Raw genomic sequence first — 57,671 nt, forward strand, 5'->3', positions numbered from 1 at the left:
CTTCATGACTTGTACGGTCAGAATTTGCCCCGGCTGCAGTAACTCAAATACATTTGGAATTGGCTGGTTTCGTGGCCAGACCATATCATTGATATGTAAAAAAGCAGTACGCGACAAGCCAATATCGACAAAAGCCGCCTGCATCCCCGGCAAAACACGAACCACCTTGCCTTTATAAATATTGCCTACCAAACCCCGTTTTACAGTGCGTTCAACATAAAGTTCGTTGACCGTACCATTTTGGATTAACGCCACACGACACTCCATAGGTGTGACATTAATCAGTAACTCGTCAGACATAATAAGACTCAAAACATTATAAAAATTTTTGTTTCGCCATTAATTTAGGACCTTAATGGCTTTGAATAATTCGACTGTCTCATGTAACGGCAAACCAACCACGTTGGTATAACTGCCTTCAATACGGGGGATATAACGCGAAGCAAGCCCTTGAATGGCATAGGCTCCCGCTTTCCCTTCGGGTTCCCCAGTTGCCCAATAGTCTTCCATATCTTTCAGGCTTAATACTTGAAATTCGACTTGGGTACGAACCACTATACTTGAAATTTGCGCAGATGTGCGCACACAAACACCAGAAAATACATCATGTTTTCTGCCTGATATTTTTTGCCACATTTCAAAGGCATGCGCTTTAGATTCTGGCTTGCCTAAAATCTCGCCATCGACACTTAAACTGGTGTCTGCGGCAATAATTACGGCATCGGGGAAATGTTGTTGCACGGCTGCAGCTTTTTCACAAGCCAAGCGCTGCACATATTCGGATGCAGTTTCATCCTGCAGCACACATTCATCAATATCAGGGCTATAAATTGAGAAGTCTAGACCGAGCTGCTGTAGCAGCTCACGTCGACGGGGTGAACTAGAAGCGAGAACTAAACGCGCCATCTTTTCAGCACAAAATAAACCAGTGGCCACACCAAAATACTGGTGAGTAGTGGCTGCCAATGTCGAGCAAAGGAGAACTGGATGCCGCCCAAAATCTGCGCCACCCACATCATGAACAGGTAAGCCAAAATGGCCAATGCGGCAATGACCCACAGATTGGCAAAGGTCAGTACACGACGTTCACGAATCAGAAAGCGCGCCACGAAGCTAATCACTACAAAACACAAGGCATTTAAACCTAGGGGGGCATCCATCAGCATATCGACAAAAATACCCGTGCCGAAGGCAAACCAAACGCCACACCATGTCGGCTGACACAGCACCCAGAACAGCATCACCATCATCATAAACAATGGACGCCAGCCTGAAGCCGTATAAGCCAGTGGATAAACCATGAGCACCGATGCCGCAATCACCGAAAAGATGATTGGAAATAGCGGATCTTTGCGCTTTTCTTGACGTAACTTAGCGATTGGCATGTGGTTGCTCCATCGCCAATGAATCGGAGAACAGCACCACCACATGATGTCCGCTGGCTAACTGCGCAGCAGGCACCACATCAATCTGTGCAAATTCACCTGTCGTATGTCGGCTGACTTTAGACACAGTGCCGACCAAATATCCTGCTGGGAAATGCGCCCCTAAACCTGAGCTATACACTTTTTCACCCACCTTAATATTGGCACTGGTTGGCACGTATTCCATCTTCAGATGCCCTAAATCACCTGTCCCCGAAACAATGGCACGCATACCTGTATATTCGAGGCGTACCGATAAAGAATGGTCTTTATCGGAAAGCAACATGACACGGCTACTGTGCGGATAGACATTGATGATTTGCCCCATGATGCCTTTATCATCCAGAACTGTTTGTCCAACCTTTAAATTGTTGGTCGAACCGCGGTTAATGACAATAATATGGCGCAGTGGGTCCGCATCAGTGCCAATCACTTCCGCAATTTCCATACGACCATCAATGATTAACGGCGTATCCAGCAAACCACGTAAACGGGTATTTTCCGCAGAAAGCTCCGACAGCTTTTGCAAACGCACTTGCGCTTGCAACAGTTCTGCCTGCATAGCCGTGTTTTCACGACGCAATTGTGCTTCGGACTTGGTTTGCTGACTTAGCCATTCGCTGGACAAGACAGGATAGCTCGCCAATGCATAAATCGGGTTATATGCCGCGTACAGGACATCTCTTGCAGGCTGTATCACATGAGGTAAGCGCCAGTTAAAAAACAGCACCACCAAACATGTTACAACCGCAATGATAAATGAGCGAAATGATGGGGGCTGCCTAGAAAACAAATTTGTTTGCACAGCCAAATCCTTAATTAACCAACAAACAACATGTCGTGATTTGGATTATCAAAGAATTCTAAAACTTTACCGCCACCACGTGTAACGCAAGTTAAAGGATCTTCCGCAACAACTACTGGCAATCCAGTTTCCTGAGCCAATAATTTGTCTAAGTTACGTAGCAATGCACCACCACCCGTCAACACAATACCGCGCTCTGCAATATCTGAAGATAATTCTGGTGGAGTTTGTTCTAATGCAGATTTCACTGCAGACACAATGCTTTGTAATGGATCAGAAATTGCTTGAGTAATTTCGTCCGAAGTCACAGTAATCGCGCGAGGAACACCTTCCGCCAAGTTACGACCACGAACTTCAATCTCTAAAGTTTTACCATTTTCGTCTGGTAATGCCATACCGACTTCTTTTTTGATATTTTCAGCAGTAGTTTCACCAATCACGCAGCCATGTGCTTTACGAACGTAATTAATGATTTGTTCATCAAATACATCGCCACCCACGCGTAAAGAGTCTGCATAAACACAACCTTGCAATGAAATAATTGCAATTTCAGTTGTACCACCACCCACATCGACCACCATCGAACCGCATGCTTGCTCTACAGGTAAACCTGCACCAATTGCAGCAGCCATTGGCTCTTCAATTAAACGTACATCACGCGCGCCTGCATTGAATACAGCCTCACGAATAGCACGACGCTCAACTAAAGTCGATTTGCAAGGCACACACACCACAACACGTGGTGCAGGTGGGAATAAGCGCTTTTCATGCACTTTACCAATAAATTGGTTGAGCATGGTTTCAGTCACTTCAAAATCAGCAATGACACCGTCTTTCATTGGGCGAATTGCAGAGATGTTCGCCGGAGTACGACCAAGCATTTGCTTCGCATCAAGACCAACAGCGGCAACAATTTTTTGTGAACCACTGTGACGAATCGCCACAACTGTTGGTTCATTTAATATAATGCCTCGTCCTGGTGCATAGATAAGTGTATTTGCTGTACCTAAATCAATGGCGAGATCTGGCGAAAACAAGCCAATTAGTCGTTTTAGAATCACGGGGTCGTTCTCAGTTTTACTATATGTGGACGCAAGGTGGCAACTTTAACTAAATGTGATGCTTTGAACAAGTCAATCGCTTATTATAACGCACGATATTTTGAAATTTTTTGATACTGAATTAGGTGATGTTATGTCTACATCGGATGCACAGCATTCAGCAGATTTAAATGCACAAACAGTTTCAGCAATCGCCAATCTTGCTCGATTGTCGCTAGATGATACGCAATCTGCTGAATATGCTCAAAGTTTAAATAAAATTTTAGGCATGATGGAAACCCTAAAAGGCATCGACACCGAGGGTGTTGAGCCATTGAAGAGCCCTTTTGACAATCCACAGCCGTTACGTGAAGACGTGGTAACTGAGCAGAATCATCGTGAAGAATATCAAGCTGTTGCACCTGCTGTTGAAGCAGGCTTGTACCTTGTACCTCGCGTAATTGAATAATTTCCGCTCAGTTAAGCATTTTTTTTAAATTAAACGTAAAGAATTATTTCTCATGACCGATTTACATCGCTTATCGATTCGTGAACTTGCTGAGGGTTTGGCACAAGCTCAATTCTCTTCTCGCGAACTGACTGCACATTATTTAAAACGTATCGAAAAAATTGATACGCGCGTGAATTCCTATATCAGCGTGACAGCTGAGCAAGCCTTGGCACAAGCAGATGCGGCTGACGCACTGCGTCAAGCGGGTCAAGCCTCTGTATTGACGGGTGTGCCGATTGCACATAAAGACATTTTTTGTACCCAAGGTATTAAAACCTCTGCGGGTTCTAAAATGTTGGACAACTTTATCTCTCCTTATGACGCAACTGTGGTTGCCAAAGGTAAAGCTGCGGGTCTGGTGACTTTAGGTAAAGTCAACATGGACGAGTTTGCCATGGGTTCAACTTCTGAGAACCCTTTTTATGGCGCAACGAAAAACCCGTGGAATTTAGAACATGTTCCGGGCGGTTCGTCTGGCGGTTCGGCAGCAGTAGTGGCTGCTGACCTCGCACCGTTTTCTACAGGTACGGATACGGGTGGTTCAATCCGTCAACCAGCATCTTTCTGTGGTTTAACCGGTTTAAAACCGACTTATGGCCGTGTGTCACGTTTCGGCATGATTGCCTATGCATCATCAATGGATCAAGGCGGTCCAATGGCACGTTCGGCAGAAGACTGTGCTTACCTGATGAATGTGATGGCAGGTCACGATGCCAAAGATTCAACCTCTATAGTGAAAGAAGTTGATGACTACGTTGCGAACCTGAATGCAACGCCTGTAAAAGGCTTACGCATTGGTATTCCAAAGCAATACTTTAATGTAGCGGGTTTAGACGCTGATGTGAAAGCGCGCGTTGAAGAATCGTTGAAAAAGCTGGAAGAAATGGGCGCGACCTTGGTTGAGATTGATCTCAACATGACCGAAGCCTATGTTCCAACCTATTACCTGATTGCCCCTGCGGAAGCATCTTCTAACTTATCTCGTTTTGATGGCGTGCGTTATGGCTACCGCTGTGAAAACCCAACCGACATTTTAGACCTATATAAACGTTCACGTTCTGAAGGTTTTGGTGCCGAAGTGCAACGTCGTATCCTGATTGGTACATATGCATTGTCTGCGGGTTATTATGATGCGTACTATGTCAAAGCACAGAAAGTTCGTCGTTTAATCCAACAAGACTTCTTAAAAGCCTTTGAATCGGTTGATGTGATTGCTGCACCTTCTGCGCCAACCACAGCGTATAAAATTGGTGCGAACCTTAGCCCTACAGAAATGTATTTAGGCGACATTTACACCCTTGCGGTGAACTTGGCAGGTCTGCCTGCGATTAACGCGCCTGTTGGCTTTGACCAAGCACAATTGCCTGTTGGCTTACAGTTAATCGGTAACTACTGGTCTGAATCACAATTATTGTCTGTGGTACATCAGTACCAACAAGTGACAGACTTCCACACCCAACGTGCGGCAATTGCTGAGGAGAATGCATAATGGCTGAAGCTCAAAAGTTGAAATTGATTGACGGTTGGGAAGTCGTTATCGGGATTGAGATTCATACTCAGCTTGCAACCAAATCTAAAATTTTCTCCGGTTCTTCGACTGAATTTGGTCAAGATCCAAATACCCAAGCGAGTTTGGTTGACTTGGCGATGCCGGGTGTACTGCCTGTTTTAAACAAGCAAGTGGTGGATTTGGCAATTCGTTTTGGTTTGGGTATTGATGCCTACATCGACCAAGCCTCTGTGTTTGCGCGTAAAAACTACTTCTACCCTGACTCACCGAAAGGCTACCAAATTAGCCAGATGGACAACCCGATTGTGGGCTTGGGTCATATTGACATTCAACTTGAAGATGGCTCGACCAAACGTATTGGCGTGACCCGTGCCCATCTTGAAGAAGATGCAGGTAAATCGATTCACGACCAGTTTGAAGGCATGTCGGGCATCGACTTGAACCGTGCAGGTACACCTTTACTTGAAATCGTGTCTGAACCAGACATGCGTTCGGTGGAAGAAGCGGTTGCCTACATTAAAGCGATTCACACACTGGTACGTTGGTTAGGTATTTCTGACGGTAACATGGCAGAAGGTTCTTTCCGTGCTGACTGTAACGTGTCTTTACGTCGTCCGGGTCAGCCTTTTGGTACGCGTTGTGAATTGAAAAACCTCAACTCATTCCGTTTCATTGAACAAGCGATCAATGTTGAAATTGAACGCCAAATGGAAATTTTGGAATGGGATGGCACGGTAGATCAAGAAACGCGTCTGTTCGACCCTGTGAAGATGGAAACGCGTTCAATGCGTTCTAAAGAAGAAGCGAACGATTACCGCTACTTCCCAGACCCAGACTTGTTGCCTGTGATTATTCCAGATGCGCAAATTGAAGCAGCGCGTGCGGCATTGCCTGAGTTACCTGCGGCACGTCGTGAGCGCTTTGTAGCTGACTTTGGTGTGACTGAGTACGATGCGCACGTGTTAACGCTAACACGTGAAATGTCTGAGTTTTATGAAGCTGTGGTTCAAGCTGCTGGCGGTGCTGCTCAAGGTAAAGTGTCTGCAAACTGGGTGATGGGCGAATTCTCGGGTGCTTTAAACAAAGCAGGCTTAGAGTTGGCGGATTCCCCTGTTTCGGCTGAACAGTTGGGCGGTATGATTGCACGTATTGTTGACAATACCATTAACGGTAAGATTGCGAAGCAAGTATTTGGCTTTATGTGGGAAGAAGGCAAAACTGCCGATGCCATTATTGCTGAAAAAGGCTTGAAGCAAGAAACCGATACTGGCGCGATTGAAGCGATTATTAAAGACGTGCTTGCAGCCAACGAGAAGATGGTTGAGGAATACAAGTCTGGTAAAGAGAAAGCCTTTAACGGTCTTGTGGGTCAAGTGATGAAAGCTGCAAAAGGCAAAGCTAACCCTGCGCAAGTGAATGAATTGATGAAGAAATTGATTGGTTGATTTGATCTATTTTGAAAAAGAAAACCCGCTTTAGAGCGGGTTTTCTAATATTAGCAATACTCTTTTTGAAAAAAATTACAGATTGAATTATATATAAACACAGAATACTCTAAGGAATCCTCAAACAGTTTATAAATAGACTGGATTTCTCTTTGTAAGCTGTAATTATGAATACCTTCATGAACAATTAAATTTCTCAATTGGCCTAACTCTAAAAAAGCATCCTGCTTCAATTTCAGATTGCTATCATTCTTTATTTGATCTGCTATATATTTCTTGAAACTTTCTCCAAATGCACCATAAAAAGGACCAGCACTTTTGTTTTTCCAATCAAACATAGTATGAAATTTCCTATCAACAGCTTGAGTCTTAATAAAACTCTTAGTTAAAGGATTATTTCCAGACAAAAAATTAGGTAAAAAATCAAGCCATTTTTTTTCAAACGAATTCGAACATGCTATTACAAAACTTTTAGTATATAAATTATTATATCCAGAATAAAAAGATGCCAAATCAACATTTTCAGACAACAAAATATTTAACGCTTTATTGTCTTCAATATAATCATTATACATTAAATGTATAGTTCGAAATTCTGCTGATTTTAGATAACTTTCACTATCAAAATTCACATCAAATTCCTTTTTCCATAAAAAACTTATGTGATATATTCAAGCGATTATTAACATTACTTTTTGACGTTGTTTTATCATTACAAGCGTCTAAAAATCCTGGTTCAAGCTTTAGTTCTTTAATTAAATCTTCTGTAATACTTAATTTTCCAATTGTTTTTTCTCTAACTTTATCTCTATAAAGGCCATAAAATATTGCTTCAAATACAGGAATACTAATTTTCTTAATTTTAGTAGCTTCTTCATTACTATTTGAAAATGCAGAAATATCTATTCCATCAATAGAATCCATAAAACTTTTCCAGATTACTGAAAAACTCTCTAACTGAGCATCATCAAATTCTTTTGAAAAGTTTGCAAAATTATTTAAAAAACTAAGGATTGAGTTCTGATATAAAATTTTGGATGTCTCTGGATAGCTATCATGTACCTCTTTGCCTCCAACAATTAGCATCGCAAAAAAACGTAAAATTAGTTCAATATCTTTTAATCTATTATCTGGATTTTGTTTACCGAAAAATTTACGCCATACAATATTTTTATTTAAATCAGTTAATAAATTCAAAAACTTACAAGAATACAAAGACATTCTAATTTCTTGACCATTAAGATTTATACCACCACTATTCAGTCGATTAAAAATTTCATACCTAGCCAAATGCTCTTCATCACTAGTTTCCGCAGATTTAATTACCATATTTCTAATCGTTGCCAGATCTAATCCAACACGATTTTGTATATCTAAAGTCTGATAATTTTTTCCATCTAATGGACTTACTAAGCTTTCAGGAGTTGCCTTAGTTTTTAATTTAAGATTAAACTTCGTAAAATAATCATCATTATTTAAGAAATCTTCTTTGAATAAGAGATGGTCGGTAGAATTTTCAGAATTCCTTAATTGATACTTTGCTTCATTCTTAGGAAATCTGCCTTTTACAAAAAAATAAAGACTTAAAAGTCGTTGTTGGCCATCGATTACCTCAAAATTATTTCTTGATTTTTCATATAGAAAAATTTGTGGTATTGGTAGACCAATTATTAATGACTCTATTAATTTAGAAGCTTTTTGAATATCCCAAACAAAATTCCTTTGAAAACTTGGAATCTTAAATACACCTTTATCCATAAATGCAACTATCGTAGCTACATTGAAATCATTTGGAGTAGTAACCAAATTAAAATTAGATAAGGAATAGCTCACCTCATCATTTTCATTTTCATTTTCATTTTCATTTTCATTTTCATCATTTAGATCATATTTTTCATCTATAAATGAGTTTTCATACGCTTCCATAATTTCCCCTTAATAAATTTAATCTTATAAGTCTTAAGTCGAACCAAACTACCATAAATTTTAATATTATCAACTAGGTAACACTTTCTTCTAGGGGGGGGTTATTTAAATCACTAAATCACAAACAAATAAGACACTGATTATTAATAAAAAAATATCTCACAGATCCTCTTATCAATCAGTCTTATATAAAAAAGGGGAAGTAAAACTACCTCACCACACCCAACTTATTCCAAATCTCAGGCGTCAAAAAGGTCGTCACCATCTTGTTTAAGTCCACATAACGCAACAAACCATTCAACTGCTGCTTCACTTCAGTGTTCTTTACAATTTCCTCGCCCGTAATGCGCCCCAACTGCTGAAAACTTTCCCCAACCGCTTGAATGCCATCTGCCTGAATCACGGCTTTGGTCTGTGCAGAACATTGCTCGACTAAAATTCGCTGTAACACCTGCGCCACGTTTTTATCCAGTGCAGTTTTCTGATCTTCCGTAACCTGACTAAACTGCTTTAACTCAGGATGTGTCGATAACGCCACAAAAGTCCACTGCAACACGGCAGTTTTATCGGTCGCTGTGGTCGATTTCACCAAACAGTCACTTAACTGATCCACTGTAGTACTTGCTATGCTCATCTGCGTTGCACCCAAAACCGTGGCTGCCAACAACACCGCACGCCCAAGACCCGACCATTTCCCCTGAGTTTTCACAAGCTGAACCGACATATGCTGAATTCCTTTAAATCATTGGATTCTTTGTAGCATAGGACTTTCGCGTTGGTTGTTATGACTCTGTATCTCGTAAGGCTATTTGCCTAATAATTGCAACACATGCTGCAAACGGACATTTTCAGGATTGTGCTTATACACCGCATAAATTGGGGCGATACACGGCAAATCTGACTTTAAAGGCTTATACACAATCTGTTTATTCCAGAAATCTCGAATCGCTTCAGGCACAATGGATAAGCCAATCCCTGCTGCAATCAGGTTTAAACTGGAGGTTAAACGCGGGGCTTCTTGCACAATTTTCGGACTAAAGCCTGCCTGATAACAACTTGCCATAATATTGTCGAATAAGTCCTGCCCCGCTAAACGGCGATACAGCACAAAATCATAAGGCTCTAATGCCAGCAATTGAATCGCATCAGGCTGTTCTGCCAATGGATGATTATTCGGCATCGCCACAATCAAGGGTTCATCCAGTACATGCAAACTATTTAGCCCTGCACCAAGCGGTGCAGGTTTGCGTAAAAATACGATGTCGTTTTTATCATTACTGATGGAATCAATCAGTGAATTACTGCCATCTTCTTCTAAATGAATCGACACCGCAGGAAAGGCTTCACGGAAATTACGCAGCAAGGCGGGTAAGAAAGGATGCAAGCCGACTGAATTGGTAAAGCCAATATTCAACTGCCCTTCCAAACCTTGGGTAATGTTCTTGACCCGCTGCGGAATGGCCTGTGCATGTGCCAGTATGGTTAAGGCTTCCTGATACAGCACTTTGCCCGCTTCAGTTGCCTCGACACCACGCGGCAAGCGCTTAAGTAACTGTGCATTTAGTTCATCTTCCAGCCCTTTAATAATACGAGTCAACGGCGGTTGTTGCATATTCAAACGCACCGCAGCACGTGAGATATTGCTCTCTTCCACCACGGCTATAAAGGCTTTCAGCTTGTGAATATCCATCCAATTCCCCGTTATAAAGCATACTTTTTAAGTATAGATTAGATCATAAATAGCATTTTTCATTATATCGCAACAAGCGCATACTTTTGCTATTCCAGATAGTGAGGTGGGCAATGAAAACTGAAGTCATGACATTGGAGCAAGAGATTCATCCCAATTCTCAGGAATTATTTATGGGATTTATGAAGCTCGGTCTGATGGGGTTTGGCGGAGTGCTACCACTGGCGCATCGCATGATTGTGGATGATCGTAAATGGCTCAACATTGAAGAATTCACCCATTTACTTGGGGTGTGTCAACTGCTCCCTGGTGGCAATATCATCAATATGGCAGTGGCAATTGGCTACCAATTTCAAGGGGTTAAAGGAGCCATCAGTGCTGTGGTGGGTTTAATCTCCGCCCCGACTTTTATTGTGATTCTGCTGTATGAACTGTATGCGCAATTTCAGTCGATTCCGATGGTCAAACATATGCTTGAAGGTTTGGCAGCGGCAGCTGCGGGCCTGTTGTTTGCCATGGGTCTGAAAATGCTTCGCCCGATTATGAAACACTATATGACATGGTTCACCATCGCCCTAACCTTTGTGTTTATGCTGGTGATCAAAATCCCGTTACTGCTGACTCTATTCATATTATTTGCCATCAACATTGGTGTACTCAGTCTAAATAAAGGAGTAAACAACAGATGATTCTGATTGCTCTCGCTATCGTTTTTACTCAACTGTCTTTGCTGGCTTTTGGGGGTGGCAATGCTATTTTGCCTGAGATGCAGCATCAGGTGGTTGAAGTCCATCACTGGTTGACTGCCACTGAATTTAGCACCATGTTTGCCATGGCTCAGGCCGCACCCGGTCCAAACATGATGATCGTACCCTTGGTCGGTTGGCATGTAGCAGGTCCCGCAGGACTCTTGGTGACATCGCTGGCAAAATTTGGACCATCCTCAGTAATTACGGTATTTGCGCTGAAATTCTGGAATCAGTTTAAAGACCATCCTTTACGCGAACGTTTTGAAAAAGCCTTAAAACCCATTACGGTGGGTTTGGTGCTGGTCAGTGCGTGGATTATTGCCGATGCTTCGGCTCAAAATGTTTTACTGATCGCTATCGTTGTTATATCAACCATACTCAGTATGTTTAAAAAAGTGCATCCGCTATGGGTGATGTTATTTGGTGCAACCGCAGGGGTATGTTTTCTATAAACATAGCGTAATGAAAGAAACCCGCATTGTGCGGGTTTCTTCATTTTAAGTACTAGACACTATGTTAATTCAACTCACAGAGGACATCTACTTCCTTACAGATACGATTTAATCTTGTGCTAAATCTCGTTCCCGACAAGAGAGTTCATAATATTCCGCTTGCGGGCGACTTTTTAAGCTGTAGTCATAATAGTCAGTGGTTTCTTTATCTCTGGCTTGTAAAGAACACTGATGCTTTTTAGCAAATTGTTGTAATGCAGCCAAATCTGCAGTTTTGCTCAATACAGCACCCCAACCTTCACTGACACAACAACCCACATATTCAGACATATATTCATCTGACACAGCGACCACACTTTGCCCCATAAATTTGAGTGGCTTTTTGATACTAAATACATCGTTGTAGTCATAACGGGAAATTTCAGGCTTTTTGGCAATAAAACCGCCTGCCTTTAACGCTTTAAAAGTCGGAAAATCTTGTTTAGCCGTACCCATACCGCGATACGTGCTCATTTCCTCAGCCATAGCCATTGAAGAAAAGCCGATTGCGACCCACAACAAACTTTTTGAAACCCAATGCTTCACAGTCATCATTATTCTCTTTTGTTCTTGCTATACGGTAGCCCCGCATTTTAATACAGATTATTCTCAAAACAATTAACAACACCTATAACATTGAATATATTTAATTTTTATACATTTCAGACTTGTAATTAACTAAGACTAAAGACAACAAAGCACCGCTTAAATCAGTCATCTGGCTATGCTATGGTGAAGCTGAATGATTCCACACATAACAACACAGAGAGAAAAATCATGTCTAAACAAATTCTCATGCTGGTCGGTGACTATGCCGAAGATTACGAAACTATGGTGCCGTTTCAGTTTCTGACGGGACTGGGCTATAGCGTGCACGCGGTTTGTCCTGATAAAAAATCGGGGGACAGCATTGCCACAGCCATTCACGATTTTGAAGGCGAACAAACCTATAGCGAAAAGCGCGGGCATAACTTTGCCATTAACTATGATTTTAATGCCGTGAACACCGCAGACTATATCGGTCTGGTCATTCCAGGGGGACGTGCACCAGAATATTTACGTATGAATGCGCGCGTGATTGAAATTGTGCAAGAGTTTGATGCTGCGAAAAAACCAATTGCCGCTGTATGTCACGGTGCACAAATTCTGGCTGCAGCGAATGTACTGAATGGTCGCACCTGTTCTGCCTACCCTGCTTGTGCAGCCGAAGTAAAACTGGCGGGAGGTCACTATGCCGAAATTGCTGTGACTGAAGCGGTTACCGATGGTCATTTGGTGACTGCTCCTGCTTGGCCTGCGCATCCTGCTTGGATGGCACAGTATGTTAAAGCACTCGGAGCTAGCATTCAGATTTAAAAATTTGTGTTGAAGCCTTCCTGCTTGCGTTCCAGACAAAGCATTTGGAACGCAAGCCAGTCTTGATTTATTTCATCAAAGGCAATTGATGGTGGATAGTCGGAGATTTGTTCCAGTACCAATAAAAATAGCCACCCTGATTGAGCAATAAAGTATGTGTCTTTAAGACGGTTTGTTGTGCCTGTCCCCAGCACGCATGTGCTGAATTGCGATTATTGTGCAAATTAATATATTCCCGCTCTGAATGCGCAGGTTGAGGCGGTAAATACAGGGCTGAACCCACAGGAATCCACAAATCCGCCAAATAGATTTTCTTACGCTTCGGCCAATAACGCGCCACGCTAATCACCAAAGGCAAGCTTTCATCCGTTGAAGCAAAGATATGGGGAAAATCATGATGTTCCAGATCGGTGCAGATAGAAGGAAATAAAGTTTTGCCACTGCCCGCAGCTTTGCCTGCATCCAGATAAGGACACCAGTAACTTGCCCACATGCCGTAGTCATATTCAATCTGCGACAGTGTGGTGACTGGACTTTGAATTTGAATGGCTTGACCCGCTTCGACCAAAGTAAAGCCAAAAGCGGCCGCATTTTCTCGGGTTGCCCATAAAGCCTCAAACTCAAACTGGGTACCTTCAAATTCCAGTTGTGTTTCTAGACCATAAGGTGCTGTGTCTTTGCTGCCTAAAGAGCGTGGAACGCGGTACTCTTTGCCTTTATTTTTCTGACTTTCAGGTGCCAAGCTTAAGGGTTTGACCTTATCTGGCAAAGTGGTGAGATAGCTTGGTCGACCTGCATCATTATAAAAATAAGGAGTGAGCTGAATATCAACCTCATATTCTCTCACCTCCCGATCCAATAAAGGGGCTTCAAAGTAAACACCATTATCCGAACTGTTACACATCCCATGTTCCTATTGATTGGTTCTCATACCGTGACCACACCAGTTGCATCCTCTCTCCCATCAAGCCATTGTTTATTGCCCCTGTTTTAACATGCGTTTTGCTCCCGCATGGTTATAGTTGCTGGCAAGGTTCTGCAAAATTTTATTGGCTTGACCCTTAGGATTGGAAAAACGGCTACTGTAAGCAGGCACACTGGTCAAACAGCGTGCAACGAGCATGCCTGAATCTGTATAGACATTGGCATTGGTGCCTGCCAATTTGCCGAAGTTATAGGCACGTTGGGCATTGTTACAAGCGTTTAATTTGTTGGTGCCTTTATTCAGATCACGGCGAGCTGCCACATAGGCTTTTAATTGCTGCTGCTGAGGTGTTTCAACCACAGGGGCCGAAGCAGTTTGTGCTACTTCTGCTGCGGGCTTATTGTCTTTCTTCTTCTCGGCTTCTTTTTTATCTGTGTCTTTACTGCTTTCTGCTTTGTTCGACTTGGTTGAAGTTGCAGTCTTTGTCGACTTTTTCTCCGAAGCTGCAAATCCACCATTTTTATAGAATTGCTTGGCTTCATCTGCACTTAAAACACGGGTCTGTAAACTCACCGTACGTGCCTTTGCATTTGAATCCAATTTACCTTCTGCTGTCGGCTCAATCGAAACAATCCAGCGTTCATCCGCCATTACACACTGATATGCTCCGACCCCTTGCTTGACTTGGCTGTTGGCATTCAGGCGCTTTTTCTGCACCTGATCTTTCACCAGTTGCAGATTACTTTTGTACAGCAAGGCAAATTTTCCGCCTTTGGCGTGACAATAGTTGCCTAAATACTTGCGTGGATATAAGGCTTGGGTTTCGCTTGAGTTTTGTTGTTGCCCCCAATCATAGACATATTCTTTCGCACCGCCATTCGCAGCGTTCAAGTTTTTTTGGTCAATTAACGCTTGTGCAGAGGCATAATTATTATTGGAATCTGAACTAAAACCACCCAAATGATTACAGCCTTGCAAAGCAAATCCCAGCGCCCCGATAAAAATGAATTTTTTTAAATTCACGTCGTCGTTCTCAATAATTATTTTATTGTTTAAAAATATCGCATATTACATAAAATAACAAACCATAGCTTATTGATTTTATTATTCATTTTTATATTTTTATTGAAAGCTTGATCAAACTTACCCAATTAAATGCCAAACATTTTTTCTTTTTAGAGTTTTGCTTGTTTCAATTAACACAAATAAAGAATGAGGAACAACGCCCCATTCTTAACGCTCAAGCATGAATAGTCGTAACATTACTTCACGTCAGCCTCAATTTTGTCTAAATTCCAAACTCCACCTGCGGCCAAGCCTCGACACATGCCTGTCCAACGATCCATGGTTTGCACAAATTGCTGACCATTCCACACCCATTCGGCAATAGCCCAGCAATCTCCAATACCACGTCCTTTTTGTCCACTCACAATCCGCCCTTCGGAAAAGTCAGAAGCCGTTTCCGTGACAAAAGTTGCAGGACCTTTCAGTGAAGCATCTAGTACCCACATGCCATAACCTTCATTATAGGCAGCGCGCCAGCACAGCGTTGAGGCTAAAACTTTTTGTCCACTTAATTTATACAGTTGAATCGGTTGTGGCTCTGCCCCGTCTCCCGAATAAACGCCCTCGCAAAATCCTTCTGGAACTTCTTCTCCTTTGGGTTGTGCCGAAATCAGGGTCTTATACAATGCTTGATATTGGCGATGCTGAGGTTCTAATGTGAGATAAGGTAAATTGGCTGTTTTCACCTGTTTGACTTGTAACTTCGGCGTCGCTGCATGGACTTGGGCTTCACTGTTCTGCCCTTTTTGAATTAAAGCGCCAACGGTATTGACCCGCTTCTGAACATCATCCATTTTGAGCAAAACTGCAGTCATTCCTACATCAGAAATTTGCCAAGACAAGTTCTGAGTCTTAAATTCTATTTTGGCACTATGCACTGCCAGTTGAAGCAAGGCATTCACTTGTGAAGCGGATAACTTCCCCGTCACAGGGAATTCATGACTGTCGACCTTGACCAGTCCTAAATCACGACCATTCAGATAAAAATGAATATTTTTAGCGGCTTGTTGCGCTAAGCTGTCCTGCTCAAAACTAGCGAGAGCAAATTCTGCCCGAACAGGTTGTTTCGCTCCGGCCTGACGCGTCAAAAGAAGAGATGCGGGTTCTAACTCACCATCTTCATCATTTTGATAACCTGCTGCACGGCAAGTCCCCGTATTACTACAGTAAAGTTCCCAGTCTTCATGCGCAAAGGACATGCCTTTCATTTCCTGTGCCCATAGCGTTGTACTGATTGCAGAGATACAGCCTATTGAAAGTAAAGCAAAAATAGATTTCATAAGGAATACGCTGTTATTTATTGTCATCGTGATGCTTCAGTTTAATGCTATTCCCTATTTTTGCCAGTTCAGCGCTCTAGCTTACATAAAAAAAACCTGCATGTCGCAGGTTTTAAATTTAGAAGAATCCGTCCTTTATTCATCCAGAATAGATTCAAAGGCTTTTAAACGCTTGTAAATCGACAACAGTTCAATAATGGTTTTCCACGACATGATCAAATATTGAAATGATTCACGGACTTTATCAAACACGTTCCCAATCTGGTTGACCAGACCTAAGGTCATTTTTCCCGCGGCAATCGATGGGAACAGCACCACCAAGCTATACAGGATATCCAGTTGGCGGTACCACGTAGCAACCAAGTTAAAATAGGCATAATGAAAATAAAGACGGAAATAGTTTTTGCGTACTCGGCTAAACAATTCGGTAAGGGTCGCAGGTTGTGCTCGATCTGCATGATCTTCCCCATAGACCAGCTCTTTACGGTATGCAGCTTCGACTTTTTGATTGTTAAATTCCAAACCTGGCAATTTACTGCCGACCACCATCAACAACACGGTTCCAAAAATTGCCCAAATAATCGAAGCCCAAACCAGTGAATGTTGGATTTCACCGACAATAGGTAACACAGGCACATGTTTAGACAGATCAAATAGAATGGGCAAGAACGCCACTAACACCATAATGGCTTTAATCAGTTCGACACCCAAATCTTCCATAATGGTTGCGAAGCGCATGGTATCTTCCTGCACACGCTGTGATGCACCTTCAATACGACGTAACTGTTCCCAACGCTCGGTGTAGTATTCATTCATGGCCGTGCGCCAGCGGAATACATAATGGCTGGTAAAAAAGGCATTTACCACCGCAAAAGTCACAGCAACCATGGCGATATAAAGGAAGGTTAAAGTTCCCGTATACAGATCTTTAATATCCCCGCCTTTACCCAACATATTCTGGATTAAATCCCAGAAGGGTCCATACCACGCATTAATCGCTACGCTGACCTGTACGCCAAACCAGATGTTAAATAAAATGAATGCGGAACCCCAAATTGACCAACGCTGCCACTTGTTATCTGAAAAAAATCTCCAAAATGCAGCAAACAAGGCCGTTGAAATAAAGAACCAAAGGTAGAACCATAAGAAGGATGCTGACCAGAAACGGCTCACTCCAATTGGCAGTTCAGCACTTGCATATCCCTGTGGCCATCCAATGGCACTTCCCCATGTATTTCCACCTGTATACCACAGGGCTACATTGATCACCGACCAGATCAGTACGGAAATAAAAAACCATTTGGGATTTGGAAAAAATGATTTAAACATCGAACCCGAAAATCCTTGAGTTATTGGAATGAATATCCTTGGAATACTAATCCTAATTCTGTAATTTCTGGTACGAAGTTTTGCATAAATTTGTACTTTTTTCTTTTTGAATCACTCACTTATGTAAATAATTCTCATTTATATATTATTTTAGTTGATCTATCTCGTAATTTTTCCAAACCTAGTCAGTTTTCCACTTGCGGTTCGGTTTTCTTCTCACACTTCAGCTTACTTTACATAATTGTTCTATTCCTTTTCATCATCCAACCTTATATTTCTGGTTTATTGCACTTTTTTTGAAAAATTAAGCTTTACTGAGACCCAATTTAAGTCATTTAGAAAATCGCTTTTACTCTCCCCTGTGATCAGCGATTACTTGACTTATTTCACACTTCAGATGAAGAGCGATAAATATTTCAAATCAACAATGCTACACTGTTGCCATAAATTTAACCCCATGCATAAGGAGAATAATATGGAATCTTTTGTCATCGAACTGATCAAACCGATTACCCTCGAGAAAGAAAATTTTGCACCAAAAGTCTTTGAAGAAGGGACTGTACTCAAAGTTTTACTTAAAACACCCAATTCACTCTTGGTAAGTGATGATGCCAAATTTAGTTTTACTGTCGATCTCAGTGCTGAAGATGTGACTTGGCGTAAGCTCTAAGGTTCCAAATTCTCTATTCTCAGTTTTACAAATCCCACGAATACACACTCCATATCTTCTATATGGAGTTCTACTTCAAGTCCGCAGTGACGTGGTAAACCATCAAACCGCTGTTTCATCCGAATACACAAATACAAAGAATTATTTCTGGCAAAACCACTTTGTGATATTTACATTCAAACAATTCAACTTATGATGTAAATGTTTCTCTACCCTACGCACAGACGGAATTGTGTGGACACCCCATAAGGTTTTTAACGATGAAAAAAATAATTCTTGCCAGCCTGATTGCCATTTCGACACAGTTTGCTTTTGCAGAAAATAAAGCGCCAACCGCTGATCCTGCCTTTGCCGAAGTCGAAGCCATGGTGAAAGCCAATAACATGACAGGTGCCTATCAAGCACTGGAAAAACTGGGTAAGGCGGGCAATGCTCAAGCCTTGTATAATTTGGGTTATTTAACCCAGACAGGACAAGGGGCACCCAAAGATGAAAAGAAAGCCATTCAACTGTATGAACAATCTGCCAGCAAAGGCTATCCAGTCGCAGACTATGTCTTGGGTAAAAACTATCTTGCAGGTTCACTGGGTGTAAAACAGGACACTGCCAAAGCGAAACAATATTTTGAGAAAGCCTCTGCCAAAGGCTTCAGTGATGCGACGGTCGATCTTGCCGTGTTACTGTTTTCAGAAAACAATCCCGCATCGGATAAATTGGCACTACAAAAACTGGATCCTTTAATCAAAAAAGGGAATTTCCAAGCCATTCATGCCAAAGCCTTATATGACATCAGTACGGGTTTCAAAAATAAAGATGAAGCGCCCATCAAGCAAGGTTTAGCCAGCATTCAAAGCTTGGCACAAAAAGGCTATATCCCTGCCTTAATGGCGGTGGGCAACATGTTTACCAATGGCAATATCGTGCCGCAGAACCTGCCTGAAGCGAAAAAAATCTTCTCTGCACTCGCGAAAGAAAATGTACCACAAGCGCAAGAATCATTAGCCGTGGTTGAAAAAATGATGGCTGAACAAGCCAAAGCTCCTGCAACTACAGCAACCAAAGCTGCGAAAAAGAGCTAATTGATTTAAATAGCTGATCAACAGCAAAAGAATGCCCATCTAAAATGATGGGCATTCTTTTTATCTAAATATCAATGAACCTATCCCCACCATAAAGCAATCAGCCCACTAATAACCCCAAAACCCAAAACAGTACTCAGCATGAGTGGCGTCAAAGCTTTTTCATTCAGTCCATAAGTTTGACCAAAAATTCCAAAGGCAATCGGCATCGGTAAAGCTGCCAGTAAAGTGCCTGCATACAACATTTCTTGACTGACATTCGGCAACACTGAAAACAGCCCAAAGATGATTAACGGCATCAACACAATTTTAAACGACACCAAAATCAGACTTTGAATATCAACCGCTTTAAGACCGATGCCGACCAAACTGCCACCAATTACAAATAAAGCCAGTGGCGATGCGGTTTTCCCCAGCATTGCTAAAATCTGATCCATTACATTTGGTAGTTTCAACCCCAGTAGCACACAACCCATCCCCAGAATAATCGCCAGAATCACTGGGTTTTTCAGCAGATTCTTTAGGGTAGAAACAACCACCTGTTTCAAACTGCCCTGTTGCAAGCCTGCCTCGGCTATCATCAACACCAATGCCACAATCAACAAATTTTCAATAATTAAGGTCAGTGAAATATAGATAGCCGCATGTTGACCAATCAACATGGTCAAAATTGCGGTGCCAATGAAGCCCGTATTCGACATCGATGCCCCCATCGCCATGACCGCCGAAGCAGTTAAGCGATGTTGAAAATATTGCCGATACAAAACAAAGGCCGCTACGAACAGCAGCAAGGAACCACCACCATAGGCAATGAAATAACTCGGATGCCAAATTTCATGCAGGTTACGGCTTGCCAAGGCATGTAATAAAAAGGCAGGTAATGCAATTTTAATCACGAAGGCACTTAGGGCTTTAATCTGCTCAGCTAAAATTAATCCGCCTTTGACACAAGCAAAACCCAACATCACCAATAAGATGATGGGCAAAATTGTACTTAAGACCATGCTGGTGCTCCATGCCGCTGACGTTTCAAAATCGCTCCCTAGGTTGTCTTGCAAATGTAGCCATTACTGCACGTTTCCCAACTTAATTTTTAAGTCCAATTGAGGTGTTCTTCTGGTTTAAGCCGAAAAAGGCTGAAACAGTTGCTTTACCCCATGCGGTTGGCAGCGTAAATATTGAGGAGCAATTTCCATGATTTCACCCAATTCGGCTGCTGCATGCCAAGGCCAGCGTGGGTCATACAGCATTGCACGTGCCAGACCAATCGCATCGGCTTGTTGTTGTTGCAACACTTGCTCTGCCTGTTGTGCTTCGGTAATCAATCCCACAGCAATCACTGGAATATCAAGCGCCTGCTTCACCGCTTGTGCAAAAGGCACCTGGTAATTAGCACCAATCTGGATTGCTTGTTCAACATGTAAGCCACCACTCGACACATGAATATAAGCAGCGCCCAGTTGTTGCAGACGTTTAGACAATTCCACTGATTCCTCAACTGTCCAACCACCATCAAACCAGTCTTGCGCCGAAAGACGTACACCAATTGGATAACCCTCTGGAACTGCGGCTTGCATGGCCTGAAAGGTTTCCAAAGTCATACGAATTCGGTTTTCAAAGTCACCGCCATATTCATCCTGACGCTGATTCGCGAGTGGGGACATAAACTGATGCAGTAAATAACCATGTGCTGCATGTAGCTCAATCAAGGCAAAGCCTGCATCGGCTGCACGAACAGCGGCCTGAGCAAAGTCCTGCTGCACCTGTTTCAGTTCCGCAATGGTCAGTGCATGCGGAGGCAAATCCTTGGGATTAAAGGCAATATCACTGGCAGAAACCGTTTGCCAGCCATGCTGATCTTCAGGTGGAATTTGACCTCTGCCTAACCAAGGTTTATCGGTTGAAGCTTTACGACCTGCGTGCGCCAATTGAATCGCAAAAGGCATGGGCGAAATGGAGCGGACTTTTTCTAATAACGCACGCATCTGATCACGTTGCTGATCATTCCAAAGCCCTAAATCTGCAAAGCTAATTCGCCCTTCTGGCTGCACAGCCGTGGCTTCAACAATGCACAAACCTGCCCCCGAGAGCGCATAGTTAGCCCATTGTTGTTCATGCCAATAGCTTAATTCACCCTGATCATTGGCTGAATATTGACACATCGGCGCAATAACGATGCGATTTTGCACTTGAAGTGATCCATACTGAATGGGCTGAAATAAGCGTGACATGCAAGGCCTCTTCATTCTAATTTTCGTGACTTATCACGTTATACAGATTCTTCCGAGGCTGCAAATACTCTTTTCATCTATTGTTTGAGTTTCATGCTCAAAAGAAATTGAGCGAATTTGGAAAAAACTTGCATTCCCGCGCATTCAGCCCGATATTAGCCATGTTGTTTCCGAGCTGTCATTAAAAACCTATGCCTGAATTACCCGAAGTTGAAACCACCAAAACCAGTTTACTGCCTTTGATTGGGCAACAGGTAAAATCCGTAACGGTGCATGAATCACGCTTACGCTGGCCCATTCCAGAAGATCTGCAACGCCTTCAGGGACAAAAACTGCTAAAACTCACCCGTCGCTCCAAGTATATTTTGGCGGAGTTTGAACGTGATCGCATGCTTTGGCATTTAGGTATGTCAGGCAGTTTTCGCCTATGTGAAGCCCATGAGGACAAACGCAAACATGATCATTTGATCATTCAGTTTGATGACATGCAATTACGTTACCACGACCCGCGCCGCTTCGGCTGTATTCTGTGGTGGGATGCGGAGACTGAATCCAAACTTCTAGCTCCTCTAGGACCCGAACCTTTAAGCGATGCTTTTAATGCTGAATATTTAATGCAAAAACTGAAAAATAAGCAGTTCGGCATAAAAGTTGCAGTAATGGATAATCATGTTGTGGTTGGTGTGGGGAATATCTACGCAACAGAAAGTTTGTTTAATCTAGGCATACATCCAGCGCAACCAGCATCCAGTTTAACGCCCCATCAGGTTGAGAAACTGGTGTTGGAAATCAAACGCATTTTAAAACAAGCGATTGATCTTGGTGGTTCAACCTTACGTGACTACACGAATGCCATGGGAGAAAACGGTTATTTCCAGCAAACCTTACTTGCCTATGGACGTGCTGGTGAAATGTGTGTGAACTGTGAAACAACACTGGAAAATTTGAAACTGGGACAACGTGCCAGTGTCTTTTGTCCCCAATGCCAACCCTTGAAAAAAGTCTCTACAACTGCATCGATCAAGCGAGGTAAGATCAAATGAAAACAGCCATTGTTCGACATATTCTGGTCAAAGATAAAGATTTAGCCGACCAATTAAAAAAGAAGATACTTGATGGTGCCGATTTTGCCAAAATTGCCAAGCAATATTCAACCTGTAACTCAGGCAAACGTGGCGGTGAACTGGGTGAGGTCAAAAAAGGACAATTGGTGCCTGTGATTGATAAGCTGGTCTTTACTGGCGCAGAAAATGTGCTGCATGGCCCGATCAAAAGCCAATTTGGCTTTCATCTGGTTGAAATAAAATTCCGCATGGCTTTCTAAAAAACGTTATGGAATGAGAAGTACCTACTCCACATTTTAGGTACTTCCCTGCGTGATTCGGGTTCAATCGACCTTCATCTGATAAACCCAAGCTGTGCTTGGTTCACCTGATTCCAACTCTACTGGTACGCAGACGCGCTCATATTGCATACCTTCAAACTCATCCAAAGCATCCCAATGATCTGACAATTTGTCTGAAATAAAGAGATAGCCCTCGACTTTCGGTGCATGCTGATCCAGCACAATAGCAAACAGCCCTTTGTCTGGTCCCCAGTCCAAAATATGCACTACACCATTGACATATGCTTTCTGCCAAGTGCCACCAATACGTTCCAAAAGATGCGCATTTTCATGATTGGGACGTAAGGTTCCATAGACAAACAATTGATTCATCAGAAATTCATCTTCAATTTAATAATCTGAACAAATCTTAATGGGGATACAGCATAAAAACCAGCGCCCCCCCCCAATTCAGGGCGAAAAAAAACGGCAACTTAAATTGCCGTTTCGGAAGATCAATTCATTAAGATTTATGTCTTAATTCATCACGGATTTCACGTAACAATTGAATATCTTCAGGAGTTGGTGCTGGTTCTGGCGCAGCTTCTTCTTGCTTACGACGCATACGATTGATCATTTTCACCATTAAAAATACTACCCATGCCAAGATGATGAAGTTAATTAAAATAGTGAGGAAGTTACCATAAGTCAGAACATTCACACCGGCTTTGGTCAGTTCATCTAAGGATTGTAGGTTATTCGGATTATCCCCCAAAACCAAGAATTTTTGCGTGAAATCTACACCGCCACCTGTAATGACCGTGATTAAAGGCATGATGATGTCTTTCACCAATGAATCAACAATCTTACCAAATGCCCCACCAATGATGACACCGACAGCCAAATCAATCATGTTGCCTTTTACCGCAAATTCGCGGAATTCTTGAATAATGCTCATTTAAATCTCCAGTTCTTTTTTGACTTTCATTTATGTGACGAAGTATACATTATTGAAATCTAACTATTTCCATCTAATTTACTTGGTTTTGTAAATTGTCTACAACGCTTTGTTGAATAACTTATACAAAAAAACCGCTGATCGAAATCAGCGGTTTTTTATCATCCGAAAATAAGAATAACTTATTTGTTACGCTTACGTTCGTTTTCAGTCAACCAGCGCTTACGGATACGGATTGACTTAGGTGTTACTTCAACTAATTCATCATCTTCAATGAACTCAAGCGCTTGTTCTAGCGTGTATTCAACCGCAGGAACAAGAGTCAACGCATCATCCGTACCAGAAGCACGTACGTTAGTTAACTGTTTTGCTTTAGTTGGGTTAACCACCATATCGTCTGAACGTGAGTTAATACCTACGATCATACCTTCGTAAACTTCTAACTGTGGTTTAGCGAATAGACGACCACGGTCTTGTAAGCTGAACAATGCATAGCCCAAGCAAGTACCTTGAACCATAGAAATCAATACACCGTTTTGACGCTTCGCAACAGTACCTTGTTTCATTGGACCGTAGTGAGAGAAGCTTGAAGTCATGATCCCTGTACCAGAAGTCATGGTCAAGAATTCAGAACGGAAACCAATTAAGCCACGTGAAGGAACAGTTGCTTCAATACGGATACGACCTTTGCCGTCAACTTCCATATTGGTCATTTCGCCTTTACGGTTACCCATTTGTTCCATTACAGCGCCTTGGTGCTGTTCTTCAACGTCAAATGTTACGTTTTCGTATGGTTCTTGCTTTTCGCCATCAACTTCTTTCAAGATTACTTGTGGACGTGATACGCCCATTTCGAAACCTTCACGGCGCATGTTTTCAATTAAAACTGAAAGGTGAAGTTCACCACGGCCAGAAACTTTGAAACGGTCTGGACTGTCAGTGTCTTCTACACGTAATGCTACGTTATGAATTAATTCGCGGTCTAAACGTTCACGAATGTTACGTGAAGTTACGAATTTACCTTCTTTACCAGCAAACGGTGAGTTGTTTACTTGGAAAGTCATGGTCACTGTAGGTTCGTCTACAGACAATGGTGGTAAAGCTTCAACATTTTTCGGATCACAAATCGTGTCAGAAATATGAAGTTCATCAATACCTGTGATACATACGATATCGCCTGCTTGAGCAGAATCAACATCAATACGCTCTAAACCGTGGTAACCCATGATTTTTAAGATACGGCCGTTACGCGTCTTACCGTCTTTATCAATCACAGTTACAGGTGTATTAAGTTTTACAGAACCGCGTTGAATACGACCAACACCGATAACACCTACGAAGCTGTTATAGTCAAGTGAAGAAATCTGCATTTGGAATGGACCATCAACATCAACTGCTGGTGGTTCAACAATATCAACGATGGTTTGGAACAATGGCGTCATGTCTTCAGCCAATTCCTCTGGAGAAGGACCAGCAACACCACGTAGACCAGATGCATAAACAACTGGGAAGTCTAGCTGTTCGTCAGTACCGCCAAGGTTGTCAAACAAATCAAATACTTGGTCGATTACCCAGTCTGGACGCGCGCTTGGCTTGTCGACTTTATTGATAATTACGATTGGCTTCAAACCACGCGCGAACGCTTTTTGCGTTACGAAACGAGTTTGCGGCATTGGACCTTCTTGAGAGTCAACAAGAAGAAGTACGCAGTCAACCATCGACATTACACGTTCAACTTCACCACCGAAGTCGGCGTGTCCCGGGGTGTCGACGATGTTAATACGATACTCAGTATTCGTACGTGCATCTAACCATTTGATTGCAGTGTTTTTTGCAAGAATGGTAATACCACGTTCACTTTCAATAGCGCCCGAATCCATGACACGCTCAATCTCACCTGCGCGATCACCAAGAGCACCTGATTGTTGAAGTAATTTATCGACAAGTGTGGTTTTACCGTGGTCGACGTGGGCAATAATTGCAATATTGCGGAGATTTTTGATATCTGACATAGAATTCGATAAGCCTAAAACTTGAGGGCAAATTATACAGAAAAATTATAGATTTTAGTAGTGACAGTTTATTGACAAGCTCATTTTTTTTAACGACTGATCGGCATTTTGTTTTGTAAAGCTGTGTATCTCGATTAGAATAGCGCCATCTTGCTAACGCCTTTTGACATATGTCTGATCAAAATCTCTCTCCCAATCAACCAGATCAGCTCGATTTGGTGTACGGTTTAAATGACCGCCCACAACCTTTTATTGCCTTCCTTGCAGCCTTCCAACATTTACTTGCGATTATTGTCCCAATTGTTACACCTGGCTTACTGATCTGTTTAGCTTTAGGTGTTTCAAAACAAGACACCAACATGATTTTATCCATGTCTTTGGTGATTTCGGGCATCGCGACCTTTTTACAATGTAAAAAAGTTGGACCCTTTGGCGCGGGCTTATTAATTGTTCAAGGCACCAGCTTTAACTTTATTGGCCCAATCATTGGGATTGGTTCAGCCATGGTGGCTGCGGGGACACCTGTAGAATCCGTCATGGCCGCGATTTTTGGTGTGGTGATTGCGGGTTCATTCATTGAGATGGGGGTGTCACGTATTTTACCTTGGATCAAAATGCTGATTACCCCATTGGTCACAGGTATTGTGGTGCTGTTGATTGGTCTGACTTTAATTAAGGAAGGTTTAATCAGCATGGGTGGTGGCTATCAAGCCATGTCGAACAATACGTTTGCCAATAGCGACAACTTAATTATGTCGTGTACAGTGCTCGGCTTGATTATCTTGTTGAACCGTATCCGCATTACTTGGGTGAAAAGTTCAGCGATCCTGATTGCATTGGTGGTGGGATATGCCCTTGCTGGCTTTATGGGTCATCTGGATTTTTCTGGTCTTAAAGATGCTCCTTTAATCCAAGTTCCGACACCGATGCACTTTGGACTCAGCTTCTCTTGGAGTCTGTTTATTCCAATGGCCTTTATATACCTCGTGACTTCTTTAGAAGCGATTGGTGATATCACGGCAACCTCGAAGCTTTCCAACCAGCCAGTCGATGGCGAAACTTGGATGCAACGCATTAAAGGCGGTGTCTTGGTCAATGGTGCAAACTCTTTCCTTGCGGGTATTTTCAACACCTTCCCAAGCTCTGTCTTTGCACAAAACAATGGTGTGATTCAATTGACTGGTGTTGCCAGCCGTTATGTCGGGATTTGGATTGCGGCCCTATTGGTGATTTTAGGCTTATTGCCAGCCGTTGCAGGCGTGATTCAAGCTGTTCCGCAAGCCGTACTCGGTGGTGCAGTAATGGTCATGTTCGGTGCCGTGGCTGCCTCGGGGATTAACATTCTTGCAGGCGTTCATTTGGATCGTCGTGCGCTACTGATTATTGCCATCTCATTGGCACTGGGTCTAGGTGTTGCGCAAGTGCCACAAATTTTGGAACATCTTCCAGAACTTTTCCGTAACATCTTTAGTTCAGGTGTCGCGACGGGTGGTATTGCCGCACTGGTTTTAAATATTGTGCTTCCTGAAACGAAGAAATAAAATTTAATCCGTATTTAAACACTGCCCAGCTTTGTCTGGGCAGTGTTTTTCAATGGAGCATTCCTTTATGGATCCACGTAGTGAAGTCGTTATTCGACAACAAGATCAACTCAAAGGACGCGTGCTGTTTATCCATGCGCCTCACGATCAACTATTAAAAGAACTAGACAGCAATATTGAAGCATCCATCTGGACGTGGAATTATGCCGATTATCAAGGCTTCCTTAAAATGGGCTTAGACGCTCATTTTGGTGTCCATTTTCCAGCAAAAACCGTAGATCAGGTGGTTATTTTTGTTCCTAAGTCTAAGGAATTGTTGAATTACATCCTACATGTTGCCGTCAGCCATCTAGCTATTGGTCAGCAAGTGTTTCTGGTGGGCGAGAAAAAAGGCGGTGTAGAGCGCGCTGCTAAACAATTACTGCCTTTTGGTAAAGCCATAAAACTGGACAGTGCACGACATTGTCAATTCTGGCAACTGCAACTGAATAAAACTGAACAACTGAAACCCCTAGAAGCTTGGGTTAAATCTTATGAAATTCAATTAGATGATCAGAAGATAAAAATCTGCGCCCTGCCTGGCGTGTTTAGTCAAACTAAACTCGATGTCGGCACAGCCGTACTTTTGCCTTACCTAAAACAGGTAAAATCGGGTACACTCGCCGACTTTGGTTGTGGGGCTGGGGTGATTAGCTGCTATTTAGCCAAGCTCAATCCTGCACATTCAATCATTGCGATGGATGTCGATGCCTTTGCATTGCACTCCACACAACTGAGTTTTGAACGTAATTCAATTCCTGCTTCACAACTCCAGATTCAGGCTGTAACCAGTTTTAGTGATGCCCCATTCAACTTGGATGCGATTGTGAGCAACCCTCCTTTCCATCAAGGTATTCACACCAATTACGATGCCAGTGAAGGCTTATGTCATGAAGCCAAACAACATCTGAACTCGGGCGGTGAACTTTGGATTGTGGCGAACCGTTTTTTAAATTATCCAATTTTGATTGAACAGCATTTTGGTCAATGTACTGTAAAAGCTGATCAACAAGGCTTTAAGGTGCTTTATGCCTGTGCGAAATAATGTGAATAAGGAAAACCATGAGCGAGATTGATCAATCTACCCATCTAAAGCGAAAGCTTGGGGCACGCCATCTGAATATGATTGCGATTGGTGGTTCCATTGGTACAGGTCTATTCCTTGCATCAGGAGCAACTATTGCAAATGCAGGTCCAGGTGGGGCTTTGCTAGCCTATGCTTTAATTGGGGTCATGATTTACTTCTTGATGACCAGTTTAGGTGAACTAGCTACGCATAACCCTACGTCTGGTGCTTTCTTCACCTACGGCAGTAAGTATGTTGAAGGTGGCTTTGGTTTTGCACTGGGCTGGAACTACTGGTACAACTGGGCAATTACCGTTGCATTTGAATTGGTTGCGGTACAGTTCATCATGAAATTCTGGTTCCCTGACATCCCAGGGTTTTACTGGAGTGCAATCTTCCTTGCAATTATCTTTGCCATTAACGCCATGACCGTAAAAGGTTTTGGTGAAAGTGAATTCTTATTCTCCTTGGTTAAAGTGATTGCGATTATCGCCTTCATCATCATTGGTCTTGCCATGATTGTAAAAATCATGCTAACACCAAATATGGTGACCTTTGGCAACTGGACCAAAGGTGAAGCACCTTTTGTTGGGGGCTTACAAGCCATGATTGGGGTTGCCATGATTGCAGGATTCTCCTTCCAAGGCACTGAAATGGTTGGTGTTGCCGCTGGTGAATCCAAAGATCCGAAAAAGACCATCCCTGTCGCGATCAAACAGATCTTCTGGCGTATCTTGTTATTTTATATCGTGTGTATTTTCATCATCGGTACGCTGATTGCCTATGATGATCCACGTTTATTACAAGCAGCATCGAGTGAAAACATTACCCTTTCACCATTCACCTTGCTCTATGAAAAAGCTGGTTTTGCTTTCGCAGCAGGCTTAATGAATGCGGTAATTTTGACTGCGATTCTTTCTGCGGGTAACTCAGGCATGTATACCTCAACCCGTATGCTGTTTAACATGGCGCGTCATGGCAGTGCACCTGCTTGGTTTGGCAAACTGGATCCACGCGGTGTTCCAATGAATGCCTTATATGCCACTACAGCAATTGCTGCGCTGTGCTTCCTGACCACCTTTATTGGTGAAGAACAAGTTTTCAACTGGTTACTCAACATGTCAGGGATGTGTGGTTTTATCGTTTGGCTGGGAATAGCTGTTTCACACTATCGCTTCCGTAAAGGGTATATCGCTCAAGGACATAAATTGGAAAACTTGGCTTACACAGCCAAATTCTTCCCTTTTGCACCATGGTTTGCCTTTATCCTCTGTTCAATTGTAGTCCTAGGTCAGAATTACCAAGCGGTACTTGCGGGTGAGTGGTTATCAGTTTTATCAACCTATATCGGTATTTTCTTATTCTTGGTAATTTGGCTCGGTTATAAATGGAAATATAAAACCAAGTTAATTTCTTACAAAGAAATGGATGTAACCCCAATGAACATTGATCGTGAAGATTAACAGTTCAAGCGATTAAACAGCCTACGGGCTGTTTTTTTATTGCCCGATTCATGCCTATTTTAAAATGATGAAAAGACTCTATTATAAAGATGATTGGAGTTCCCTGTTTTTTAGCATAAATCCAAGCTTTGCTAATCAAAATGAGGCTCAAACTAAAAAGCCCCAACATCCTGTTGGGGCTTTTTTAGATCTTGCTGCGGCATAACTCCTGTCGTACCGTATTGCATCCATTCACCACTATTATTGTTATTCTAAGGAAACATCCTGTTCCTGATGAGTTCAGTATAGAAAGAATCAAAGGGATTACCTAGACGTTAAAAGGCGCAAATCCTGTCAGCCAAAACCTACAAACGCCCCTCACGATTTTATTTTGAATAGTCACGCGCACCAAATAATGCTGTGCCAATCCGCACCATGGTCGAACCTGCTGCAATCGCAGCATTCAGATCAGCCGACATCCCCATACTTAAAGCATCCCAATCTTGAGGATGTGCATGCTGTGCTTTGACTTGATCAAACAACTTTCTTGCCTCCATCAAGGCTGCGGTATTGTTTGGTGCTGGAATCACCATAATGCCACGCAATCTCAAATGAGGAAGCTGACTGATTTGACTAACCAACTGCGCAACTTCTTCTGGCTGACATCCGTCTTTGGTATCTTGTCCATCAATATTCACTTGTAGACAAATATTTAAAGGCGGCTGTGTCGCTAATCGCTGACCCGATAATCGTTCTGCAATAATCAAACGATCCACGCCATGCACCCAAGCAAATTTTTCCGCCAAGAGCTTGGTTTTATTCCGTTGAACATGCCCAATAAAATGCCACTCTATGTCTAAATCCGACAATGCTTCAATCTTTTCCAGTGCCTCTTGCAGATAATTTTCTCCAAATGCACGCTGCCCTGTTGCATACATCTCACGCAATGCTTCACTTGGATGAGTTTTTGAAACCGCAAGTAATTGCACCGTTTCAGCCTCACGTCCAGCACCTGAACAAGCAGCCTCTATTTGCTCTAAAACCTGATTTCGTGACTCTTTCAAACTATTCATTGACGATCTTCTCATTTCATTCATCTTTTTTTACGTTCCAGCAACTCTAACTGTTGGTTAAGCAGCAGGAAAGCCTTATTATTCTATCAAAATAATTAAGATTTATATGATCTCGGGGAATTCATGGATATTACAGAATTATTGGCTTTTTCGGCAAAAAACGGGGCTTCCGACTTACACTTATCTGCGGGTATGCCTCCAATGATTCGCGTAGACGGTGAAGTAAGACGTATCAACCTACCTGCATTAGAACATAAAGAAGTACACAAACTGGTGTACGACATTATGAATGACAAACAGCGTCGCGATTATGAAGAACAACTGGAAACCGACTTTTCTTTTGAAGTTCCTGGGGTTGCCCGTTTCCGTGTGAACGCATTTAACCAGAACCGTGGTGCAGGTGCTGTATTCCGTACCATTCCATCTAAAGTTTTGACCATGGATGACCTTGGTCTGGGCAATATTTTCAAAGAAATCTGTGATTACCCTCGTGGTATCGTCTTGGTCACAGGTCCAACTGGTTCTGGTAAATCAACAACCCTAGCCGCAATGCTGGACTACATTAATGATCGACGTTATGACCATATTTTAACAGTCGAAGATCCAATCGAATTTGTACACCAATCCAAAAAATGTCTAATTAACCAGCGTGAAGTGCATCGTGATACGCATGGCTTTAACGAAGCTCTCCGCTCAGCATTGCGTGAAGACCCTGACATTATTCTGGTCGGTGAAATGCGTGACCTTGAAACCATTCGTCTTGCTTTAACTGCTGCTGAAACGGGTCACTTGGTTTTTGGTACACTACATACCACCTCCGCAGCGAAAACCATTGACCGTGTCATTGACGTATTCCCTGCCGAAGAAAAGGACATGGTTCGTGCCATGCTCTCGGAATCATTACAGGCGGTTATTTCACAAACACTCTTAAAGAAAAATGGCGGTGGTCGTGTCGCAGCCCATGAAATCATGATTGGTATTCCTGCGATTCGTAACTTGATTCGTGAAAACAAAGTGGCACAAATGTACTCTGCCATTCAAACTGGTGCCAACTATGGTATGACTACCTTAGATCAAAGCCTGAAAACACTGGTATCTAAAGGCGTCATCAGTCCTCAAACAGCACGTACTGTTGCTAAACAACCAGAATCATTCTTATAAGAATACTGAAACGGAATTAGGATAAGGTTATGGACTTTAACGACTTACTCAATTTAATGATTCAACAAAAAGCCTCGGATCTTTTTGTCACGGCTGAAGTTGAACCTTCAATGAAAATTAATGGTCAAATTGTACCTGTTGCAAAGACCAAGTTGACTGGCGAGATTGTCGGTCAACTAATCAATTCCATCATGAGCGATAAGCAACGTAAAGAATTTACCGAGACTCGTGAATGTAACTTTGCGATAATGAATCGCGAAAAAACAGCACGTTTTCGTGTCAGTGCTTTTCAACAACGTGATCAACCCGGTATGGTTCTCCGTCGTATTGAAACCAAAATTCCAACCATGGATGAGCTTAAACTTCCTCCTGTGTTGAAAGATTTAGCCATGACCAAACGCGGCATCATTATCTTTGTTGGTGCGACGGGTACTGGTAAATCGACTTCTTTGGCTTCAATTATTGGTTATCGTAACCAAAACTCTAAAGGGCATATTATTACCATTGAAGACCCGATTGAATTTATTCACGAACATGCAGGCTGTATTATTACCCAGCGTGAAGTGGGTATCGATACGGATTCTTTTGAAATTGCATTGAAAAATACCTTACGTCAAGCACCCGATGTCATCCTGATTGGTGAGATTCGTTCACGTGAAACCATGGACTATGCCATCGCCTTTGCAGAAACGGGACATTTAGTTTTTGCTACACTACATGCAAACAACGCCAACCAAGCCATTGATCGTATTATTCACTTCTTTGAAGCGGATCGTCATGGTCAATTGTTTATGGACTTGTCATTAAACCTTAAAGCGATGGTGGCGCAGCAGCTCATCCCAACAGTTGATGGTAATTCACGTCGTGCTGCTATTGAGATTCTCATCAACTCACCTTTAATCTCTGACTTGATTCGCAAGGGCGATATTCATGAAATTAAAGACCTCATGAAACGTTCACGTGAACTCGGCATGCAGACCTTTGACCAAGCACTCTATGATCTCTATAAAGCCAAACAAATCACCTATAAAGATGCACTGAAACATGCCGATTCGCCAAACGATCTACGTTTACAAATCAAACTATCGGAAGAAGGTGCAGATCGCTTAATGAATGCCAGCTCACACATTACCTTCGATGGTCAATAAATAGAGTTATACTTTTCATTTTATAGAACGGGCCAATAGGCTCGTTTTTTAATTTTAGACAAACTCCTTATCATTTTTATAATTCATAGACCAAAGAAAAAGCAGCCTTAAGGCTGCTTTTTCACATCAAAATCAATAATGAATTATTGAGCTTGACCAGGTTGTACTGTAACAGTACGGCTACCAGTGATTGTCGCGAATACACGACGGTTCATAGCACGACCTTCTTTAGTTTTGTTGTCAGCAATCGGTTGATCCCAAGCGAAACCTTGAGTAGACAAACGAGATGCATCTACGTTGTATTCATTTACAAGAGCAGATTTAACAGAGTTAGCACGAGCTAAAGATAAACGTTCGTTTAGTGCACGTGGACCAGTGTTATCTGTGTGACCTTCGATGCGAGCAGTAGCGTTTGGATATTCAACTAACTTCTCAGCAACTTTAGCAATTTCTGGTTTGTATTGATCTTTGATGTTTGATTTGTTCGTATCAAAGAACACACGAAGTTCCATGTTAAGATCTTCAGTCAATTGCTCAGGAACTGGCTCAACTGGAGCAACTGGCTCAACTTCTACTACTGGCGCAGCAGGTTTCAAGTGGCCACCAAGAACAACGTTAAGACCAGCTAAAGCTGTGTAGTTCCAGAAGTCTTCATCGATATTATAAGTTGCACGCGCTTCAGTACGTAGAGATAAAGCATCGTTTAAGCGCCAGAAAGCACCAAGACCAGCATTACCCAAAGTACCTTCTTCACCATCACGGTAACCTAAAGCTGCATTATCAAAATCGTATTCATAGTGACCAGCACCTAATAATACGTATGGTTTGATTTTGCTGTCATAGTTTTTAGTAAACAAATCCGATGTAGCATAAAAGTTACCATTGATTTGCTTTTGCTTATATTCACCAGCGTTAGGATCAACATCACCTTTCACTTGATTATATTCAGCTTCAAAACCTAACCAAGGAGTAAGCTCGATACCTAAAGCAGCACCAACAAATAAATCGTCTTGTAGCTCTTCGCTACCAGTTAAGTTATTGTTGTTGTGATCAGTGCCAAACATTGTATAACCAAGCATTAAAGGAGTAATGGTTACACCTGCGTTAGCAGCAGCCAAAGGTGCAGCAACGAGCATCGCTAAAGCAATACGACTCATTTTCATGGATTTATCCTCCAGAGATAAACAATTGTTGTTCAAGCTAAGCCTAAAATTTTTGCTATCCTGAGATAGGCTTTTTTAAATACCCCAGTTTTATTTTTAAGCTACTCACCTTGAATAATACAAACACTGAGTTCGTTTGTCCAAGTGTTTGATAATTTTAATCAAGTAAATTATTGACAAAATTACTTACAATTTCAGTTGTAGTTCAGTAAATTTATGGTCTCTTTATTTTTAAGAATAGCTTATTGTCACTTGCGTTTCACTATAGCATTTTCTTATTGGTAGAGAAACACTTTTTTCATTATAAAATGAATAAAAAACAAGACATTAATATTCATTATTAAATTAAATAATACAGATACTTAGGTTGTTATTTATGCACCTCAACAAATATATGGCTTTTACATTAGTAGAACTTGCCATCACCGTATTGGTTTTGTCAATACTAATTACGTTAGCTTTGCCTTATTACCATCAATTAAAATCAAATCAAGAACGTCAGCTTGTTTTCAGACTGATTAGCAATAACATTCAACTAGCTAAACAACATGCTGTGATTCATCACACAAACGTCGTAATCTGTCCATCCATCGACATGCTTTCTTGCAAAGATTCAATGTGGGGACATGGCTTTATTGTATTTCTCGATTTAAATAAGAATAGGCAAGTAGATTACAATGAATCCCTAATTGCAAAAGAACAAACCAATTTATATTACGGCACCTTGAATTGGCGAGGTACTCTTCACTTTTCGAGCCTGAGTTTCATGGCTGAACATGGTCTCCCTATAGGCTCCAATGGCAGCTTTTATTATTGCTCATCCACATCAAAAAATTTAAAAATCATTCTCAACAAAATGGGAAGTTCACGCAGTGAAGATCTGTCGCGTTGTTGAAAACCGATGAGTCAACTGCAAAAACAACTTTTAAATTACAGTTTTCAATATACTGCTGTGGATTGATAAAAATTGATTATAGACATTCGGAGAGAGATCAATGACTGATATCGTGATTGTAAATGGTGCACGTACTGCCATGGGCGGTTTTCAAGGAAGTTTATCTAGCTTGACGGCACCAGAACTTGGCGCAACAACAATTAAAGAAGCCATTGCTCGCGCTGGTTTACAACCTAGCGATGTAGAAGAAGTCATTATGGGCTGTGTTTTGCCTGCTGGTCTTAAACAAGGCCCTGCACGTCAAGCCATGCGTCAAGCGGGTCTACCCGACTCAACAGGTGCCGTCACAATCAACAAACTCTGTGGTTCTGGCATGAAAGCTGTGATGCAGGCTGCGGATATGATTAAAGCGGGTTCTGCTGAAATCGTGGTTGCAGGGGGTATGGAGTCGATGACCAATGCACCTTATGTATTAACCAAAGCGCGTGCTGGTTACCGTATGGGCCATGGTGAAGTTAAAGATCACATGTTCCTAGACGGATTAGAAGATGCTGAAACGGGTCGTTTAATGGGTTCATTTGCCCAAGATATGGCGAATACCCGTGGCTATACACGTGAACAAATGGATGAGTTTGCTATTCGTTCTTTACAACGTGCACAAAAAGCTGTTCAAGAAGGCTATTTTGCAGACGAAATCGTCCCAGTGACAGTTTCAACGCGTAAAGGCGATGTTATTGTTGATAAAGATGAACAACCGTTTAATGCCAACATCGATAAAATTCCGACTTTACGTCCAGCATTTGCAAAAGACGGCACGATTACCGCTGCGAATGCCAGCTCAATTTCTGATGGTGCATCAGCTTTAGTTTTAACCTCAGCTGACAATGCATCTGCAAAAGGTTTACAGCCATTGGCTAAAATTTTGGCTTATGCTTCAAACTCTCAACACCCTTCTGAATTCACGATCGCTCCTGTAGGTGCAATTGAGAAAGTCTTGAAGAAAACAGGTTGGGATGCGCAAGACGTTGACCTTTGGGAAATCAATGAAGCATTTGCTATGGTCACCATGTGCCCAATGGATGACTTCAAACTTGATCCAGCGAAAGTCAACATTAATGGCGGTGCTTGTGCACTTGGACATCCAGTCGGTTCTACAGGTTCACGTATTATCCTTACCCTCATTCATGCGTTAAAACGTACTGGTGGTAAAAAAGGCATTGCAGCATTGTGTATCGGCGGTGGTGAAGCAACTGCTGTTGCGATTGAACTTCTATAAGTTTCAATCCCTTACCTTCACTCATTTTTAAGTAAAAAATCCTCCCCAGTGGGAGGATTTTTTATGCTTACATTTTTTCATTATTCTTTTTGATGAAGGCTGATAGATTAATCACTCGAAAACAAAAAATGGAAAATAGAACAATGCAACTCAACCATTATCTCAATTTCCAAGGTGAAGCCGAAGCTGCGTTTAATTTTTATAAATCTATCTTTGGCGGTGAGTTTGCTTTACTGAGCCGTTATGGTGATATGCCACCCAGCGAAGGAAGCACTTTATCAGATGCCGAAAAAAATTTAATTCTGCATGTTTCTTTACCAATCAATGAATTTACCGTTCTGATGGCTTCCGATACTACTGAACAATTTTGTGCAGCAAATAGTCCTTTTATTAAAGGCACCAATCACTATATTTCAATAAATCTTGATAAACATGAGCAAGATGAAGCCAAACGCTTATTTGAGGCACTCTCAGTCAATGGTCAAATTGAAATGCCCTTAGAAAAAACCTTTTGGGGTGCACTATATGCAGCATTTACCGATCAGTTTGGGGTGAAATGGATGGTGAATTGCCAAATTGAAGAGATGTGAGCTTTTGTGAAATAAAGTTTTATTCTTATAAAAAATTCATAAATCTAAAAAGAAAAAAGCCAGATTTAATCTGGCTTTTTTCTAACTAAAGGACTTAAGCCCCAGTTTGATAACTTGCTTGAGCAACCGCAGTTGATGCTTGGTACGGATTGGTGAAATCACCCAAACCGGCTGCAGCTTCCTGAACATCTTTACCTTCTTTAATCACGAAAGTATCGAAACCAGAACGCTTCATATAGTTTAAGACATCCTTAAACACATCACCTGTGGCACGTAATTCACCTTGGAAACCTTGGCGACGTAACAATGCTGCAAATGAATAACCACGACCATCGTTAAATCCAGCGAAATCAATAAAGATCGCATCTAACTGGTCTAACGGAAATTCATTTACTTCAGGAGAAGCATCAACCGTAATCAGTAACGCTTTTTTACCCTTAATGTTGGCAAGCTGATCTAACTGTTCAACAGTCAGTACCACATCACCTTGCGGTAATACAGCATCTTCACCAATCAACTGGTAGCTATTGTCTGCAATCGTGCCATCTTTAGAGAGCACTTGTAGTGCGGTATTAAGCATAAGCACGCTCCTTGAATGGTTGAATGCCAACACGGCGATAAGTTTCAATGAACTCTTCACCTTCTTGACGTAAATCAAGATAAGTATTCAGAATTTCTTCGATGATGTCAGGCACAGCTTCAGCTGCAAATGATGGCCCTAAGATGTCACCAATTGAAGCATCATGGTCTGCATTCCCACCTAAAGTAATTTGGTAGAACTCAGCACCTTTTTTATCGACACCTAAAATACCAATATTACCCACGTGGTGATGACCACAGGCATTCATACAGCCTGAAATGTTCAAGTCGATATGACCCAAATTGTAAACCGTATCGAGGTCATCAAAACGACGTGAAATCGCTTCAGAAATAGGAATCGATTTCGCATTCGCCAATGAACAGAAGTCACCGCCTGGGCAGCAGATAATATCGGTAATGAAACCAATATGCGCGCGTGCCAAGTCGTGTTGTTCTAAGGTTTGCCACAATTCAAATAAATCTTTTTGCGGTACATCGACCAAAGAAATGTTTTGTTCGTGCGTGGTACGTAATTCACCGAACGTGTATTTGTCTGCAAGGTCTGCAATCAAATTCATTTCTTCAGTAGTCACGTCGCCTGGTGCAATCCCCGCACGTTTTAGTGAAATGGTGACAACGCGGTAACCAGCGACTTTATGTGCATTGGTATTAATGTTGAACCACTGCTTGAACTTAGGATGTTCAGCAAACAATGCCGTGAAGTCTTCATCCGCCAATTGTTGATAAGCAAATGGGGTAAATTCATCATCCAGTTTCGCTAAAGTTTCAGCATCGACTTTCAATGTTTTGATAGTGTGAGCAAATTCTGCTTCCACTTTTTCAGCAAACACTGCAGGCGTTAATGCTTTAACTAAAATTTTGATACGTGCTTTATATTTGTTGTCACGGCGACCGTGTAAGTTATACACACGAAGTACCGCTTCAAGATAAGCAATCAAGTCTTCACGTGGCAACCATTCTTTGATGATTGAACCAATGATTGGCGTACGGCCTAAACCACCGCCTACTTTGATTTTATAACCGATCTCACCTGCTGCATTCTTCACGATATATACACCGATATCGTGGAATGAGGTTGCAGCACGATCCACTTCTTCTAAAGCAGACACGGCGATTTTGAATTTACGTGGCAAGAACGCAAATTCAGGATGGAACGTTGACCATTGACGAATCAATTCACAAGTCGGACGTGGGTCGGCAATTTCGCCTGCCACAACACCCGCATATTGGTCAGTCGTAGTATTACGAATACAGTTACCTGAAGTTTGAATGGCATGCATCTGTACAGTTGCCAATTCGGCAAGCATGTCAGGCACGTTTTCAAGCGCTGGCCAGTTAAACTGAATGTTTTGACGTGTTGACACGTGTGCATAGCCACGGTCATATTCTTTCGCCAATTCCGCAACCTTGCGTAACTGCGTAGAGCTCATCAAACCATAAGGAACAGCAATACGTAACATTGGCGCATAGCGTTGTACGTATAAACCATTTTGGAGACGTAGCGGACGGTATTCATCTTCAGTGAGTTTACCCGCTAAATAACGTTCCGTTTGGTCACGGAACTGTGCAACACGTTCATTGATCAGTTGCTGATCAAAATCAGTATATAAATACATGGCGTACAGCTAGTAGTTTCATTATAACGACTGACAGCATAACGACATTTAAACTATCAACAAAATGCGTTTTTTACATATTTCATAGCGGTTTTATTGATAAAGATAAATATTCGTGGCATTCAGCTCAAATCCTTGCAGATTTTCTTACTTTAATTATTTTTTATTAGATAGTTATGAACAATTGATATAACGTGGTTTTACAAAAGACAATACCCGATTTTATTGGGATTCAGGCTATTTTTAAAACTCGCATGACTTTCTTCGATGAGCAAACCAAAGCAAATTCTAGGGATAAGTTTTAAAATCGGCAGCGCTTGTGAACGTACATCATCATATTAATAATTTTCGATCATCAGCCAATACACGCGCTATAACGTCTTAACTTTAAAACCCTACTGTTGATCAAAAAGATGATCTCTAGGAAAAATTGAAAAGAATCTAGATGACTGAAACACGATTGAGCAAGCTCATGCCATAGACTCAATAAAGTCGAACAAGCCAATTATCTTCAGGAAAATGCTCTTTCAGTTAAGTGATGAACTGTACTTTCAGAAACTCACCTAATGAAAATTCATGAATTAACTTTATTAGTATGTGATGAGCCATCACCTGCACCTAAAGACACACTATTATTTTCACCTCCCAAGTCTGAAAATAAAAAAGCCTGATTCATCAGGCTTTTTTATTCAAGATACAGTCCGTTATTGCAAGGCATAGGCGACCAAGTAATCCCCCATCTTGGTGCCAAAGGAACCGTGCCCACCCGCCATAATCACGACATATTGCTTACCATTGATTTCATAGGTCATGGGTGTGGCTTGCCCCCCTGCAGGTAAGCGTCCTTCCCACAACTGCTCACCATTCGTGACATTAAATGCACGAAGATAATTATCTTGCGTAGCTGCGACAAACATGACATTACCAGCAGTTGAGATGGGTCCGCCCAAACCCGGCACCCCAATTTTTAACGGCGGTAACTGGAACAATTGTGGCAGGCTGTCACGGATAGTCCCAATCCGTTTTTTCCAGACCACTTGATGAGTTTTCAAATCTACACCAGCCACATAGCCCCAAGCGGGTTGTTTACATGGCAAGCCGAGTGGCGATAAGAACGCACTGATTTCTACGCCATAAGGTACGCCATACATCGGTTGCACCCCTTGTTCAGTGCCTGCACCTTTCGCGGTTTCTTGGCGGTTTGGATCGGCTGGAATTAAACGACTGACAAAAGGCAAGCCGATAGGATTCATCACAGCGACCTGACGATCGGCATTCACTGACATGCCGCCCCATTCAAATACACCTAAATTCCCCGGAAAGACCAACGTACCATTTTCAGAAGGCGGGGTATAAATGCCGTCATAATTCAAGCGATGGAAAGATACGCGGCAAATCAACTGGTCAAACATGGTCGCACCCCACATATCTTTATCTTTTAACTTTTCTTGAGGGGCAAGATTTAATGCAGAAAATGGTTGGGTTGCAGCATAATGCTCACCTTGAGTTTGCGGTCCACGTTTCACGGTTTGAGGAACGGCGCGCTCAGTAATTGGCACAATCGCTTTCCCTGTACGTCGGTCCAGCACAAAGACATTCCCTGTTTTGGTTAAGACATAAATGGCAGGAACAGTTTGACCTGCTGCATCCTGAACATCTGCCAATGACGGTTGCGCAGGCACATCCATATCCCATAAATCGTGATGTGTGGTTTGGAAATGCCACACCAGCTTGCCTGTACTGGCATTGATAGCCAGCATGGAATTGGCATAACGTTCTTTTAATTCGCTACGATCTCCGCCCCAAATATCAGGTGTTCCAACGCCTGTTGGCACATATACGATATCCAGTTTCGCATCATAGGCCAAAGGTGCCCACGCATTCGGTGAGTTATGTACAAAAGTGGTACTTTCGTTCGGCATGGCATTCGGGTTTTGTGCCCCTGTATCAAAGACCCAAAGCAATTCACCCGTATTGACGTCATAGCCACGAATCACCCCTGAAGGTTCTTTAGAGGAATAATTGTCTGTGACTGATCCCGCAATCACGATGGTCGTGCCTGAAATAATCCCCGGAGATGTGGGGTTATACCCGCCCGGATAGGCATACGGCATAAATTTTTGTAAATTCACCTCACCTTGCTCACCAAAATCGCTACAGACTTTGCCTGTGTCGGCATTGACTGCCACCAAGCGACCATCATTCACAGGAACAATCACTTTACGTGGACATTCGGCAGATACGGTTTTTCGACTTTGCAAGCTGGTGGCGAACTCGGCGGTATTATTGGCATCGTAGTACATTACCCCACGACAGGTCAGATGCTGAAAGGTATGATCGGCTTTAAGTTTAGGGTCATAACGCCATTTTTCTTGACCACTGGCAGGGTCTAAGGCAATCAACCATTGATGAGTGGTACACATATACAGGTTGTCACCGACTTTAATTGGCGTCACCTGATTGGTGGTTTCTCCTGAATCCTGATCGGTTTTGACATCCCCTGTACGGAATGTCCAGACGACCTTGAGGTCTTTGACATTTTTATCATTAATTTGTGTTAGTGGAGAATAACGTACTCCTGCTTGAGTACGCCCATAGGCAGGCCAATCTTGTTCGGCAATACCATCTATTGCCTGCGCTGACTCTGGCTGTGGTTGCTTGATCACGCCATTGATTTCTTGCGGATCATTGAAAATCGCATAGACCATTACGCAGATTGCAATCAGCAACGTCCCTGAAAGAGCAATTTTACTGCCCTGAACCGCACTCATGTTGCGGGTCACCGCAGGAATCAGCAGCCATAATCCGAGGATCCCCAAGATATCCAGTCGGGGGGCTAACGCCCAAAAGTCGGTTCCAACTTCCCATAGACTCCACAAGATGGTCGCCAGCATCAACAAACTATAGAGCCATAACGCAGAAGATTGCCTCTGTTTAAGTAAAAATGCGGATGCGAAAAGCAACAACGCTGCAATCACATAGTAGATGGAACCTCCCAGCACAATCAGCCAGACACCGCCAATCAATAAGTAGGCAGCAATCACCAGCATCACAATGACGGTCAAGGTTCGCAGGGTATTCGATGGGTTACTCATTCTATTCACCTCATTCATTTTATTCTGGGTGGCGTGTTCTGCGATGTCCTACATGACAGAGTGCCTATTGTTTTGGTTTCTTATATGGTTCGCTTTAAATCGATGTTGATAAAATTCATTCAGAAAGGATGCTTGAGGCATTTAAAATGCAGTCTGGAACTTGATTCCCCCAACCCAGACATTTTCTCCGTCCTTATAGGCACCGACATGGCGGATGTATTGCAGATTTGGGCGGATCATCAACCAATGGGTCGCCTGTAAACCGTAATACAATTCCGTGTTGTATTCTTCGTCTTGCCCCGTGTTTAAGTCATCATTCAGATGAATGCGCGCAAATCCCAATGCAATTTCATCTCTCGGGCGCATATCCAGCAGACCTGTATAGATCAGACCGATATTTTGCATGTTATCCACACTATTGGTCTTGTCGTCATGCATGGTCAGATTGATAAATCCCGTCACTCCACGGTGAGGATCTTGCGCATGTTGCAGTAACTGTTGTTTTGCCACCATCCACATGCCTTGCTTATGCGATGTGGCATTCGGATTCTGAATTTCTACGGCATCCGCACTGCTATAGTAATAGCCCAGTCGATATTCACCAGTTTTGTCTTGCATGCCAATTTTAGGCTGACAGACCAACTCGACTGGGACAATGACACCATCCGAGCCCGAAGTACTTAAATTAAAGCCCTGACTGCGTTTTAAGTTCTCGGGGTTATATTCATAGACTCCTATTGGGCTAAAGAGTTCAGGGGAGATTTGATATTTCAGTCTTGCCGCCCATTGACTAACGGGCCAGTTAAACCATTGGTCACCAACCCAGTTCCCTACCTGAGAACCGCATAAAGCCAAATTCTGAAAATCACAATCGAAACTGTTAAAGTCTTCGCCTTCGCCAAAGCGTCCGACTTTAATGTCTAGTTTTTGATTTAAAAATTGCTTTTTAATCCAGAGATTGGTCAAGCGCCAAGTTTGCCCACGCCCCCAGACTTCTTGAGTTGAGCTTAAGTGCCCCGCCAGTGCATCTGAGGTTTGCGACAGCGAATGTCCATTGCGTTCCGTCACAATGATTTGTGCTTCCGTATCTTGCCAGCCGAGAATCTGCTCGAGATCAAAATGGCCTCCGAGCACAAACTGATCGGCATATTCAGTGCCATGACTGGAATGAACTTTGGCATCCAGTAAAGATGCCATTTCACCGGTATAGCCCAAATTAAAGCTGTAACCCTTGGCTTGTAATTCAGTTCGGGCCCCGTTCCAATCCCCAAACATCCAAGGGCTATCTACCGCAAAGGCGGATTGCGCATGAGTCCCAGAATTCATACTCAAGCCCATCAAACACCACATGAAGCAATTCCTTGTGATCCGGAGCTTTTGCATACCTGCAACCTTTTATAATTATGTTATTCCTGTTCAGGTTACGCCTGTTTTTTATGATTAAAATATAATCTTTTTGTCGTTTTTTGTTAAGACCCTCATCATCAATGACTCAATTTATGAGGTGCAGCTTACCAACGGCCTGCACCTAAAGCCTGCCCCATAAAATCATAACGCATGACAGAACGGGAAAACTTGATTGGACACGCCAATTGCGCTTGGGTTTCAGTGGACTGTTCCTGCAAGGGCACTTGTACCACCCAATGTCGTTGTTGTGCCAAGTTGGAATGTAAAGCCTCATCTAACTGTAACACCGGCTCGACACAAACATCCTGTGCCGAAAACAGTTGCTGCCACGCCTCTAAAGATCGGGTTTTAATCTTTTGTTGTATTGCCTGTCTCACCGCAAGACGATCTTCCGCATGGAGTGAAGCACCTTTCTCTAACAGCAGCGGCAGTTCCAACAAGGTTGCCAAACCTGACATAAATTGTGGCTCTAAACTGCCAATAGAAAGATAACGCCCATCTTGCGTTTCATAGTAATCGTAGAAGCTGGCACCATTCAGGATTCCCGATTCTGGCTGTGGAGTGATATTTCCTGCCAATGCGGCCGCAGCGGCCATACTGTTCAATGCCACAACACAATCGGTCATCGAGATATCAATATACTGCCCTTGCCCACTCTGGGCGCGTTCAATCACCGCGGTTAAAATGCCAATCACGGCATGGAGCGAACCACCCGCAATATCTGCCACTTGAATACCCAAAGGAGGTGGTCCACTCTGCTGACGTCCACTGTGCCCTGCAATACCAGACAAGGCCAAATAGTTAATGTCATGCCCTGCCTTATCTTTATAGTCACCCGTTTGACCATAGCCTGTAATGGAGCAATAAATCAGTCGCGGGTTAATTTCCGCTAAAGTGGCATAGTCCAATCCCAGTCGCTGCATGACCCCAGGGCGGAATTGCTCCACCACAATATCGTATTCACAGATCTTCGCTTTAATCGCAGCAATGTTTTCAGGATCTTTTAAATCTAAGGCAACCGACTGTTTATTGCGGTTTAAATACAAATGCGCTGTCGCCTGTCCATGGGCATAGGGTGGAAAAAGGCGAATCAGATCAGGTCGGGTTGGCGATTCCACATGAATCACTTCAGCCCCCATATCCGCCAAATATAAAGTGGCAAATGGGCCAGGTAACAGTGTAGAAAAATCGAGTACTTTCAATCCTTTTAAAGCATGCTGCATGTTCTTTTTACTCTTTAACTATTGTATTTTTATGTATCTTAGAAATATAAAATCAACAAAACAATGTCATGTTCAGCCATTTACCTTGATCATTTCGGCAATTTACCATGTAGAAAGGCAAATTTTATTATTGTAAATTGCCTATAAAAACTTTTTTAGCGTCATTTAGGTCATACGCAAGTGAATACAAAAGAGACTGAAGGATTTAACATGAGCCGCGATACAATTAGTATCCACTTTGTGAATGCGGCTTTGACTGGCGTAAAACGCCTCGGCATGGATGTCGAAACCTTACTTTCGCACGTCGGAATTGAAGCCGAACTGCTACGTCAGCCTAAAGCTCGAATTTCTCCAGAACAATACACACGTTTTGTGAAAATGTTATGGATGGTGACTCAGGACGAACATATAGGTTTTGATACTCAGCCGCGTCGCTTGGGTACCTTTGCCATCATGTGCCAACTGATCATCCATGCAAAAACCTTGGGTGATGCACTCGAATTATCGACACAATTCTATAAACTGTTTGGTGATGAGTGGTGTGTTTCGCTTGAACGCGACAAGCATGAAGCCCGCTTAGTCCCACTCATTCCAACCGAGATGGACCCGAATCATTTCATCACCGAAAGTATGTTGATGATTTGGCATGGCTTGGCATCTTGGTTAATTGAACGTCGCTTGCCTTTAGAGCGCGTACATTTTGGCTACCCGCGTCCTGCACATGCCGATGAATATGATGCTCTGTTTTTCGCACCCGTGATGCAGTTTGACATGCCACGTACCGAAATCACCTTTGCTGCAGATTATTTAGATTTACCGATTCGTCAAAACGAAGAAACGCTGGAAGAATTCTTAAAAGCAGCACCGGCACAGCTCTTGGTCAAATTCAAAAATACCAACTCGCTCACTTCTCGTATCCGTGAAGTACTGAAGAGTCAAATTGGTGAAGAAATGCCAACGCTGAATGATGTTGCTTCGATGCTTTATCTTTCACCGCAAACTTTACGTCGTCGTCTGGCTGCAGAAGGCAAAAGCTATCAAGGTGTGAAAGATGCCCTGCGTCGTGATGCTGCGATTCACTTACTCCTCAATCCAAATCTCACTTTGGAAGATGTGGCACAGCAAGTTGGTTTCAGTGAAACCAGTACTTTCCACCGTGCCTTCAAAAAATGGACAGGTGTGACCCCAGGTTTATATCGTCAATTACACGGTTACCTATAATCATGTATTTTGGGATAGACAGCTTTAATATGAAGATAAAGCTGTCTATTTCTTACATAGCCACTGCGCTATGCCCTTGGGATAAACTGGATACTGACCTGATGCCAATAACTGTGTATTAACCCACTCAGCGATATAAGTTGAACCATTTGTCTCGCACCCCTTTATTTCTACTTGGCTATACAAAGTTTCATCAAAAAATTCAGCCTCATAAACAAAAACGATTTCATGCCCTGCTTGACCATCAAAAGTAAATAAATTTTCAAGAACACCTAACAGTTTCGTATGAATAATCTGCTGATTTATTTCCTCTAAAACTTCTCGTTTAACTGCTTCTAAAGAAGTTTCTCCAAATTCAATAGTACCTCCTATCGGTCTCAAATAATTTTCATTTTTGCTAGGGTCATGTCCATGAGAAAGCAAAACCTTCTCCTGATATCGAAAAATACAAAGTGCCTTTGCTGGAATATGCATCATTATCTGCTCTTAATTTTTTGTAAAAACTCTGCGGCTTGTTTCGGTGAAGCTAAACGAATGAATTGGAGATGCTGATATTGAGGGTCATGCATCATCTTTAAATATTTCTGGCGGTTTTTCGCATGGTTGTTGATCATCCATAAAATAATGGAGTCTTTGGACAAAAAACTTCGCTGAAACGTTTCATGATTATTTGAACTTTTCCACAAGGGTTTTTGGCTCATTGCTCGGCTGATCGCACGTTTAACAGAACGATAAAAATTTAAGCGAAATGAATAATCCAACCAAATGATCGTATCCAATTTTGCTAGTTTTAAAGGCAACGTCCGCGAATAATTTCCATCTAATACCCATCCTTCATCTGCTGCATTCATCTGACTTTGTAATTTTAAGAAAAACTGATCATCTGGCGTTTCTTGCCAATTATCGAGCCAAAATAAATCATCCATTTCAATATGAGATAATGCTAATTTCTGTGCTAACTGTCTGGAAAATGTGGTTTTACCTGAAGCAGTTGTTCCAACAATATTAATAAATTTCATTTATGTAGATTATTTTTTATGGCTACGTAGTTTACTAATCAAGCCCTACCTTGATCAAGTTAATAGCCACACATCCCAATTGACCAAAACTATCAAGTTCACTCAACCACTCTTGTCATTGCGCTTCCTCAATTAATCATTACACTCGAAAAGCAGAAAATCATGAAAATAGACAAGGAATCAAAATATGAGCGAGGCTTACATCATTGATGCGATACGCACGCCACGCGGAAAAGGGAAAAAAGATGGCTCACTCTATGAAGTGAAACCAATTAGCTTGGTCGTTGGCTTATTAAAAGAATTACAACAGCGCCATCAACTGGATACCGCCAAAGTCGATGATATTGTGCTGGGCTGCGTGACCCCCATTGGTGATCAAGGTGCAGATATTGCCAAAACCGCCGCGATTGCGGCAGGTTGGCATGATGATGTGGCAGGCGTACAAATTAACCGTTTCTGTGCCTCAGGTTTAGAAGCAGTCAATTTAGCCGCGCAAAAAGTCCGTTCAGGTTGGGAAGATGTCGTGGTTGCAGGCGGTGTCGAGTCCATGTCACGCGTACCCATGGGTTCAGATGGCGGTGCTTGGGCACTCGACCCTGAAACCAACCTAAACTCCGCTTTTGTACCACAAGGCATTGGTGCTGATTTAATTGCCACTTTAGATGGCTATAACCGGGCCGATGTCGATGCCTTTGCCGTCGCTTCACAACAAAAAGCCGCTGCTGCACAAGCCAACGGTTATTTTGATCGATCCGTTGTCCCTGTCAAAGATCATTCAGGGGTGATGATTTTAGAAAAAGATGAATTTATTAAAGCCCATACCACGACTGAAGGCTTGGCCAAACTCAACCCAAGCTTTGAAATGATAGGACAAATGGGCTTCGATGCGGTGGCCTTACAAAAGTATCCTGAAGCGCAAAAAATTCAGCATGTACATCATGCAGGCAATTCCTCAGGCATTGTGGATGGTGCCGCTGTGGTGTTACTCGCCTCTGAAAAAGCCGTCAAAGAACAAGGTTTAAAACCACGCGCCAAAGTGCTTGCAACGGCACTGGTCGGTACCGATCCAACCATCATGCTCACGGGTCCTGCGCCTGCTGCACGTAAAGCCTTAGCCAAAGCGGGCTTATCGATTGATGATATTGACCTGTTTGAAGTGAATGAAGCCTTTGCTGCGGTGGTGATGCGCTTTATGAAGGAGCTAAATGTACCTGCCGAGAAAGTCAATGTGAATGGTGGTGCGATTGCCATGGGACATCCACTGGGTGCAACAGGTGCCATGATTCTGGGAACGCTATTGGATGAACTGGAACGCCTAGGCAAAAAACGTGGTTTAGCCACTTTATGTGTCGGTGGTGGGATGGGCATCGCCACCATTATTGAGTTGGTCTAAGCAAGGAAATACAAATGAGCGCGATTAAATACCAAAAAAACGCAGAGAATATCGTCATTCTTACCCTCGACTCATCAGGTCAATCTGCCAATACCATGAATGCAGAATTCCGTGATTCACTGGATGCGGTCAATCAAAAGCTGCGAGCTGAAACGGATTTGAGCGGCATTATTTTCCGTTCTGCCAAAAAGACCTTCTTTGCAGGCGGTGACTTGGATGAACTGATTCAAGTCCAGCCCGAACATGCCACTGATTTTTTTAAGATGGTGGAAAAACTGAAAGGGAACTTACGTAGTATTGAAACCCTTGGTGTACCCGTAGTCGCGGCTTTAAATGGCACAGCACTCGGTGGTGGCTGGGAAATTGCCCTCGGCTGTCATTATCGCATTGCCATCAATGACCCTAAAACTCAATTTGGTTTACCTGAGGTGACCTTAGGTTTATTGCCTGGTGGCGGTGGCATCGTACGTATGATCCGTTTGCTCGGTTTGCAAAATGCCTTACCCTTCTTGATGGAAGGCAAACCTTTCGGCGTTGAAAAAGCCAAAGCGCTCGGCTTGGTGCAGGATACCGCAGAGAACGAACAAGAGTTACTAGAAAAAGCTTTGGCTTGGATTAAAGCGAATCCCAAAAGTCAGCAACCCTTTGACGATAAAGGCTACAAAATTCCAGGGGGCGATCCAAAAAGTCCTGCCGTGGCGCAAATGCTTGCCATTGCCCCAGCCATGCTGCGAGACAAAACCAAAGGCTGCTACCCTGCGCCTGAAGCAATTCTGGCCGCAGCAGTTGAAGGTGCTCAGGTCGATGTCGATACGGCTTTAAGAATTGAATCGCGCTACTTCACCCAACTGACTGTTGGTCAGATTTCTAAGAACATGATTGGGACTTTTTGGCATGGCTTAAATGCAATCAAATCTGGTGCTAGCCGTCCTGCCCATGTTGCCAAGTGGCAAGCGACTAAAGTGGGTATATTAGGTGCAGGCATGATGGGTGCAGGTATTGCTTATGCCACTGCCAGCAAAGGCATTGCTGTGGTCTTAAAAGATGTCTCTGTTGAAAATGCAGAAAAAGGCAAAGCCTATACGCAAAAGCTACTGGATAAACGCGTTGCCCAAGGTCGATTAAGCGCAGCAAAGCGTGATCAGATTTTGTCACTGATTACTGCAACGGCGGATGCAGCAGATTTACAAGGTTGTGACCTGATCATTGAAGCCGTATTTGAAAATCAGGAACTCAAAGCCCAAGTGACTCAGGAAGCTGAACCGTATCTGGCAGATGGCGGTATTTTTGCCTCTAACACCTCAACTTTACCGATTACAAGTTTGGCACAAGCCAGCAATAATGATCAGGCCTTTATCGGGCTACATTTCTTTAGCCCTGTCGATAAAATGCAGTTGGTTGAAATTATCAAAGGTAAAAACACTGCTGCCGAAACGCTCGCCAAAGCCTATGACTTTGTGCAACAAATTGGGAAAACACCGATTGTGGTAAATGACCGTCGTGGCTTCTTCACCAGTCGGGTATTTGGTACTTTCATTCAGGAAGGCATGCGTTTACTGGCTGAAGGTGTGCACCCAGCTAAAATTGAAATGGCAGCCCTTAAAGCAGGTATGCCCATCGGTCCACTGGCCATTCAAGATGAAGTCTCCTTAACTTTAAGTGAACATGTCGCGAATGAAGTACGTAAAGCCCTACAAGCCGAAGGTAGAACCCTAGTGCAAACGCCTGTAGATGAAGTATTACACTGCATGATTCATGAGCTAAACCGTAAAGGTAAAGCTGCGGGTGCAGGGTTCTATGACTATCCTGAACAGGGCAAAAAACACTTATGGCAAGGACTTGAACGCTGGGCTAAAGCGAATCAGATCTCTGAACAAGACATGATTGACCGCTTCCTGTTTGTACAAGCACTAGATACCTTGCGCTGTTATGAAGAAGGTGTTTTAGAGTCCGTAATTGATGCCAATGTCGGCTCAATTTTCGGAATTGGTTATGCCCCTTGGACTGGTGGTGCAATTCAATTCCTGAATCAATATGGACTGGACGCTGCACTGCAACGCGCAGAACAATTGGCTGAGCGTTTTGGCGAGCGCTTTAATCCACCACAACTGTTAAGAGAAAAGGTGCAACGCAACGAGCGCATTCAATAACTTTCGATCGCTACATGCTGATTTGGGTGGCACCTCCTTCCAAATCAGCGATATACCATCAGCTAAAATAAGAACAATTAAGCTTTTTATAAAATTTGGTCTGCATCCATCACATTTTATGTTATAAAGTTACATAATTTTTAGAAGTTTCTTTTTATCCATTGGGTTATTTGTTATGTCAGACAATACTTCTCCTGAAAAATCCCCATGGGGTTGGAAGGCCCTGATTATTGCCACAATTCTGAGTATTATTTTTCTAGTGGTGTTTTATTTAGCCATGCAGAACGAACCTGACTATATGCCAGGTAAACAACGCGAAGCGCGTGAAGCGCAAGCGAGCAGTGCACCAGCAGAACACACAATGGACATGAATGCTGCATCCGATGCTCAACAAATGAATATGACTGCCGAAGAGCATGCCGCGATGAATGAGTCCTCAGCCTCAACCGCGCATCACGGACACTAATCAAAAAAAGCCATCTCGAACAAGATGGCTTTTTTATTTTCTCTCGCTAGATTCGATCAAGCAGACTCAACTAAACTCATCTGCATCTCAATATGCGGAATACCACATTCTAAGTATTCTTCCCCACGTACTTCAAAGCCTAAATTTTGGTAAAAAGCTAAGGCATGCACTTGTGACGACAGTTGCAGTAAAGGACGATGTTGTTGCTGGGCTTGCCGAATCATATCGAGCATCAACAGCTTGCCAATGCCTTGTCCACGATGTGCAACCAAAACAGCTACGCGACCAATACTGTGGTTTGGCAATAAGCGTGCGGTCGCAATTGCATGTCCATCTACATAGACCACAAAATGCTGTGAGACGTGATCTTGTGCATCCCACTCATCCGCCTCGGCAATGCCTTGTTCCTGAATAAAGACCTGCTCGCGAATCGGTTTCGCATCAGCCTGTAATTCAGCCCAAGTCCCTGTACGAATCTGTAATGTCATGTCGATTTCCTTTTGCATTTTGCAGATACGATTAGCACTTGGCACCAATATCTCGCTGATCCCATTGATCATTTAACAGCAATTCCAAGGAATGCTTTTGAATGCCATACATCTTTTTTAATGCCTCAATTTGTGCCAATACTGCTGGATCAGGCTCTACAAAATCGGCACGTTTGGTGGCTAAAATCATTTTATTTTTGCTGGTATGTTCCAAAGACACAAATTCGAACACCTTGGTTTCATAGCCATAGGCTTTTAATAGCAAGGCACGAATGGTATCGGTCAACATTTCCGCCTGCTGCCCTGCGTGAATACCAAAATGCAGCATCGGTTTCAGTACCTCAGGGCTTTTTAATTGTGGACGTAATTCTTTATGACAACACGGCGCACACATGATCATCTGTGCATTTAAGCGAATACCGGTATGAATGGCAAAATCGGTTGCCACATCGCAGGCATGCAAGGCAATCATCACATCTAAACGTTCGGGCTGATAGGTTCTTACATCACCTTGGAAAAAGTCGAGTTGAGTAAATCCAGAAGCCGTTGCCACCTGTTGACAGAATTGCACCATCTTTTCATTCAGTTCCACGCCCGTGACAAATGGAACCTGCTGGTGTTTCGCCAAATAATCATACAACGCAAAGGTCAAATAGCCTTTGCCCGAACCAAAATCAACCACACGCAAGGCCTGATCTTGATTGGGAAGTTGAGTCAAAGCACCCGAAAAAATTTCTACAAACTTATTAATTTGCTTCCATTTCCGCGCCATGCTCGGAATGATCTGTGCCTGCGCATCGGTAATACCTAAATGCTGTAAGAACACACTTTCTTGTTCTACAAAGCGATGTTTGCTGCGATCATGCGCTTGGGTTGAACGCGTTTCAGCTTTGCTCGATGTGGTTTTCTGGGTGATGGTCAGTAAATCTTTTTTCTTATTACGCTTCAGTTGTAGGTCTTGGGTCGATGCAAATAAATTGCCTTGCTTACAATAGGCCAAATGCTCTGTAATGATTTGCATAGCTTCAGTCATTGGGTAGTTTTTAGTGACATCTTGGGTTTTATGTCGATATAAAACATTCAAAACGGGTTGCTGTTGCAACTCAATCACCCGAAACGTCATTTTTTCTAACTGCTGCATTTCCCCCTTGTATTGGCTCAGGATTAAACGCTCAAAATTATGTGTTTCAAGGGCTTGCTGCACAGCATCGAGAAACTGTTGTTCCTGAGCAGAAGGAGAAGTCGAGTCAGACATACAATTAACCTAATCAAATTTGCGACTAAATTTTAAAGCGTCTTACACGAAAAGCAAAATTGAATTACTATACAGTTGTATTTTTAATAAAAAGCAGCCTCTATGACCGCGCCCCATGTGCAAGATTACCATCCGACTGAAGAACAGTTTAATGTCTGGAGCCATGCGCTCGGGGCAGGTCTTGCCTGTATCGCCACCATCCTGCTGGTAATTAAAGGCTCATATTTAAGTACGGGACAATGGATCGGACTTTGGGTCTATGGTTTCAGTATGATTCTGTTGTTTACAGGCTCCACCCTGTATCACATGGCGCAAACTTACGAAAAACGCTTTTGGCTAAAAAAACTGGATCACACCGCCATTTATTATCTGATCGCAGGCACCTATACCCCGTTTCTGTCTATCGCCATCCCAACCGAAAAAGCCCATAAGCTGTTAATTGCACTTTGGGTGATTGCACTACTTGGAACACTATTCAAATTAATTTTCATTCATCGCTTTCAGAAAGTTTCCCTGATTGCCTATTTGGTCATGGGCTGGCTTGCGGTGTTATTAGTCAATGATATGCAACGTTATTTATCTTCCGATGCGCTCTTTTGGCTGGTGTTTGGTGGACTGGCATATACTGTCGGAGCATTGTTTTATGCCTTAAAACGGGTAAGATATACACATGCGATCTGGCATGTATTTGTACTGATAGGCGCTGGATCACACTTCCTAGCGATCTATCTGTACGTGATTTAATCGGCTTCTCTCGCGTTTTAGTGACCCTAAAAGAGTAGATGTGAGTTCGATTTTCCGTTGTTTTTTTAAGAAATTACGCCTTTTTTAAAAAGATTACGCTTTTAAAACTAAGTTCTTTTAATTTTAGTAAGTGTAAGGTTATCCATGGCGTCATCAACTACAGCTACATTAGAAGTAGCAACCAATTCAAAATTACGTGTACTGACCGCGAGTCTGGTGGGTACCACCATCGAATTCTTCGATTTTTATATTTATGCGACTGCTGCGGTCATTATTTTCCCGCATCTGTTCTTCCCAGCAAGTACAGACCCAATGGCAGCCACCATTCAGTCACTGGCAACCTTTGCAATTGCCTTTATTGCACGTCCAATTGGTGCCGCCCTGTTTGGTCATTTAGGTGACCGAATTGGACGGAAAGCCACCTTGGTTGCCGCCCTGCTCACCATGGGGATTTCCACGGTCTGTATCGGCTTATTACCCACCTATGCCCAAATCGGCATTGTCGCTCCCTTACTTTTAGCCCTTTGCCGTTTGGGTCAAGGTCTAGGTTTAGGCGGTGAATGGTCAGGCGCAGTGTTATTGGCAACTGAAAATGCTCCAGAAGGCAAACGTGCTTGGTATGGCATGTTCCCACAGTTGGGCGCACCAATCGGCTTTATCTTGGCGACAGGTTCATTCTTAACCCTCGGTGCATTCATGTCTGAACAGGACTTTATGCAATGGGGCTGGCGTATTCCGTTTATTGCCAGTGCTGTTTTGGTAATTGTTGGTCTTTGGATTCGTCTAAAACTGCACGAAACCCCAGCTTTCCAGAAAGTGCTGGATAAGCAAAAAGAAGTGAATGTGCCGTTTAAAGAAGTCATGACCAAACATTTACCAATGCTGGTCCTCGGTACCATCGCGGCAATCTGTACATTTGTGGTGTTCTACCTGACCACCGTATTTGCTCTGAATTGGGGAACCACTCAACTCGGTTATTCACGTGCTGAATTCCTTAAACTCCAGTTGATTGCAACCCTGTGCTTTGCTGCATTTATCCCGCTTTCAGCAGTTTTGGCAGAAAAATTTGGCCGTAAAACCACGTCTATTGCCGTCTGCGTACTTTCTGCCTTATTTGGTTTAGTGTTCTCAAGCATGCTGGAATCAGGCAATACCTTTGTGGTGTTCTTATTCCTGTGCACAGGCTTAGCCATTATGGGACTGACGTATGGTCCAATCGGAACCGTATTGTCTGAGATTTTCCCGACTTCCGTACGTTATACAGGCTCTGCCTTGACCTTTAACTTGGCGGGTATTTTTGGTGCTTCATTTGCACCGCTGATTGCCACCAAACTGGCAACCACTTACGGTTTATATGCAGTTGGCTACTATCTGACTGCGGCTTCCATCTTGTCACTGTTGGCATTCCTTGCCATCCGTGAAACTAAAAATGATGATGTAAATAATCAGGTTTAATTCCTGTCACACCCGACAATAACAACACACAACGGAAAGCCCTCCAGCATTACATCGCTTGAGGGCTTTTTTAGAACTTTATTTTGAAGTAAATAGCGCTTAAACCAACTCAATAATATCAATGGTCGGTGGGACGCGAAAACGGAATGGAACACCCACCATCCCCGTGCCGACCGTCACAAACACATCGGCATGTTCATGGTTATACAGTCCTTTCTTGTGTCCTAGAATAGACACTTTCTTCATCACATAATCGGTCAGCCACGGCAGCTCGACCTGTCCACCATGCGTATGTCCAGACAACATGAGTGGACGATTCGGTAGTTTCGGTACCATATCCACCGTATCCGGGTTATGCGACAGAATCACCCAAGGTTTATCCTGCGGTAAATCTGGCAGATAGCGCATATCGGCTTTTCCTGCCCACAAATCGCCCACCCCGATGAGGCGGAATTCGTCAAACTCGACAATCTGCCCTTCAATATCAATCACTTCATTGACAGACAACGCATGACTCAATAACGCCTGAATCGGAGGTCCGGGATATTGCTCATCATGATTGCCATACACCGAATACACAGGCGCCTGAATATTTTTTAACGGTGCCAGTTCATCCGCCAAAGTATCTTCGGGTTCGTAAGTCCAATCTCCTGCCACCACCACCAAATCAGGCTGCTGCTGATTAATTTTCTCGACAATAATTTTTAACTGTCGTTCATGTCCTGAAAATAAACCAATATGTAAATCGGCAACCAAGGCAATTCTCACCGGTTTCTGAATACGCGTACCCGCATCTAACTGATACTGTGTCGTTTTAACCAGTACACAATGCGGTTCAACAAAGCGCGCATACAATAGCAACAAGCTCAGTAAGAACACAAAACCCGCTTCATGCAGGGAATAATAGCCGCTCCAGCCTGCATATAAACTGAAGAATGCCAGAGGCCATAACAAATAAGACAAATAAAAGGCAAGTAAATGAACAAACGCTTTGAAGGGATGGATGGTTTCCGTGTGCGACTGGCTATGCCAAGCCTGTGCAATCGCCCACAGTGCAATCAGCACGAAACTTGCATAAAAAATGTAAATCATCGAGTCATTCGTCAAAATCATTACTCGCTCTACCAGTTACTAATTATCTATTTATATTTATCTTTTCATAGCTGACTATTATACTCAAACCAAATCTAGCGATTATAGTGCAATGAGTATAATGGGCCCGAGCAATCACGTTGTGCAACGTCAGTTAACTGTAATGAATAAGAAGACCTCATCTAAAGCTGCCATTTTGCTGTGTAGCAGTTTACTCTTAGGCTTGCCTGCATGCTCGACTCTTCCCCAATATACGCCACAACCCGTCGTCAATTCATTTGATATTGACACTTCTCATACATCTTTAGCCAAAATTATTGAACCCTTACGGGATCAAAATCCAGACTTAACTGGCTTTCATGTATTGAATGATCCTCTAGAGGCACTGGCAGCCCGTATTCACCTGATTGAACGTGCCGAAAAAACTCTGGATTTACAATACTATATCTGGGATAACGACAAAATTGGCGCGATTGCCTTACATGCGATTATTCAAGCTGCCGATCGCGGTGTGAAAGTCCGCATGCTGATTGATGACAATAACGCCAGCAAGATGGAAGGAGTGTATTTGGCGCTGGCACAGCACCGTAATATTGATGTCAAACTGTATAACCCTTACGGTTTCCGCGATTTTCGTGCCATGGACATTCTGCTGGACTTAAAACGCGTCAATCGTCGTATGCACAATAAAAGCTTTATTGCGGACAATCAGATTGCCCTGATTGGCGGACGCAATATGAGTAACCAATACTATAACGTCAGTGATCATTATCAGTTTTCTGATGTCGATGTGATGTTGGTCGGTACCGCTGCAGACCAGATTTCATCATCGTTCAATGAATACTGGAACGACACTTACGCCTACCCCGTGAACCAAATTGTTGATCCGAAAAAATACACCTTGCGCTACGATGGCTTAAAGCAGCAGGTCAATGAACACTATGCCGATGTTGCGGTGCAAAATTACCTCGATTTGGCCAATCGCTCTCAGGCATTTGAAGAGTGGCTCAATCACAGCATTCAATTTGACTGGGTCAAAGCTGAGGTGGTTAAGGACTCTCCAAACAAGACCCGAGATCAAGCCAAGCCAGAAGATTATCTCAATCATCAATTAATCTCACGCCTAGAAACGCCAAATGACAGCCTAGATATTGTTTCGGCCTATTTTGTGCCTGAAAAGAAAGGTGCAGATGTCCTTGAAAAAATCTCGCAAAAAGGCGTACAAGTTCGTGT

The 57,671-nt window shown here is 42.8% G+C and carries 56 protein-coding genes (2 of these 56 only partly in view); 25 read left to right on the plus strand and 31 right to left on the minus strand.

What is annotated here, in order from left to right; genetic code table 11:
- The 5 genes in view from rng to GWK51_RS03860 are tightly spaced (at most 39 nt apart) and all read right to left on the minus strand, a layout consistent with a single transcriptional unit that may run on beyond the window.
- Positions 1-300, minus strand: the start of a protein-coding gene (rng, locus tag GWK51_RS03840; RefSeq protein ID WP_161932711.1) for a ribonuclease G. The gene continues 1,155 nt to the left of window position 1, outside the view; the window shows 300 of its 1,455 coding nt (coding positions 1-300); its start codon is at positions 298-300; the stop codon falls past the left edge of the window.
- A 39-nt stretch (positions 301-339) separates the two neighbouring features.
- Positions 340-906, minus strand: a complete 567-nt coding sequence (locus GWK51_RS03845; protein WP_161932712.1) for a Maf family nucleotide pyrophosphatase — start codon at positions 904-906, stop codon at positions 340-342.
- Complete coding sequence (mreD, locus tag GWK51_RS03850) at positions 894-1,385, minus strand: rod shape-determining protein MreD (protein WP_161932713.1); 492 nt, start codon at positions 1,383-1,385, stop codon at positions 894-896. Before mreD ends, GWK51_RS03845 begins: the two co-directional genes overlap by 13 nt.
- Positions 1,372-2,229, minus strand: a complete 858-nt coding sequence (gene mreC / locus GWK51_RS03855) for a rod shape-determining protein MreC (RefSeq protein WP_100242181.1) — start codon at positions 2,227-2,229, stop codon at positions 1,372-1,374. The genes mreD and mreC overlap by 14 nt, the downstream gene beginning before the upstream one ends.
- 14 nt (positions 2,230-2,243) lie before the next feature.
- The gene (locus GWK51_RS03860) at positions 2,244-3,290 is read right to left on the minus strand and encodes a rod shape-determining protein (RefSeq protein ID WP_016165348.1); all 1,047 of its coding nucleotides are present in this window, start codon (positions 3,288-3,290) and stop codon (positions 2,244-2,246) included.
- 133 nt (positions 3,291-3,423) lie between these two features.
- Here GWK51_RS03860 and gatC point away from each other — a divergent pair, with 133 nt between their 5' ends.
- Genes gatC through gatB form a run of 3 tightly spaced genes read left to right on the plus strand, consistent with a single transcriptional unit; the run spans position 3,424 to position 6,735 of the window.
- Entirely contained in the window at positions 3,424-3,738 is a 315-nt protein-coding gene (gatC, locus tag GWK51_RS03865; protein WP_142769409.1) for an Asp-tRNA(Asn)/Glu-tRNA(Gln) amidotransferase subunit GatC, read from the plus strand.
- A gap of 52 nt (positions 3,739-3,790) precedes the next feature.
- Positions 3,791-5,269, plus strand: a complete 1,479-nt coding sequence (gene gatA, locus GWK51_RS03870; protein WP_161932714.1) for an Asp-tRNA(Asn)/Glu-tRNA(Gln) amidotransferase subunit GatA — start codon at positions 3,791-3,793, stop codon at positions 5,267-5,269.
- Positions 5,269-6,735, plus strand: coding sequence for an Asp-tRNA(Asn)/Glu-tRNA(Gln) amidotransferase subunit GatB (gene gatB, locus GWK51_RS03875; protein WP_142769411.1), 1,467 nt, complete (start codon positions 5,269-5,271; stop codon positions 6,733-6,735). Before gatA ends, gatB begins: the two co-directional genes overlap by 1 nt.
- 50 nt (positions 6,736-6,785) lie before the next feature.
- On the opposite strand, the gene GWK51_RS03880 is transcribed toward gatB, so the two are convergent.
- The 4 genes from GWK51_RS03880 to GWK51_RS03895 all read right to left on the minus strand — a co-directional run bounded on the left by GWK51_RS03880 (position 6,786) and on the right by GWK51_RS03895 (position 10,351).
- Positions 6,786-7,367 carry a HEPN domain-containing protein gene (locus GWK51_RS03880; RefSeq protein WP_161932715.1) on the minus strand — a complete coding sequence of 194 codons (582 nt, stop codon included), beginning with the start codon at positions 7,365-7,367 and terminating at the stop codon, positions 6,786-6,788.
- 1 nt (position 7,368) lies between these two features.
- Positions 7,369-8,661: a GmrSD restriction endonuclease domain-containing protein gene (locus tag GWK51_RS03885; protein ID WP_161932716.1), complete on the minus strand. Its 1,293-nt coding sequence runs from the start codon at positions 8,659-8,661 to the stop codon at positions 7,369-7,371.
- A 208-nt stretch (positions 8,662-8,869) separates the two neighbouring features.
- The gene (locus tag GWK51_RS03890) at positions 8,870-9,385 is read right to left on the minus strand and encodes a hypothetical protein (RefSeq protein WP_161932717.1); all 516 of its coding nucleotides are present in this window, start codon (positions 9,383-9,385) and stop codon (positions 8,870-8,872) included.
- An 81-nt stretch (positions 9,386-9,466) separates the two neighbouring features.
- A complete protein-coding gene (locus tag GWK51_RS03895; RefSeq protein WP_161932718.1) occupies positions 9,467-10,351 on the minus strand; it encodes a LysR family transcriptional regulator in 885 nt (294 codons plus the stop codon).
- Positions 10,352-10,464: 113 nt separating this feature from the next.
- Between GWK51_RS03895 and GWK51_RS03900 the strand changes: the two genes are divergently transcribed.
- Positions 10,465-11,040 carry a chromate transporter gene (locus GWK51_RS03900; protein WP_161932719.1) on the plus strand — a complete coding sequence of 192 codons (576 nt, stop codon included), beginning with the start codon at positions 10,465-10,467 and terminating at the stop codon, positions 11,038-11,040.
- Entirely contained in the window at positions 11,037-11,552 is a 516-nt protein-coding gene (locus GWK51_RS03905) for a chromate transporter (RefSeq protein ID WP_161932720.1), read from the plus strand. Before GWK51_RS03900 ends, GWK51_RS03905 begins: the two co-directional genes overlap by 4 nt.
- Before the next feature lie 108 nt (positions 11,553-11,660).
- On the opposite strand, the gene GWK51_RS03910 is transcribed toward GWK51_RS03905, so the two are convergent.
- A complete protein-coding gene (locus GWK51_RS03910; RefSeq protein ID WP_235941046.1) occupies positions 11,661-12,146 on the minus strand; it encodes a hypothetical protein in 486 nt (161 codons plus the stop codon).
- A gap of 222 nt (positions 12,147-12,368) precedes the next feature.
- Here GWK51_RS03910 and GWK51_RS03915 point away from each other — a divergent pair, with 222 nt between their 5' ends.
- Positions 12,369-12,947: a DJ-1/PfpI family protein gene (locus tag GWK51_RS03915; RefSeq protein ID WP_161932721.1), complete on the plus strand. Its 579-nt coding sequence runs from the start codon at positions 12,369-12,371 to the stop codon at positions 12,945-12,947.
- Between the two features lie 67 nt (positions 12,948-13,014).
- Here GWK51_RS03915 and GWK51_RS03920 read toward each other — a convergent pair whose 3' ends face one another.
- From GWK51_RS03920 to sbmA, 4 genes are all read right to left on the minus strand, one after another.
- Positions 13,015-13,851, minus strand: coding sequence for a hypothetical protein (locus GWK51_RS03920; protein ID WP_161932722.1), 837 nt, complete (start codon positions 13,849-13,851; stop codon positions 13,015-13,017).
- A gap of 72 nt (positions 13,852-13,923) precedes the next feature.
- On the minus strand, positions 13,924-14,895 hold the full coding sequence (locus GWK51_RS03925; protein ID WP_171519128.1) for a hypothetical protein: 972 nt from the start codon (positions 14,893-14,895) through the stop codon (positions 13,924-13,926).
- A 239-nt stretch (positions 14,896-15,134) separates the two neighbouring features.
- Entirely contained in the window at positions 15,135-16,217 is a 1,083-nt protein-coding gene (locus GWK51_RS03930; protein ID WP_161932723.1) for a DUF1176 domain-containing protein, read from the minus strand.
- Positions 16,218-16,352: 135 nt separating this feature from the next.
- The gene (gene sbmA / locus GWK51_RS03935) at positions 16,353-17,546 is read right to left on the minus strand and encodes a peptide antibiotic transporter SbmA (protein WP_100242169.1); all 1,194 of its coding nucleotides are present in this window, start codon (positions 17,544-17,546) and stop codon (positions 16,353-16,355) included.
- Between the two features lie 475 nt (positions 17,547-18,021).
- Between sbmA and GWK51_RS03940 the strand changes: the two genes are divergently transcribed.
- Both GWK51_RS03940 and GWK51_RS03945 read left to right on the plus strand, forming a co-directional pair.
- Complete coding sequence (locus tag GWK51_RS03940) at positions 18,022-18,216, plus strand: hypothetical protein (protein ID WP_100242168.1); 195 nt, start codon at positions 18,022-18,024, stop codon at positions 18,214-18,216.
- Between the two features lie 260 nt (positions 18,217-18,476).
- Entirely contained in the window at positions 18,477-19,295 is an 819-nt protein-coding gene (locus tag GWK51_RS03945) for a tetratricopeptide repeat protein (RefSeq protein WP_100242167.1), read from the plus strand.
- Between the two features lie 80 nt (positions 19,296-19,375).
- Here GWK51_RS03945 and GWK51_RS03950 read toward each other — a convergent pair whose 3' ends face one another.
- Positions 19,376-20,299 (minus strand): AEC family transporter, encoded by a 924-nt coding sequence (locus GWK51_RS03950; protein ID WP_161932724.1) that lies wholly within the window; start codon positions 20,297-20,299, stop codon positions 19,376-19,378.
- A gap of 117 nt (positions 20,300-20,416) precedes the next feature.
- A complete protein-coding gene (locus tag GWK51_RS03955; RefSeq protein ID WP_161932725.1) occupies positions 20,417-21,526 on the minus strand; it encodes an NADH:flavin oxidoreductase/NADH oxidase in 1,110 nt (369 codons plus the stop codon).
- A gap of 191 nt (positions 21,527-21,717) precedes the next feature.
- Here GWK51_RS03955 and mutM point away from each other — a divergent pair, with 191 nt between their 5' ends.
- A complete protein-coding gene (mutM, locus tag GWK51_RS03960; protein WP_161932726.1) occupies positions 21,718-22,569 on the plus strand; it encodes a bifunctional DNA-formamidopyrimidine glycosylase/DNA-(apurinic or apyrimidinic site) lyase in 852 nt (283 codons plus the stop codon).
- A complete protein-coding gene (locus GWK51_RS03965; protein WP_100242163.1) occupies positions 22,566-22,850 on the plus strand; it encodes a peptidylprolyl isomerase in 285 nt (94 codons plus the stop codon). The genes mutM and GWK51_RS03965 overlap by 4 nt, the downstream gene beginning before the upstream one ends.
- Before the next feature lie 63 nt (positions 22,851-22,913).
- Here the strand turns inward: GWK51_RS03965 and GWK51_RS03970 are convergent, their stop codons facing one another.
- The 3 genes from GWK51_RS03970 to typA form a co-directional block, all read right to left on the minus strand.
- On the minus strand, positions 22,914-23,243 hold the full coding sequence (locus tag GWK51_RS03970) for a gamma-glutamylcyclotransferase family protein (RefSeq protein WP_100242162.1): 330 nt from the start codon (positions 23,241-23,243) through the stop codon (positions 22,914-22,916).
- A gap of 130 nt (positions 23,244-23,373) precedes the next feature.
- A complete protein-coding gene (mscL, locus tag GWK51_RS03975) occupies positions 23,374-23,808 on the minus strand; it encodes a large conductance mechanosensitive channel protein MscL (protein WP_100242161.1) in 435 nt (144 codons plus the stop codon).
- Between the two features lie 182 nt (positions 23,809-23,990).
- Entirely contained in the window at positions 23,991-25,820 is a 1,830-nt protein-coding gene (typA, locus tag GWK51_RS03980; RefSeq protein ID WP_100242160.1) for a translational GTPase TypA, read from the minus strand.
- A 170-nt stretch (positions 25,821-25,990) separates the two neighbouring features.
- Here typA and GWK51_RS03985 point away from each other — a divergent pair, with 170 nt between their 5' ends.
- The 3 genes from GWK51_RS03985 (at position 25,991) to GWK51_RS03995 (ending at position 29,929) form a co-directional block, all read left to right on the plus strand.
- The gene (locus GWK51_RS03985) at positions 25,991-27,361 is read left to right on the plus strand and encodes a uracil-xanthine permease family protein (protein ID WP_161932727.1); all 1,371 of its coding nucleotides are present in this window, start codon (positions 25,991-25,993) and stop codon (positions 27,359-27,361) included.
- 67 nt (positions 27,362-27,428) lie between these two features.
- Entirely contained in the window at positions 27,429-28,445 is a 1,017-nt protein-coding gene (locus tag GWK51_RS03990) for a methyltransferase (protein ID WP_161932728.1), read from the plus strand.
- A 17-nt stretch (positions 28,446-28,462) separates the two neighbouring features.
- Complete coding sequence (locus GWK51_RS03995) at positions 28,463-29,929, plus strand: amino acid permease (protein ID WP_161932729.1); 1,467 nt, start codon at positions 28,463-28,465, stop codon at positions 29,927-29,929.
- 365 nt (positions 29,930-30,294) lie between these two features.
- Here the strand turns inward: GWK51_RS03995 and GWK51_RS04000 are convergent, their stop codons facing one another.
- A complete protein-coding gene (locus tag GWK51_RS04000; RefSeq protein WP_161932730.1) occupies positions 30,295-30,981 on the minus strand; it encodes a YggS family pyridoxal phosphate-dependent enzyme in 687 nt (228 codons plus the stop codon).
- A gap of 123 nt (positions 30,982-31,104) precedes the next feature.
- On the opposite strand from GWK51_RS04000, the gene GWK51_RS04005 reads away from it, so the two are divergent.
- Both GWK51_RS04005 and GWK51_RS04010 read left to right on the plus strand, forming a co-directional pair.
- Positions 31,105-32,142 carry a type IV pilus twitching motility protein PilT gene (locus GWK51_RS04005; RefSeq protein WP_100242154.1) on the plus strand — a complete coding sequence of 346 codons (1,038 nt, stop codon included), beginning with the start codon at positions 31,105-31,107 and terminating at the stop codon, positions 32,140-32,142.
- 29 nt (positions 32,143-32,171) lie between these two features.
- Complete coding sequence (locus tag GWK51_RS04010) at positions 32,172-33,290, plus strand: PilT/PilU family type 4a pilus ATPase (RefSeq protein ID WP_100242153.1); 1,119 nt, start codon at positions 32,172-32,174, stop codon at positions 33,288-33,290.
- A gap of 143 nt (positions 33,291-33,433) precedes the next feature.
- Here GWK51_RS04010 and omp38 read toward each other — a convergent pair whose 3' ends face one another.
- The gene (gene omp38 / locus GWK51_RS04015; protein ID WP_161932731.1) at positions 33,434-34,453 is read right to left on the minus strand and encodes an outer membrane protein Omp38; all 1,020 of its coding nucleotides are present in this window, start codon (positions 34,451-34,453) and stop codon (positions 33,434-33,436) included.
- Between the two features lie 376 nt (positions 34,454-34,829).
- On the opposite strand from omp38, the gene GWK51_RS04020 reads away from it, so the two are divergent.
- The 3 genes from GWK51_RS04020 (at position 34,830) to GWK51_RS04030 (ending at position 37,214) form a co-directional block, all read left to right on the plus strand.
- Complete coding sequence (locus GWK51_RS04020) at positions 34,830-35,348, plus strand: GspH/FimT family pseudopilin (protein ID WP_161932732.1); 519 nt, start codon at positions 34,830-34,832, stop codon at positions 35,346-35,348.
- Positions 35,349-35,448: 100 nt separating this feature from the next.
- Positions 35,449-36,624 (plus strand): thiolase family protein, encoded by a 1,176-nt coding sequence (locus tag GWK51_RS04025; protein WP_161932733.1) that lies wholly within the window; start codon positions 35,449-35,451, stop codon positions 36,622-36,624.
- A 143-nt stretch (positions 36,625-36,767) separates the two neighbouring features.
- A complete protein-coding gene (locus GWK51_RS04030) occupies positions 36,768-37,214 on the plus strand; it encodes a VOC family protein (RefSeq protein WP_161932734.1) in 447 nt (148 codons plus the stop codon).
- A gap of 94 nt (positions 37,215-37,308) precedes the next feature.
- On the opposite strand, the gene GWK51_RS04035 is transcribed toward GWK51_RS04030, so the two are convergent.
- From GWK51_RS04035 to GWK51_RS04055, 5 genes are all read right to left on the minus strand, one after another.
- Positions 37,309-37,794: a DUF934 domain-containing protein gene (locus GWK51_RS04035; RefSeq protein WP_161932735.1), complete on the minus strand. Its 486-nt coding sequence runs from the start codon at positions 37,792-37,794 to the stop codon at positions 37,309-37,311.
- Positions 37,787-39,430, minus strand: coding sequence for a nitrite/sulfite reductase (locus GWK51_RS04040; RefSeq protein ID WP_161932736.1), 1,644 nt, complete (start codon positions 39,428-39,430; stop codon positions 37,787-37,789). The genes GWK51_RS04035 and GWK51_RS04040 overlap by 8 nt, the downstream gene beginning before the upstream one ends.
- 704 nt (positions 39,431-40,134) lie before the next feature.
- The gene (locus GWK51_RS04045) at positions 40,135-42,525 is read right to left on the minus strand and encodes a glucose/quinate/shikimate family membrane-bound PQQ-dependent dehydrogenase (protein WP_161932737.1); all 2,391 of its coding nucleotides are present in this window, start codon (positions 42,523-42,525) and stop codon (positions 40,135-40,137) included.
- A gap of 141 nt (positions 42,526-42,666) precedes the next feature.
- Positions 42,667-43,875 (minus strand): carbohydrate porin, encoded by a 1,209-nt coding sequence (locus tag GWK51_RS04050; RefSeq protein WP_407925956.1) that lies wholly within the window; start codon positions 43,873-43,875, stop codon positions 42,667-42,669.
- A 161-nt stretch (positions 43,876-44,036) separates the two neighbouring features.
- Positions 44,037-45,155: a CaiB/BaiF CoA transferase family protein gene (locus tag GWK51_RS04055; RefSeq protein ID WP_161932739.1), complete on the minus strand. Its 1,119-nt coding sequence runs from the start codon at positions 45,153-45,155 to the stop codon at positions 44,037-44,039.
- 210 nt (positions 45,156-45,365) lie between these two features.
- Here GWK51_RS04055 and GWK51_RS04060 point away from each other — a divergent pair, with 210 nt between their 5' ends.
- Positions 45,366-46,376, plus strand: coding sequence for an AraC family transcriptional regulator (locus GWK51_RS04060; RefSeq protein ID WP_016165386.1), 1,011 nt, complete (start codon positions 45,366-45,368; stop codon positions 46,374-46,376).
- A gap of 45 nt (positions 46,377-46,421) precedes the next feature.
- Here the strand turns inward: GWK51_RS04060 and GWK51_RS04065 are convergent, their stop codons facing one another.
- Both GWK51_RS04065 and GWK51_RS04070 read right to left on the minus strand, forming a co-directional pair.
- Positions 46,422-46,853, minus strand: a complete 432-nt coding sequence (locus GWK51_RS04065; protein ID WP_161932740.1) for an NUDIX hydrolase — start codon at positions 46,851-46,853, stop codon at positions 46,422-46,424.
- Positions 46,853-47,395: a P-loop NTPase family protein gene (locus GWK51_RS04070; protein WP_161932741.1), complete on the minus strand. Its 543-nt coding sequence runs from the start codon at positions 47,393-47,395 to the stop codon at positions 46,853-46,855. Before GWK51_RS04070 ends, GWK51_RS04065 begins: the two co-directional genes overlap by 1 nt.
- 187 nt (positions 47,396-47,582) lie before the next feature.
- Here GWK51_RS04070 and GWK51_RS04075 point away from each other — a divergent pair, with 187 nt between their 5' ends.
- From GWK51_RS04075 to GWK51_RS04085, 3 genes are all read left to right on the plus strand, one after another.
- The gene (locus tag GWK51_RS04075) at positions 47,583-48,788 is read left to right on the plus strand and encodes an acetyl-CoA C-acetyltransferase (RefSeq protein WP_161932742.1); all 1,206 of its coding nucleotides are present in this window, start codon (positions 47,583-47,585) and stop codon (positions 48,786-48,788) included.
- Positions 48,789-48,802: 14 nt separating this feature from the next.
- Positions 48,803-50,938, plus strand: coding sequence for a 3-hydroxyacyl-CoA dehydrogenase NAD-binding domain-containing protein (locus GWK51_RS04080; protein WP_161932743.1), 2,136 nt, complete (start codon positions 48,803-48,805; stop codon positions 50,936-50,938).
- Between the two features lie 175 nt (positions 50,939-51,113).
- A complete protein-coding gene (locus GWK51_RS04085; RefSeq protein ID WP_161932744.1) occupies positions 51,114-51,404 on the plus strand; it encodes a hypothetical protein in 291 nt (96 codons plus the stop codon).
- A gap of 56 nt (positions 51,405-51,460) precedes the next feature.
- Here the strand turns inward: GWK51_RS04085 and GWK51_RS04090 are convergent, their stop codons facing one another.
- Both GWK51_RS04090 and GWK51_RS04095 read right to left on the minus strand, forming a co-directional pair.
- A complete protein-coding gene (locus GWK51_RS04090; RefSeq protein WP_161932745.1) occupies positions 51,461-51,892 on the minus strand; it encodes a GNAT family N-acetyltransferase in 432 nt (143 codons plus the stop codon).
- 31 nt (positions 51,893-51,923) lie between these two features.
- Entirely contained in the window at positions 51,924-53,147 is a 1,224-nt protein-coding gene (locus tag GWK51_RS04095) for a class I SAM-dependent methyltransferase (protein WP_161932746.1), read from the minus strand.
- A gap of 102 nt (positions 53,148-53,249) precedes the next feature.
- On the opposite strand from GWK51_RS04095, the gene trhA reads away from it, so the two are divergent.
- Together trhA and GWK51_RS04105 are read left to right on the plus strand one after the other, a co-directional pair.
- Positions 53,250-53,891, plus strand: coding sequence for a PAQR family membrane homeostasis protein TrhA (trhA, locus tag GWK51_RS04100; RefSeq protein ID WP_100242137.1), 642 nt, complete (start codon positions 53,250-53,252; stop codon positions 53,889-53,891).
- Positions 53,892-54,035: 144 nt separating this feature from the next.
- Entirely contained in the window at positions 54,036-55,346 is a 1,311-nt protein-coding gene (locus GWK51_RS04105) for an MFS transporter (RefSeq protein ID WP_142769446.1), read from the plus strand.
- A 99-nt stretch (positions 55,347-55,445) separates the two neighbouring features.
- On the opposite strand, the gene GWK51_RS04110 is transcribed toward GWK51_RS04105, so the two are convergent.
- Positions 55,446-56,459 carry a metallophosphoesterase gene (locus tag GWK51_RS04110; RefSeq protein ID WP_216071674.1) on the minus strand — a complete coding sequence of 338 codons (1,014 nt, stop codon included), beginning with the start codon at positions 56,457-56,459 and terminating at the stop codon, positions 55,446-55,448.
- Positions 56,460-56,559: 100 nt separating this feature from the next.
- On the opposite strand from GWK51_RS04110, the gene GWK51_RS04115 reads away from it, so the two are divergent.
- Positions 56,560-57,671, plus strand: the 5' portion of a protein-coding gene (locus tag GWK51_RS04115; protein ID WP_161932807.1) for a phospholipase D family protein. It continues 520 nt past the right edge of the window; the window shows 1,112 of its 1,632 coding nt (coding positions 1-1,112); it begins with the start codon at positions 56,560-56,562; its stop codon lies beyond the right edge, outside the window.

This window comes from Acinetobacter kanungonis (assembly GCF_009939195.1).
GTDB lineage: Bacteria > Pseudomonadota > Gammaproteobacteria > Pseudomonadales > Moraxellaceae > Acinetobacter > Acinetobacter kanungonis.

Excerpts from the sequence above, each read along its gene's own strand:
- GWK51_RS03845 (WP_161932712.1), bottom strand. The coding sequence starts at position 906 with ATGGCGCGTTTAGTTCTCGCTTCTAGTTCACCCCGTCGACGTGAGCTG.
- mreD (WP_161932713.1), bottom strand. The coding sequence starts at position 1,385 with ATGCCAATCGCTAAGTTACGTCAAGAAAAGCGCAAAGATCCGCTATTT.
- gatC (WP_142769409.1), top strand. The coding sequence starts at position 3,424 with ATGTCTACATCGGATGCACAGCATTCAGCAGATTTAAATGCACAAACA.
- gatA (WP_161932714.1), top strand. The coding sequence starts at position 3,791 with ATGACCGATTTACATCGCTTATCGATTCGTGAACTTGCTGAGGGTTTG.
- gatB (WP_142769411.1), top strand. The coding sequence starts at position 5,269 with ATGGCTGAAGCTCAAAAGTTGAAATTGATTGACGGTTGGGAAGTCGTT.
- GWK51_RS03885 (WP_161932716.1), bottom strand. The coding sequence starts at position 8,661 with ATGGAAGCGTATGAAAACTCATTTATAGATGAAAAATATGATCTAAAT.
- GWK51_RS03890 (WP_161932717.1), bottom strand. The coding sequence starts at position 9,385 with ATGTCGGTTCAGCTTGTGAAAACTCAGGGGAAATGGTCGGGTCTTGGG.
- GWK51_RS03895 (WP_161932718.1), bottom strand. The coding sequence starts at position 10,351 with ATGGATATTCACAAGCTGAAAGCCTTTATAGCCGTGGTGGAAGAGAGC.
- GWK51_RS03900 (WP_161932719.1), top strand. The coding sequence starts at position 10,465 with ATGAAAACTGAAGTCATGACATTGGAGCAAGAGATTCATCCCAATTCT.
- GWK51_RS03905 (WP_161932720.1), top strand. The coding sequence starts at position 11,037 with ATGATTCTGATTGCTCTCGCTATCGTTTTTACTCAACTGTCTTTGCTG.
- GWK51_RS03910 (WP_235941046.1), bottom strand. The coding sequence starts at position 12,146 with ATGATGACTGTGAAGCATTGGGTTTCAAAAAGTTTGTTGTGGGTCGCA.
- GWK51_RS03915 (WP_161932721.1), top strand. The coding sequence starts at position 12,369 with ATGTCTAAACAAATTCTCATGCTGGTCGGTGACTATGCCGAAGATTAC.
- GWK51_RS03920 (WP_161932722.1), bottom strand. The coding sequence starts at position 13,851 with ATGTGTAACAGTTCGGATAATGGTGTTTACTTTGAAGCCCCTTTATTG.
- GWK51_RS03930 (WP_161932723.1), bottom strand. The coding sequence starts at position 16,217 with ATGAAATCTATTTTTGCTTTACTTTCAATAGGCTGTATCTCTGCAATC.
- sbmA (WP_100242169.1), bottom strand. The coding sequence starts at position 17,546 with ATGTTTAAATCATTTTTTCCAAATCCCAAATGGTTTTTTATTTCCGTA.
- GWK51_RS03940 (WP_100242168.1), top strand. The coding sequence starts at position 18,022 with ATGGAATCTTTTGTCATCGAACTGATCAAACCGATTACCCTCGAGAAA.
- GWK51_RS03945 (WP_100242167.1), top strand. The coding sequence starts at position 18,477 with ATGAAAAAAATAATTCTTGCCAGCCTGATTGCCATTTCGACACAGTTT.
- GWK51_RS03950 (WP_161932724.1), bottom strand. The coding sequence starts at position 20,299 with ATGGTCTTAAGTACAATTTTGCCCATCATCTTATTGGTGATGTTGGGT.
- GWK51_RS03955 (WP_161932725.1), bottom strand. The coding sequence starts at position 21,526 with ATGTCACGCTTATTTCAGCCCATTCAGTATGGATCACTTCAAGTGCAA.
- mutM (WP_161932726.1), top strand. The coding sequence starts at position 21,718 with ATGCCTGAATTACCCGAAGTTGAAACCACCAAAACCAGTTTACTGCCT.
- GWK51_RS03965 (WP_100242163.1), top strand. The coding sequence starts at position 22,566 with ATGAAAACAGCCATTGTTCGACATATTCTGGTCAAAGATAAAGATTTA.
- GWK51_RS03970 (WP_100242162.1), bottom strand. The coding sequence starts at position 23,243 with ATGAATCAATTGTTTGTCTATGGAACCTTACGTCCCAATCATGAAAAT.
- mscL (WP_100242161.1), bottom strand. The coding sequence starts at position 23,808 with ATGAGCATTATTCAAGAATTCCGCGAATTTGCGGTAAAAGGCAACATG.
- typA (WP_100242160.1), bottom strand. The coding sequence starts at position 25,820 with ATGTCAGATATCAAAAATCTCCGCAATATTGCAATTATTGCCCACGTC.
- GWK51_RS03985 (WP_161932727.1), top strand. The coding sequence starts at position 25,991 with ATGTCTGATCAAAATCTCTCTCCCAATCAACCAGATCAGCTCGATTTG.
- GWK51_RS03990 (WP_161932728.1), top strand. The coding sequence starts at position 27,429 with ATGGATCCACGTAGTGAAGTCGTTATTCGACAACAAGATCAACTCAAA.
- GWK51_RS03995 (WP_161932729.1), top strand. The coding sequence starts at position 28,463 with ATGAGCGAGATTGATCAATCTACCCATCTAAAGCGAAAGCTTGGGGCA.
- GWK51_RS04000 (WP_161932730.1), bottom strand. The coding sequence starts at position 30,981 with ATGAATAGTTTGAAAGAGTCACGAAATCAGGTTTTAGAGCAAATAGAG.
- GWK51_RS04005 (WP_100242154.1), top strand. The coding sequence starts at position 31,105 with ATGGATATTACAGAATTATTGGCTTTTTCGGCAAAAAACGGGGCTTCC.
- GWK51_RS04010 (WP_100242153.1), top strand. The coding sequence starts at position 32,172 with ATGGACTTTAACGACTTACTCAATTTAATGATTCAACAAAAAGCCTCG.
- omp38 (WP_161932731.1), bottom strand. The coding sequence starts at position 34,453 with ATGAAAATGAGTCGTATTGCTTTAGCGATGCTCGTTGCTGCACCTTTG.
- GWK51_RS04020 (WP_161932732.1), top strand. The coding sequence starts at position 34,830 with ATGCACCTCAACAAATATATGGCTTTTACATTAGTAGAACTTGCCATC.
- GWK51_RS04025 (WP_161932733.1), top strand. The coding sequence starts at position 35,449 with ATGACTGATATCGTGATTGTAAATGGTGCACGTACTGCCATGGGCGGT.
- GWK51_RS04030 (WP_161932734.1), top strand. The coding sequence starts at position 36,768 with ATGCAACTCAACCATTATCTCAATTTCCAAGGTGAAGCCGAAGCTGCG.
- GWK51_RS04035 (WP_161932735.1), bottom strand. The coding sequence starts at position 37,794 with ATGCTTAATACCGCACTACAAGTGCTCTCTAAAGATGGCACGATTGCA.
- GWK51_RS04040 (WP_161932736.1), bottom strand. The coding sequence starts at position 39,430 with ATGTATTTATATACTGATTTTGATCAGCAACTGATCAATGAACGTGTT.
- GWK51_RS04045 (WP_161932737.1), bottom strand. The coding sequence starts at position 42,525 with ATGAGTAACCCATCGAATACCCTGCGAACCTTGACCGTCATTGTGATG.
- GWK51_RS04050 (WP_407925956.1), bottom strand. The coding sequence starts at position 43,875 with ATGTGGTGTTTGATGGGCTTGAGTATGAATTCTGGGACTCATGCGCAA.
- GWK51_RS04055 (WP_161932739.1), bottom strand. The coding sequence starts at position 45,155 with ATGCAGCATGCTTTAAAAGGATTGAAAGTACTCGATTTTTCTACACTG.
- GWK51_RS04060 (WP_016165386.1), top strand. The coding sequence starts at position 45,366 with ATGAGCCGCGATACAATTAGTATCCACTTTGTGAATGCGGCTTTGACT.
- GWK51_RS04065 (WP_161932740.1), bottom strand. The coding sequence starts at position 46,853 with ATGATGCATATTCCAGCAAAGGCACTTTGTATTTTTCGATATCAGGAG.
- GWK51_RS04070 (WP_161932741.1), bottom strand. The coding sequence starts at position 47,395 with ATGAAATTTATTAATATTGTTGGAACAACTGCTTCAGGTAAAACCACA.
- GWK51_RS04075 (WP_161932742.1), top strand. The coding sequence starts at position 47,583 with ATGAGCGAGGCTTACATCATTGATGCGATACGCACGCCACGCGGAAAA.
- GWK51_RS04080 (WP_161932743.1), top strand. The coding sequence starts at position 48,803 with ATGAGCGCGATTAAATACCAAAAAAACGCAGAGAATATCGTCATTCTT.
- GWK51_RS04085 (WP_161932744.1), top strand. The coding sequence starts at position 51,114 with ATGTCAGACAATACTTCTCCTGAAAAATCCCCATGGGGTTGGAAGGCC.
- GWK51_RS04090 (WP_161932745.1), bottom strand. The coding sequence starts at position 51,892 with ATGACATTACAGATTCGTACAGGGACTTGGGCTGAATTACAGGCTGAT.
- GWK51_RS04095 (WP_161932746.1), bottom strand. The coding sequence starts at position 53,147 with ATGTCTGACTCGACTTCTCCTTCTGCTCAGGAACAACAGTTTCTCGAT.
- trhA (WP_100242137.1), top strand. The coding sequence starts at position 53,250 with ATGACCGCGCCCCATGTGCAAGATTACCATCCGACTGAAGAACAGTTT.
- GWK51_RS04105 (WP_142769446.1), top strand. The coding sequence starts at position 54,036 with ATGGCGTCATCAACTACAGCTACATTAGAAGTAGCAACCAATTCAAAA.
- GWK51_RS04110 (WP_216071674.1), bottom strand. The coding sequence starts at position 56,459 with ATGATTTTGACGAATGACTCGATGATTTACATTTTTTATGCAAGTTTC.